This window comes from Bradyrhizobium sp. RDI18 (genome assembly GCF_043203335.1).
GTDB classification, from domain to species: Bacteria; Pseudomonadota; Alphaproteobacteria; order Rhizobiales; family Xanthobacteraceae; genus Bradyrhizobium; species Bradyrhizobium retamae.
The window spans coordinates 57,672-115,342 of sequence record NZ_JBICRN010000006.1 but is presented as its reverse complement, the minus strand read 5'-3'; the positions used below and the strand labels follow the sequence as shown (position 1 = coordinate 115,342).

Annotated in this window: 44 protein-coding genes and 8 pseudogenes (2 of these 52 cut by a window edge); 24 read left to right on the top strand and 28 right to left on the bottom strand. The window is 62.1% G+C overall.

What is annotated here, in order from left to right; genetic code table 11:
* Positions 1-1,246, top strand: the 3' portion of a protein-coding gene (locus ACFXS9_RS01455; protein ID WP_392684320.1) for a potassium transporter Kup. It extends 680 nt beyond the left edge of the window; 1,246 of the gene's 1,926 nt are visible here — the last part of the coding sequence; the start codon falls outside the window, past its left edge; its stop codon occupies positions 1,244-1,246.
* Between the two features lie 43 nt (positions 1,247-1,289).
* Here ACFXS9_RS01455 and ACFXS9_RS01450 read toward each other — a convergent pair whose 3' ends face one another.
* Positions 1,290-2,171, bottom strand: a complete 882-nt coding sequence (locus ACFXS9_RS01450; RefSeq protein WP_392684317.1) for a helix-turn-helix domain-containing protein — start codon at positions 2,169-2,171, stop codon at positions 1,290-1,292.
* 354 nt (positions 2,172-2,525) lie between these two features.
* On the opposite strand from ACFXS9_RS01450, the gene ACFXS9_RS01445 reads away from it, so the two are divergent.
* On the top strand, positions 2,526-4,175 hold the full coding sequence (locus ACFXS9_RS01445; protein WP_392684314.1) for a flavin-containing monooxygenase: 1,650 nt from the start codon (positions 2,526-2,528) through the stop codon (positions 4,173-4,175).
* Positions 4,176-4,307: 132 nt separating this feature from the next.
* A pseudogene (locus ACFXS9_RS01440) lies at positions 4,308-5,500 on the top strand (serine hydrolase domain-containing protein).
* 115 nt (positions 5,501-5,615) lie between these two features.
* Here the strand turns inward: ACFXS9_RS01440 and ACFXS9_RS01435 are convergent.
* From ACFXS9_RS01435 to ACFXS9_RS01425, 3 genes and pseudogenes are all read right to left on the bottom strand, one after another.
* A pseudogene (locus ACFXS9_RS01435) lies at positions 5,616-7,138 on the bottom strand (tripartite tricarboxylate transporter permease).
* Positions 7,139-7,141: 3 nt separating this feature from the next.
* Positions 7,142-7,624 carry a tripartite tricarboxylate transporter TctB family protein gene (locus ACFXS9_RS01430; RefSeq protein WP_392684312.1) on the bottom strand — a complete coding sequence of 161 codons (483 nt, stop codon included), beginning with the start codon at positions 7,622-7,624 and terminating at the stop codon, positions 7,142-7,144.
* A gap of 13 nt (positions 7,625-7,637) precedes the next feature.
* Complete coding sequence (locus ACFXS9_RS01425; protein ID WP_392684310.1) at positions 7,638-8,591, bottom strand: Bug family tripartite tricarboxylate transporter substrate binding protein; 954 nt, start codon at positions 8,589-8,591, stop codon at positions 7,638-7,640.
* 312 nt (positions 8,592-8,903) lie between these two features.
* Between ACFXS9_RS01425 and ACFXS9_RS01420 the strand changes: the two genes are divergently transcribed.
* Positions 8,904-10,442 (top strand): L,D-transpeptidase, encoded by a 1,539-nt coding sequence (locus ACFXS9_RS01420; RefSeq protein ID WP_392684307.1) that lies wholly within the window; start codon positions 8,904-8,906, stop codon positions 10,440-10,442.
* 62 nt (positions 10,443-10,504) lie between these two features.
* On the opposite strand, the gene ACFXS9_RS01415 is transcribed toward ACFXS9_RS01420, so the two are convergent.
* The gene (locus tag ACFXS9_RS01415; protein WP_392684304.1) at positions 10,505-10,771 is read right to left on the bottom strand and encodes a hypothetical protein; all 267 of its coding nucleotides are present in this window, start codon (positions 10,769-10,771) and stop codon (positions 10,505-10,507) included.
* A 519-nt stretch (positions 10,772-11,290) separates the two neighbouring features.
* On the opposite strand from ACFXS9_RS01415, the gene ACFXS9_RS01410 reads away from it, so the two are divergent.
* The 4 genes from ACFXS9_RS01410 (at position 11,291) to ACFXS9_RS01395 (ending at position 15,837) form a co-directional block, all read left to right on the top strand.
* Positions 11,291-12,214, top strand: a complete 924-nt coding sequence (locus ACFXS9_RS01410; RefSeq protein ID WP_392684301.1) for a complex I NDUFA9 subunit family protein — start codon at positions 11,291-11,293, stop codon at positions 12,212-12,214.
* Positions 12,215-12,256: 42 nt separating this feature from the next.
* Entirely contained in the window at positions 12,257-12,586 is a 330-nt protein-coding gene (locus tag ACFXS9_RS01405) for a hypothetical protein (protein ID WP_392684298.1), read from the top strand.
* A gap of 426 nt (positions 12,587-13,012) precedes the next feature.
* Positions 13,013-14,521, top strand: coding sequence for an amidohydrolase family protein (locus tag ACFXS9_RS01400; protein ID WP_392684295.1), 1,509 nt, complete (start codon positions 13,013-13,015; stop codon positions 14,519-14,521).
* Between the two features lie 287 nt (positions 14,522-14,808).
* Positions 14,809-15,837, top strand: a complete 1,029-nt coding sequence (locus tag ACFXS9_RS01395) for a hypothetical protein (RefSeq protein ID WP_392687172.1) — start codon at positions 14,809-14,811, stop codon at positions 15,835-15,837.
* Between the two features lie 39 nt (positions 15,838-15,876).
* Here ACFXS9_RS01395 and ACFXS9_RS01390 read toward each other — a convergent pair whose 3' ends face one another.
* The 6 genes from ACFXS9_RS01390 to ACFXS9_RS01365 form a co-directional block, all read right to left on the bottom strand.
* Positions 15,877-16,677, bottom strand: a complete 801-nt coding sequence (locus ACFXS9_RS01390; protein WP_392687169.1) for an N-acetylmuramoyl-L-alanine amidase — start codon at positions 16,675-16,677, stop codon at positions 15,877-15,879.
* A gap of 519 nt (positions 16,678-17,196) precedes the next feature.
* Entirely contained in the window at positions 17,197-18,726 is a 1,530-nt protein-coding gene (locus ACFXS9_RS01385) for a DUF459 domain-containing protein (protein ID WP_392684292.1), read from the bottom strand.
* A gap of 157 nt (positions 18,727-18,883) precedes the next feature.
* Positions 18,884-19,690, bottom strand: coding sequence for a substrate-binding periplasmic protein (locus ACFXS9_RS01380; RefSeq protein WP_392684289.1), 807 nt, complete (start codon positions 19,688-19,690; stop codon positions 18,884-18,886).
* Positions 19,683-20,042 (bottom strand): c-type cytochrome, encoded by a 360-nt coding sequence (locus ACFXS9_RS01375; RefSeq protein ID WP_392684286.1) that lies wholly within the window; start codon positions 20,040-20,042, stop codon positions 19,683-19,685. The genes ACFXS9_RS01380 and ACFXS9_RS01375 overlap by 8 nt, the downstream gene beginning before the upstream one ends.
* Before the next feature lie 80 nt (positions 20,043-20,122).
* Complete coding sequence (locus tag ACFXS9_RS01370) at positions 20,123-21,862, bottom strand: pyrroloquinoline quinone-dependent dehydrogenase (protein ID WP_392684283.1); 1,740 nt, start codon at positions 21,860-21,862, stop codon at positions 20,123-20,125.
* 407 nt (positions 21,863-22,269) lie between these two features.
* A complete protein-coding gene (locus ACFXS9_RS01365) occupies positions 22,270-23,646 on the bottom strand; it encodes an ABC transporter substrate-binding protein (RefSeq protein ID WP_392684280.1) in 1,377 nt (458 codons plus the stop codon).
* A 430-nt stretch (positions 23,647-24,076) separates the two neighbouring features.
* Between ACFXS9_RS01365 and ACFXS9_RS01360 the strand changes: the two are divergent.
* The 5 genes and pseudogenes from ACFXS9_RS01360 to ACFXS9_RS01340 all read left to right on the top strand — a co-directional run.
* Positions 24,077-24,334, top strand: a pseudogene (locus tag ACFXS9_RS01360) (CHASE3 domain-containing protein); the annotation flags it as partial.
* A 189-nt stretch (positions 24,335-24,523) separates the two neighbouring features.
* Positions 24,524-26,077, top strand: a pseudogene (locus ACFXS9_RS01355) (PAS domain S-box protein); the annotation flags it as partial.
* Positions 26,078-26,586: 509 nt separating this feature from the next.
* Positions 26,587-27,063: a hypothetical protein gene (locus tag ACFXS9_RS01350; protein WP_392684277.1), complete on the top strand. Its 477-nt coding sequence runs from the start codon at positions 26,587-26,589 to the stop codon at positions 27,061-27,063.
* 246 nt (positions 27,064-27,309) lie between these two features.
* Positions 27,310-28,599, top strand: coding sequence for a serine hydrolase domain-containing protein (locus ACFXS9_RS01345; protein ID WP_392684274.1), 1,290 nt, complete (start codon positions 27,310-27,312; stop codon positions 28,597-28,599).
* Positions 28,600-28,635: 36 nt separating this feature from the next.
* On the top strand, positions 28,636-29,115 hold the full coding sequence (locus ACFXS9_RS01340) for a Crp/Fnr family transcriptional regulator (RefSeq protein ID WP_392684271.1): 480 nt from the start codon (positions 28,636-28,638) through the stop codon (positions 29,113-29,115).
* A gap of 66 nt (positions 29,116-29,181) precedes the next feature.
* Here ACFXS9_RS01340 and ACFXS9_RS01335 read toward each other — a convergent pair whose 3' ends face one another.
* The 5 genes from ACFXS9_RS01335 to ACFXS9_RS01315 form a co-directional block, all read right to left on the bottom strand.
* Entirely contained in the window at positions 29,182-29,796 is a 615-nt protein-coding gene (locus ACFXS9_RS01335; RefSeq protein ID WP_392687166.1) for a L,D-transpeptidase, read from the bottom strand.
* 141 nt (positions 29,797-29,937) lie between these two features.
* A complete protein-coding gene (locus ACFXS9_RS01330; protein ID WP_392684268.1) occupies positions 29,938-30,069 on the bottom strand; it encodes a hypothetical protein in 132 nt (43 codons plus the stop codon).
* Between the two features lie 54 nt (positions 30,070-30,123).
* Positions 30,124-31,344 carry a vanadium-dependent haloperoxidase gene (locus ACFXS9_RS01325; RefSeq protein ID WP_392684265.1) on the bottom strand — a complete coding sequence of 407 codons (1,221 nt, stop codon included), beginning with the start codon at positions 31,342-31,344 and terminating at the stop codon, positions 30,124-30,126.
* A gap of 626 nt (positions 31,345-31,970) precedes the next feature.
* Entirely contained in the window at positions 31,971-32,930 is a 960-nt protein-coding gene (locus ACFXS9_RS01320; protein ID WP_392684263.1) for an EamA family transporter, read from the bottom strand.
* Positions 32,931-33,113: 183 nt separating this feature from the next.
* The gene (locus ACFXS9_RS01315) at positions 33,114-34,352 is read right to left on the bottom strand and encodes a vanadium-dependent haloperoxidase (protein WP_392684260.1); all 1,239 of its coding nucleotides are present in this window, start codon (positions 34,350-34,352) and stop codon (positions 33,114-33,116) included.
* Between the two features lie 251 nt (positions 34,353-34,603).
* Between ACFXS9_RS01315 and ACFXS9_RS01310 the strand changes: the two genes are divergently transcribed.
* Positions 34,604-35,650 (top strand): cyclase family protein, encoded by a 1,047-nt coding sequence (locus tag ACFXS9_RS01310; RefSeq protein ID WP_392684257.1) that lies wholly within the window; start codon positions 34,604-34,606, stop codon positions 35,648-35,650.
* Positions 35,651-35,834: 184 nt separating this feature from the next.
* Here the strand turns inward: ACFXS9_RS01310 and ACFXS9_RS01305 are convergent, their stop codons facing one another.
* Positions 35,835-37,199: a phosphatase PAP2 family protein gene (locus ACFXS9_RS01305; protein WP_392684254.1), complete on the bottom strand. Its 1,365-nt coding sequence runs from the start codon at positions 37,197-37,199 to the stop codon at positions 35,835-35,837.
* A 146-nt stretch (positions 37,200-37,345) separates the two neighbouring features.
* On the opposite strand from ACFXS9_RS01305, the gene ACFXS9_RS01300 reads away from it, so the two are divergent.
* From ACFXS9_RS01300 to ACFXS9_RS01280, 5 genes and pseudogenes are all read left to right on the top strand, one after another.
* Positions 37,346-38,524 (top strand): helix-turn-helix domain-containing protein, encoded by a 1,179-nt coding sequence (locus tag ACFXS9_RS01300; RefSeq protein WP_392684251.1) that lies wholly within the window; start codon positions 37,346-37,348, stop codon positions 38,522-38,524.
* A 183-nt stretch (positions 38,525-38,707) separates the two neighbouring features.
* Positions 38,708-39,124 (top strand): GNAT family N-acetyltransferase, encoded by a 417-nt coding sequence (locus tag ACFXS9_RS01295; RefSeq protein ID WP_392684248.1) that lies wholly within the window; start codon positions 38,708-38,710, stop codon positions 39,122-39,124.
* A 198-nt stretch (positions 39,125-39,322) separates the two neighbouring features.
* Positions 39,323-39,601: a rhodanese-like domain-containing protein gene (locus ACFXS9_RS01290; protein WP_392687163.1), complete on the top strand. Its 279-nt coding sequence runs from the start codon at positions 39,323-39,325 to the stop codon at positions 39,599-39,601.
* 7 nt (positions 39,602-39,608) lie between these two features.
* A pseudogene (locus tag ACFXS9_RS01285) lies at positions 39,609-40,780 on the top strand (aminotransferase).
* A gap of 3 nt (positions 40,781-40,783) precedes the next feature.
* Positions 40,784-41,890 carry a polyamine ABC transporter substrate-binding protein gene (locus tag ACFXS9_RS01280; protein WP_392684245.1) on the top strand — a complete coding sequence of 369 codons (1,107 nt, stop codon included), beginning with the start codon at positions 40,784-40,786 and terminating at the stop codon, positions 41,888-41,890.
* Positions 41,891-42,223: 333 nt separating this feature from the next.
* On the opposite strand, the gene ACFXS9_RS01275 is transcribed toward ACFXS9_RS01280, so the two are convergent.
* The 6 genes and pseudogenes from ACFXS9_RS01275 to ACFXS9_RS01250 form a co-directional block, all read right to left on the bottom strand.
* Complete coding sequence (locus ACFXS9_RS01275; protein ID WP_392684242.1) at positions 42,224-43,159, bottom strand: lipid A biosynthesis lauroyl acyltransferase; 936 nt, start codon at positions 43,157-43,159, stop codon at positions 42,224-42,226.
* Between the two features lie 19 nt (positions 43,160-43,178).
* Positions 43,179-44,456 (bottom strand): beta-ketoacyl-ACP synthase, encoded by a 1,278-nt coding sequence (locus tag ACFXS9_RS01270; RefSeq protein WP_392684239.1) that lies wholly within the window; start codon positions 44,454-44,456, stop codon positions 43,179-43,181.
* An 88-nt stretch (positions 44,457-44,544) separates the two neighbouring features.
* Positions 44,545-45,743: pseudogene (locus tag ACFXS9_RS01265) on the bottom strand (beta-ketoacyl-ACP synthase).
* Positions 45,736-46,209: a 3-hydroxyacyl-ACP dehydratase FabZ family protein gene (locus ACFXS9_RS01260; protein ID WP_392684236.1), complete on the bottom strand. Its 474-nt coding sequence runs from the start codon at positions 46,207-46,209 to the stop codon at positions 45,736-45,738. Before ACFXS9_RS01260 ends, ACFXS9_RS01265 begins: the two are co-directional and overlap by 8 nt.
* A gap of 9 nt (positions 46,210-46,218) precedes the next feature.
* Positions 46,219-46,512 carry an acyl carrier protein gene (locus ACFXS9_RS01255; RefSeq protein ID WP_028346689.1) on the bottom strand — a complete coding sequence of 98 codons (294 nt, stop codon included), beginning with the start codon at positions 46,510-46,512 and terminating at the stop codon, positions 46,219-46,221.
* 259 nt (positions 46,513-46,771) lie between these two features.
* On the bottom strand, positions 46,772-48,697 hold the full coding sequence (locus ACFXS9_RS01250) for an FAD-binding monooxygenase (RefSeq protein WP_392684235.1): 1,926 nt from the start codon (positions 48,695-48,697) through the stop codon (positions 46,772-46,774).
* Positions 48,698-48,891: 194 nt separating this feature from the next.
* On the opposite strand from ACFXS9_RS01250, the gene ACFXS9_RS01245 reads away from it, so the two are divergent.
* From ACFXS9_RS01245 to ACFXS9_RS01235, 3 genes and pseudogenes are all read left to right on the top strand, one after another.
* Positions 48,892-49,353 carry a MarR family winged helix-turn-helix transcriptional regulator gene (locus ACFXS9_RS01245; RefSeq protein ID WP_392687158.1) on the top strand — a complete coding sequence of 154 codons (462 nt, stop codon included), beginning with the start codon at positions 48,892-48,894 and terminating at the stop codon, positions 49,351-49,353.
* Positions 49,354-49,577: 224 nt separating this feature from the next.
* Positions 49,578-49,748 (top strand): annotated as a pseudogene (locus ACFXS9_RS01240) (glyoxalase superfamily protein); the annotation flags it as partial.
* Positions 49,749-49,790: 42 nt separating this feature from the next.
* Positions 49,791-49,935, top strand: a pseudogene (locus tag ACFXS9_RS01235) (ClpX C4-type zinc finger protein); the annotation flags it as partial.
* Positions 49,936-50,568: 633 nt separating this feature from the next.
* Here ACFXS9_RS01235 and ACFXS9_RS01230 read toward each other — a convergent pair.
* From ACFXS9_RS01230 to ACFXS9_RS01215, 4 genes are all read right to left on the bottom strand, one after another.
* Entirely contained in the window at positions 50,569-50,835 is a 267-nt protein-coding gene (locus ACFXS9_RS01230; RefSeq protein WP_392684232.1) for an alpha/beta hydrolase, read from the bottom strand.
* A gap of 904 nt (positions 50,836-51,739) precedes the next feature.
* Positions 51,740-52,090 carry a hypothetical protein gene (locus ACFXS9_RS01225; RefSeq protein WP_392684229.1) on the bottom strand — a complete coding sequence of 117 codons (351 nt, stop codon included), beginning with the start codon at positions 52,088-52,090 and terminating at the stop codon, positions 51,740-51,742.
* Between the two features lie 129 nt (positions 52,091-52,219).
* Positions 52,220-52,804: a peroxidase-related enzyme gene (locus tag ACFXS9_RS01220; protein ID WP_392684227.1), complete on the bottom strand. Its 585-nt coding sequence runs from the start codon at positions 52,802-52,804 to the stop codon at positions 52,220-52,222.
* Positions 52,805-52,915: 111 nt separating this feature from the next.
* Complete coding sequence (locus tag ACFXS9_RS01215) at positions 52,916-54,676, bottom strand: ATP-binding protein (RefSeq protein ID WP_392684224.1); 1,761 nt, start codon at positions 54,674-54,676, stop codon at positions 52,916-52,918.
* A gap of 401 nt (positions 54,677-55,077) precedes the next feature.
* Between ACFXS9_RS01215 and ACFXS9_RS01210 the strand changes: the two genes are divergently transcribed.
* Positions 55,078-56,337 (top strand): MFS transporter, encoded by a 1,260-nt coding sequence (locus tag ACFXS9_RS01210; RefSeq protein WP_392684221.1) that lies wholly within the window; start codon positions 55,078-55,080, stop codon positions 56,335-56,337.
* A gap of 28 nt (positions 56,338-56,365) precedes the next feature.
* Here the strand turns inward: ACFXS9_RS01210 and ACFXS9_RS01205 are convergent, their stop codons facing one another.
* Positions 56,366-57,343, bottom strand: a complete 978-nt coding sequence (locus ACFXS9_RS01205) for a tripartite tricarboxylate transporter substrate binding protein (protein WP_392684219.1) — start codon at positions 57,341-57,343, stop codon at positions 56,366-56,368.
* 92 nt (positions 57,344-57,435) lie between these two features.
* Between ACFXS9_RS01205 and ACFXS9_RS01200 the strand changes: the two genes are divergently transcribed.
* Positions 57,436-57,671, top strand: the beginning of a protein-coding gene (locus ACFXS9_RS01200) for a TetR/AcrR family transcriptional regulator (protein ID WP_392684216.1). 493 nt of this gene lie beyond the right edge of the window; the window shows 236 of its 729 coding nt (coding positions 1-236); it begins with the start codon at positions 57,436-57,438; its stop codon lies beyond the right edge, outside the window.

Here is a 57,671-nt window from a genome sequence, read left to right as displayed (position 1 = left end):
CCATCACGGCATGATCGGTTTCATCACGCTCGGCGCGGTGTTTCTTGCCGTCACCGGCGCGGAGGCGCTCTATGCCGATCTAGGCCATTTCGGCAAGCGGCCGATCCAGACCGCCTGGCTCTTCATCGTGCTGCCGTCGCTGGCGATCAATTATCTGGGGCAGGGCGCGCTGCTGATCGCCGATCCCAAGGCGATCGAAAACCCGTTCTTCCTGATGTTTCCGGACTGGGCGCTGATCCCGATGGTTGCGCTCGCGACGGCTGCGACCGTGATTGCGAGCCAGGCCGTCATCACCGGCGCCTATTCGCTGACGCGCCAGGCGATCCAGCTCGGGCTGCTGCCGCGGTTCGAAATCCGCCACACCTCGGAAGCGCATTCCGGGCAGATCTACATCCCGCGCATCAACCTGCTGCTTTTCGTTGCGGTGATTTTGCTGGTGGTCCTGTTCCGCTCGTCGAGCGGGTTGGCCTCGGCTTACGGAATCTCCGTGACCGGCACCATGGTGGTGACGGCCATGATGGGCTTTGTCGTGATCTGGCGGGTCTGGAAATGGTCGCCGATTGCGGCCGCAGCCCTGATCGCTCCGTTCCTGTTCCTCGATGTCACCTTCCTCGCCGCCAATCTGTTGAAGGTGTTCGAGGGCGGCTGGGTGCCGCTCGCGCTCGGCGGCGTCGTGATGCTCCTGATGTACACGTGGCGTCGCGGCAGCCGGCTGTTGTTCGAGAAATCGCGCAAGCTGGAATTCCCGCTGGCCGAGCTGGTAGCGATGCTGGAGAAGCGTCCGCCGCAGCGGGTCCCCGGCACGGCCGTGTTCCTGACTTCCGACCCCGAATGCGCGCCGACGGCGCTGATGCACAGCCTGAAGCACTACAAGGTGCTGCATGAGAAGAACGTCATCCTCACCATCGAGACCGCGCCGACGCCGCGGATCGACGATGCCGAGCAGGTGCGGATGGAGCAGCTCAGCGAGACTTTCTCCCGGGTGACGCTGCGGTTCGGCTTCATGGAATCGCCCAACGTGCCGAAGACGCTGGCGATCGCCCGCAAGCTCGGCTGGCAGTTCGACATCATGTCGACGTCGTTCTTCCTGTCCCGCCGCGCGCTTAAGCCCGCCGCGCATTCCGGCATGCCGCGCTGGCAGGATTTGCTGTTCATCCGCCTCAGCCGCGCCGCCAACGACGCCACCGACTATTTCCAGATCCCCACAGGCCGCGTGGTGGAAGTCGGAACGCAGGTCACGATCTAGGGCGAGAATCGATAAGTTGCGATCGTCGGCCGATGGCGGCCATTCAGTGCTGCTTGCGATATTCGGCCGGCGTGATGTTCATGTGCCGGCGAAACACCCGGTTGAGATGGCTCTGATCGGCAAAGCCGCTCACAAGGGCGATCTCCTTGAGCGCCAGACGATCTTTACGCAGATGCTGGCATGCACGCTCCACCTTGCGCTTCAATACATAGGCATGCGGCCGGGTTCCGTAATGCGCTTGGAATTTGCGCGCAAACTGAACCGGCGTGCAGTTGCAGATGTTGGCCAATTCCTCGAGCGTGATGTTCCGGAAGATGTTCTGTTCGATGTAGTCTTCGATCAGCCGCGCATGGGCTGGCCTGAAACGTCCCTGCGAGCAGGGTAACTTGAACTGCACAGAGGCGTATTTTCGCAAGATGTGTACGCTGGCCTGAAGGGCCAGCGCATCGTAACAGAGCCGCCCGCCCGGACCTCCAGAGGCCACCTCCTGAACCATTTGATCGCTGATCCAGGCCAATACCGGATCTTCCGCACGCACCAGGTCGTGGAGTTCAACGCGCTCCGCGTCGCGGTCGAAAGCCTCGCTTGCCGTCTTCATCATGAGTGCGGGCGAGATGTAGAAATGAGACACTTCGATATCGTGTCGCCATACCCAGTTCGAAGGCTCCGCGCGCGTTAGCAATGTCGTCACGCCTCGGCCGACGTGATCCTGCTTCCATGGTCCGCTCACGCGACGGTTCATGGATGTCGTGCCTTCCCGATAATTGACGATCAGGAAATTCTCCGACGCCGGGACGCAGATTTCGGATGGGGCGTAGCGGAACACCCGCAGGCGAAATTCCGGCATGCCCGTCGCAACGCTGTCTAACTTGAGGTCGCCGCCGGCGTATTGCGGGAGCTCCTCCACCGTGATCAACCGGCCCATCGCGTATCTCCCCGCGTCTCGAATTCTTGGGGCGGTTAACCGCTCTATTCTTTGGCAAGACGGCGACCGGGGAGCATAAGGCCGTTTTGCAATTTGCCAAGGGCCTGTGTGGACGGCGCTCCAACGCCCGCCATTTCGTCCAAAAGAATGCGGAATTCATCCAAGCCGCGAACGTCGGATGGCGATTAGCCTCCTCATCCGTCACCGGCCAGTCGGGAAATTAGAAGACGCAGGCCCGAGCGTCCAGCCCACTGTTCTGTCGTGAACGATACCAGACGACGTGTGCGCCGCCCGTCTCGTGACGGGCGAACGAAGCCGCGCGCCGTTCAACAACAAATGCCATTGGAGGGAAGCATGACCCAAGCAGCAACAGAGTCACGGAAAGGCAACGGTGCGCCGAAGGCAGCGACCTTCGATGCCGTGATCGTCGGAGCCGGTGTCGCCGGGCTCTACCAATTGTACCGTCTGCGCGAGCAGGGATTAAACGTGAGAGTGATCGAGTCCGCCTCCGGCGTCGGTGGCACGTGGTACTGGAATCGTTATCCTGGCGCGCGTTTCGATTCTGAAGCTTACATTTATCAGTATCTATTCTCCGAACAGCTCTACAAAGGATGGAGTTGGAGCGAGAAATTTCCCGGTCAGCCCGAAATCGAACGTTGGCTGAACTACGTCGCCGACCGGCTCGATCTCCGCAAGGATATTCAGTTCAACACGACCGTCGAGCGCGCGCATTTCGACGAAGCTACGCAGCGTTGGACGGTTTTGACCGACATGGGCGACGCGATCGACACGCAATTCCTTATCACCTGCGCCGGCATGCTCTCGGCACCGCTGACGTCGAGGTTTCCGGGGCAAGAGACGTTCAAGGGTCAACTGTTCCATACGGCGCGCTGGCCCAAGGAGGGCGTCAACTTTGCCGGTAAGCGCATCGGCGTGGTGGGCAACGGGGCGACCGGCATCCAGGTCATCCAAACGATCGCTGGCGATGCCGGTCATCTGAAGGTCTTCATCCGCACGCCGCAATACATCATCCCGATGAAAAATCCCAAATACAGCGCCGCGGACGTCGATGCTTACAAGGCCAAATTCCGGTTTTTCACCAAGCAACTGCCGAGCACGTTCACCGGCTTCGAGTATGATTTTGAGCATGCCTGGGCCGATCTCACGCCCGAGCAGCGCCGCGAGGTTTTGGAAGACTGCTGGAACGATGGTTCGCTGAAGCTGTGGCTCGCCTCCTTCGGCGAGATGTTCTTCGACGAGGAGGTCAACCGGCAAATATCGGAATTCGTGCGCGAGAAGATGCGCGTGCGGCTCCAGGATCCGAAGCTGTGCGAACTGCTCATTCCGTCCCAGTCCGACTACGGGTTCGGAACGCACCGCGTGCCGCTGGAACAGAACTTCCTGGAGACTTTCCATCGCCCCAATGTCGAGATCGTCAGCGTCAGGACCAATCCAATCGAGCGCGTGACCCCTGGTGGGCTGCAGACTGCGGACGGGACGATCCACGAGCTCGACGTCATCGTTCTGGCAACCGGGTTCGACGCCGGCACAGGCGCGTTGACGCGCATCGACATCCGCGGTCGCGGTGGAAGGGCATTGAAGGACGATTGGAGTACGGATATCCGCACCACTATGGGCCTGCAGATTCACGGCTACCCGAATCTGTTCACGACGGCCGTGCCGCTCGCTCCGTCGGCGGCGCTGTGCAACATGACAACCTGCCTCCAGAAGCAGGTCGAGTGGATCGATGGCTGTATCAAGTATCTGCGCAGCAAGAATCTGAAAGTCATCGAGCCGACGAGGGATGCGGAAGACCAGTGGGTGGCGCATCATGATGAAACCGCCAACGCGACCCTCATTGCCAAGACCAACTCCTGGTATCTCGGCTCGAACGTCGAGGGCAAGCCGCGGCGGGTGCTGTCCTACACTGGCGGTGTAGGCACCTATCACCGGAAATGCGACGAGGTCGCCGCGAGCGGTTACCCGGGTTTCGCCATGCATTGAGCGAGGCGCCGCCAGGCGTCGTGACAACGGTTCTGTCGTGCGCGACCGCTGCGGTCGCGTGCGTCCGAACACGAGCTCCGGGCGGCGCAATCGATTGATCGAAAGCATTCGTTTGAAAAGGGGAGGAAGACGATGAGTACCAATTTCAATGCGTCGGCAAACGCAGTTCTTGATGGGGTCGTTGCGTCAAGCCCGGGCGTCCCCGGCGTGGTCGCGATGGTCACGGACCGCCATCGCAATATCTACGAAGGCGCGGCCGGCAAGCGTCGGCTCGATCAGGCGGCCGAAATGACGACGGACAGCGTTTTCGCCATCTTCTCAACGAGCAAAGCGATTACCGGCACGGCGATCCTGCAGCTTGTCGAACAGGGCAAGCTCGATCTGGATGCACCTGCCAAGGTCTACGCGCCCGACATCGGCAAGCTTCAGGTGATCGAGGGCTTCGATGCCACGGGCGAACCGAGGTTACGCCCCCGAAGCGCGATGTGACCACGCGCATGCTGATGGTTCACACCGCCGGCTTTGGTTACGACTTCTTCAGTCAAACCTATAATCGCTTGGCGCAGGAGAAGGGTCAGCCCAGCGTGATCACGTCTTCCAAGGCGTCGCTGATGACGCCGCTTCTGTTTGATCCGGGCGACAAATGGGAATACGGAACCAATCTCGACTGGTGCGGTCAAATCGTCGAGGCCATCACTGGAAAGCGGCTCGGCGACGTGTTCAAGACGCGCATTTTCGAGCCTCTCGGAATGAATGACACGAGCTTCGACCTCACCGAGGCGATGCGCGGAAAGCTGACCGGGATGCATGCACGAGGCGCCGACGGCTCGCTCACGCCAATGGACTTCGCGCTTCCAGCCAATCCGGAAGTTCACATGGGCGGCCATGGCCTTTACGCCACCGTTGGCGATTACATGCGGTTCATTCGCATGTGGCTTAACGATGGTGCGGGTGAGAATGGTCGCGTGCTGAAGCCTGAGACCGTCCGCATGGCGGTGCAGAACCACTTGGGCGACAAGAAGGTGACGGCCCTTCGAGGGGTCATCCCCTCTCTGTCCAATGACGCGGAATTCTTCCCAGGTCAGTCGAAGTCGTGGGCGCTGACGTTCATGATTAACGACGAGCAGGCGCCTACGGGACGTCCAGCCGGTGCTCTCGGTTGGGCCGGCCTCGCCAATCTCTTCTACTGGATCGACCGGGCGAATGGGTTCGGCGGATTCTGGGCCACACAAATTCTGCCCTTCGGCGATCCGGCTTCGTTCGTCGGTTACTTGAGTTTCGAAACGGCGTTCTACGGCAGCCTGAAGCAGCGAAAGGCAGGCTAGACTTCGAGACGCGCGTAAAATTTCGCTCAGTGGTGCGGCCTCCCGATTTCCTGATCGAGTTGGATGTTTGCGACCTCGATCGTCAGGGATGCCGCACCCAGGGTCGAACTCGGCGTCAGAAGTCGGGTGCTTCCTCTGGCGCGGTTCGCGCCCGATGACGCATGTGCTGCCACACAGCCAGGGCGACCGAGAGCGCCGCACAGAAGAGTAACGCGCCGGAAATCGGTCGCGTGAAGAACAGCAGCGGGTTGTCGTCCGTCATGATCGCCCGAATAAGGTTGATCTCGATTTGGTCGCCGAGGATGAGGCCGAGGATCAGCGGAGCCAGCGGAAATCCGCCCTTCACCAGCGCATAGCCGAACACACCAAAGATGAGCAGGACATACACGCTCTGCATCGTGTTGTTGAGCGCGTAAGCACCGATTACGCAAAGCACCAGCACGACGGGCGCAAGCACCGCGAGCCTGACCCGGGTGATCTGAAGCATGAATAGCGCGCCCGCGGCCAGGATCAGCACCATCAGCAGGTGTGCCAAAATGTATGCAGCGTAGATGCCGTAGGCGAGGGCGGGTTGCTGGGAGACGAACAGCGGCCCCGACTGGATGCCATGGATCGTCATGGCGCCCAGCATGACGGCGGTCACGGCGTCGCCCGGGATGCCGAACGCCATGATGGTCACCAGCGAGCCGCCGACATTGGCATTGTTGGAGGACTCAGAGGCGATGATGCCCTCGGGCACGCCTGTGCCGAAACGCTCGGGGTGGCGCGAGAACTTCTTCGCCTGGTCGTAGGCCAGCATATTGGCCGCGCTGCCGCCGATCGCCGGCAGCACGCCGATCAGGATGCCGACGATCGTCGACCACAAGAGCAGGAACGGACGGCCGAGGATTTCGCCGATCACCTTGAGGTGGGAAACGCGCAGACTCGGCTGCGCGACCAGAACGGCCTCGGGCGCCTTTGGCACTCCTGTCTTCTCGATATCGGACATGATCTGCGCAAAGGCAAGATCCCGATCAGCACCGGCAGGAACGGGAAGCCGCCGCTGATGAACTCGGACCCGAAGGTGAAGCGCGGCACGCTGCCGATCGGATCCGTGCCGATGACGGTGATCAGGAGGCCGATGGCAGTCGACAGCAGCCCCTTGATGAACGAGGACTCGGCCAGGCCCGCCACCATCGCCATGGCCAGCACGAACAGCGAGAAATACTCCCACGGTCCGAACTGAAGTGCGATGGCCGCGAGCGGCCCGGTCACCAGGATCAGGAACAGGCCGCCGAGCAGCCCGCCGAAGAACGATGACCACACGCCGAGCCAGATCGCCCGGCCCGGCGCGCCGCCCCGCGCCATTGGAAAGCCGTCGAAGGTCGTGGCAATTGCCGAGGGCGTGCCGGGAATTCCCAGCAGGCACGCGGTGACCAGGCCGCCGGCGGAGCCGCCGACATAGACGCCGGTCATCGCGGCCAGCCCCTGCAACGGATCGAGACCATAGGTGAACGGCAGGATGACGATGATCGTCATCGTGATGGTGACGCCCGGCAGTGCACCGCCGACGACGCCAATGAGTGTGCCGGCGAACAGCGGAACGAGATAATTCCACTGCAGCACCGTCAGCAGTCCATGTCCCAAAAGCTCGAACATGGCCTACCAGTCTGTCCAGCTACCGCGAGGAAGCAGCACCGTGAGATACCGCTCGAAGACCAGGTACGTCACCGCCGACGTGCCAATCGCTATTGCCGCGAGGACCGCCCATTGGCGCCAGGTCGTAGGCCTCTCGAGCGTCGCTTGCAACGCGGCGACGAACAGGACGGTGGCGATGCGATAGCCGAGCAGAGGCAGAACTACCAGGTAGAGCGCGACAATGACGAAGGCGAGCGCGACCAGGCCATAGGCCCGTTGCGGCTGCGCCGGAGCAGGGACGTCGGCCGGCTCAGCGCGCCGCGCGAGCAGGTCCTGCACGATCAGCGCCGCGCTGGTCACGGCCATGAAGATCAGAACGATGCGCGGATAGAAGCCGGGACCGACCGGCACCAGCGGCAGTTGCGGAAGTCCAAACGATTGCACGAGCAGGACCAGACTGACCGCGAGGAAGATCAATCCGGCAACGCTATCGCGGCCAAGTCTCATTGCTTAGCAAGTCTCATTGCTTGGCAAGACCGAGCTCGGTCATGATCACCTTGCTCTCCCGGTCGAGCTTGTCGAGGAATGGACCGTATTCGGCGGCGTTGAGATAGGAGACGCGCGTGCCTTGCTTCTTCATTGCGTCCGCGAACTCCGCTTCCTTGGCGGCTTTTCCGCAGGCCTCGTCCAGCTTGGTGCGCACCGCGGCCGGTGTGCCCTTTGGTACCACCAGGCCGCGCAAAACCGCGTAGACGATGTCCATGCCGAGCTCCTTCAGCGTCGGCACGTCAGGGGCTTCGGGATCGCGCTTTTCGGCAGCGATGGCAAGAAACTTGAGCTGCCCTGCATCGACCTTGCCCTTCTGCGTCAGGTTGGAATCCGTCAAATCGACATGGCCGCCGAGAATGGCATTCATGCGCGGCGCAAGGCCTTCATAGGAGACGTACTTGAACTTGACCCCGGCCGCCTTTTCGATGAGCGCCGGGAAGATGTGGCTGGTCGATCCGAGGGTCGCCCCCACGGTGATCTGGCCCGGACGCTTCTTGGCGTCTTCGGCAAGCTCGGCCCAGGTCTTCCAGGGCGTCTTGGGGCTCGCCGTCAGGACCGATGGCGTCGCAGAGAGCAGGCAGATCGGCTCAAAGTCGCTGTACTTGACCTCTGTGACGCCGGCATAGTGCACGAGGTGGATGTAGTCATGCACCGCATAAAGCGTGTAGCCGTCCGGCGGCGAGCCCTTGGCTTCGCGCGCCCCGACGGTGCCGGAGGCGCCCGTGACGTTGGCGATCACGATAGGCTGACCGATGTGCTTTTGTAGAAGCGGCGCAAAGGGACGGAAGATGTTGTCCGTATCGCCGCCTGCCGCCCACGGCACGATCATCTTGATCGGGCGCTCAGGATAGTTTTGAGCCGCGGCCGGCATGGCCATCGCGGCCAACGCTGCTGCCAACGCCAAAATACGGAGCACGGTCCTCATGACGCTTCTCCCTATCGCTGTTGATTGTTTTTTCGATCATAGCAAGACGCCAGGACTTCGCAAACAATGATGCGACTTGCTCCAAAAACGGATATTCGTCGACAGGACAGCGAAATCCGTTTGGAGCCAATTTCAGCCGCAAGCCATCCTTCCTCCTCCGCGGGCTGTCGTATATGAGAGATTTGCCACCGGAATGTGCCGATAGTCCCTTGGGCGCGAATTGGCGGCGTGGATGGCGGCGGCGGTTAGTTAGTCCAAAATCCGACACTTCATCGATGTAAGCGCTGACAGGCATTTAAACCGGGGCGTGGCATGGTAACTCGATTTAAGACGGCGCAGTCCAGAGTGGCGATGCGGCGCTGCGGGCCTCCCGCCATTGCGGCGCTCGTGGCGGCGGCGCTACTTCCGGCGTTGACCGCCGACGCCGCGGCGAGACAGGCGCGCCCCGCGGCGCCCACCGAGGAGACAGCGCCGCGCGATGTAGGCGAGCCGATCATGGCGATCGTGTCGATCAAGACCCAGCAGGTCACTCTCTACGACGCCGACGGCTGGATCCTGCGCGCGCCGGTGTCGACCGGCACCACGGGACGCGAGACGCCGGCCGGTGTCTTCACCGTCGTCGAGAAGAACAAGGACCACCGCTCGAACATGTATGACGATGCCGAGATGCCGAACATGCAGCGCATCACCTGGAACGGCATCGCACTGCACGGCGGACCGCTGCCCGGGTATGCGGCTTCGCATGGCTGCGTGCGGATGCCCTACGGCTTTGCGGAAAAGCTGTTCGACAAGACGCGGATCGGAATGCGGGTGATCATCTCGCCAAACGACGCGGCTCCGGTCGAGTTTTCTCACCCCACGCTGTTCGTGCCAAACGCGGGGGCCGTCGCAGCCGCTCCGGCGCGTGCCGAGACGCTCGTCCGCGATGCCGCTGAGACCGCCAGGACGGCCGACGAGGCGAAGAAAGCCGCGGTGGCAGCGGCGCGCGAGGCGGCATCGCTCACGGCGTCGCTGCGCAAGCTGGAAGGGCTCAAGAAGCGCGCCGACGTCGAGCTCGCGTTAGCCGACAAGGCGCTCGGCGCCGCAAAGACGGACGAGGCCAGGGCGCGAGCCGAGGACCTCAAGCAAAAGGCCGCCGCCAAGGCCGCGGACCTGGGGACGCGGCTGGATACCGCCCAGGCCGACGCGAAGTCGAAGCCCACCGCCGCCGAGGCCAAGGACGCCGCCAAGGCGGCCGCGACCAGGAAGGCCGACGCCGCCAAGGCGGCGAGCGAGGCGAAGCTCGCGCTCGAGCCGGTCTCGGTCTACGTCAGCCGCGCGACGCAGAAGCTTTACGTGCGGCGCAACACGCATAAGCCAGCGCCGGACGGTGGCGGTGAGGTGTTCGATGCGTCTATCGAGGTTCCGGTCACGATCCGCAATCCCGAGAAGCGGATCGGCACGCATGTTTTCACGGCGGTGGCGCATAGCAACAAGGGCCTGCGCTGGACCGCTGTCACGATCGACAACGCCGATGACGCCAAAAGCGCGCTCGACCGCATCACCATCCCGCAGGACGTGCTCGATCGTATCGCGCCGACCGCATTGCCGCGATCCTCGATCATCGTCTCGGACGAGCCGCTGAGCCGCGAGACCAACTATCGCACCGAGTTCGTGGCGGTGTTGAGCAACCAGCCGCAGGGCGGCTTCATTACGCGCCAGCCTACGCCCGATGTCATTGCAAGCGGCAACGACTGGGGTGCCGACGGCTTCTTCCCCTTTTTCCCGCCCAGTTCGAACCCTCAACCTGGCACTACGCGCCGTCGCGGCGGGCAGTACTATCAACAGGTGCAACCGGGCTGGTCGTGGTAAGGACGCGGCACGCCGCGCGCAGGCCGTATGCTCGCTCAGGGTCAAAAGGCCCCCGTTACAACTCATTCACCGGGTGGCTCACGCCTTTCCCTGAACGGGTCGGCGGCGTCATCGTGACCACTGCGGCTGCTGAAGAACATCAAAGCCATCAGCCCGCAGCCGATCAGGAGCGAAAAGAACGTTCCGAGTCCAAGGGCGATCCAGCCGTGCTTATCCATCACGGCGTCGCTCGTGGCCTTCCACACCGATACAGCCCATGCGCCAGTGAGGCCAAGCAGGGCCAGCAAGATCACAAGAAGACCAACCTGACCGAAGCTAAGGTTCCGCATGAGGGGGTCCTCTCTAGCACGCAGGGGAACGTGGGCGGTCAGAATCGATCTTGGCCAAGGGATGATGCTTGGCGCGCCATTTCGGGCCGGGGCCACGCATGTAGTGCAGCTCGGGCCGGTAGCTATCGCGTACGTCCATAGCCAGGTTGTGCACGATGCTGGCGAAGTCAGAGACTGTCTCAGCCGTCTTGCGAGCAAAATCAGATATTGCGGACCAGCGCGCAGAAGCGGGTGCAATCGCACGGGGTCCGACGATGCTTTTCCAGATCATCTTTTTTCTCCGTCCGGTTCGACGTGGGCACCGTGATGATCTAGCGGATCGGAGCTGTGGCTGCGCCAGAGCGATTGCCCTGCCTGTAGAGCGATTGCTGCCAACGCCTGCGCCCTCGCGGGCTCTTTGCGCGTTCCGTACCGCAACGCCGCTAGATTCGGCCTCATCGTAGACTGGCAGTTATTCCTCGCAGCAGGGCTCGAAGCCGTTATAATGGGGAGGTTGCGACATGAATTGGCGAATGGGCCATGGTGGCAACGAACGGTCAGATCATCACCGTGTTTGGCGGAACCGGCTTTCTGGGCCGCCGCATCGTTCGACATCTGCGCTCATCCGGATTTCCCGTTCGGGTCGCGTCAAGGCATCCGGATCACGGCTACACCTTGCCTGGTGCTGATGATCCGCAACTTCAATCCGTAGAGGCCAACATTCACGACGAGCGGTCGGTCGCGGATGCGCTTGCCGGCGCTTATGGCGTTGTGAATGCGGTCAGTCTCTACGTCGAGCGCGGAGCCGAGACTTTTCATTCCGTTCACGTCGAGGCCGCCCGGCGGGTAGCCATTCAAGCGCACGCGGCTGGCGTCAAAAGACTCGTCCACGTTTCAGGAATCGGCTCCGATGCCGCCTCTCCATCACGCTACATCCGAAAGCGTGGCGAGGGCGAGCAGGTGGTCCGGGCCGCGTTCGCCGAGGCAACGTTCATCCGTCCGGCGGTGATGTTCGGACCGGACGACGCGTTTCTCGTCGTCATCCTCAAGCTGCTCCGCCAGCTTCCCGTCTATCCGATGTTCGGCCGCGGCGTGACCAGATTGCAGCCGGCCTATGTGGATGATGTGGCGGACGCGATTGGCCGGATCATGCAGCGCGCCGAGACGCCGGATATCTTCGAGTTCGGCGGTCCTCGCGTCTACTCTTACGAGGAGTTGCTCAGAGCCGTGGCGCATCAGGCCGGACTTGCGCCTCGACTGCTTCCAATCCCGTTTGTCGCCTGGCATGCACTGGCATGGGCCTCCGAAACGCTCCGGATTCCATTCCTGACGCGCAATCAAGTGGAGCTGATGGAAATAGACACGGTGTCATCGCCGGACATGCCTGGATTTGCCGAGCTTGGGATATCGCCGCAGTCGGTCGAGGCAATACTCCAGAAGATGCTGTCTGATTCCGGAGCATGAGACGCCTCGACCAATCCGTGTCAACGGACGCCGAGTTTGTCGATGTGCGCTCAGGATGAGGAACCAACCTTTGGAGATACCGTTATTGAACTCAAACGAATGCGAAGGGGCGACCGCGCCATAACGGAGGCGGACATCATGGCTACATGTGAAACCTGCGGCAATGACTATGACAAGTCCTTTCAGGTCACAATGAACGGCAAGGCGCATACCTTCGATAGTTTCGAGTGCGCCATTCATGCGCTCGCGCCGACTTGCGATCATTGCGGCATCCGCATCGTCGGGCACGGATTGGAGAAGTCCGGCACGTTCTTTTGTTGCGAGCATTGCGCCGAAAGGGAAGGCGTCAAAGGGCTGCGGGATCGAGTCTAGGCCAGGCAATTGACGCAGGCAGGATCCCTCCATCCGTCCGCGAAGGACGATGCTTCATTTGCAACGCGCGCCTCGTAAGATCGACAGGCGCTTTGCGCTCGCTCGGGCAAACCTGCCAGTCGCAATGGGGCGCTTTGGGACAGCATGACTGCCGGATAACTTTACTTGCGCCATTGGAAATTTGGGCATTGAATTCGGCGAAGATGCGCCGCTACCGCAAGTAGTTTTCAAGTGTGTCTGTACCCTCACAGAATGACGTGATGAAGAGACTCGGCCTCCGCGTGAGGCGAGTGTGATGGCCTCATGCATGGTTGAACGGAGGTATGCCTATTTCGTCCACCTGACTGATCGGGAGTGGCCAAACGCGCGAAGCTGATGCACGCACCGACCAGCGCCGTCGTGGCCCAACAAACAGGGAGAAGAACAATGAGCACCTGGCTTAGCGAGCGAGAGCAGCGTCTTGTCGCGGGCGCGGAGGCGGCATCGGCGGCAACGCCGATTCCCACGCAGATTGTTTCCAATGGCGAGTATCTGCCGCCCCCGCAGAGCGCCGTGCAAAAGAAGGTCGAGGCCCGGATCAACGAGCTCGCCGACGCGAACGGCAAGCACCTCGGCTTGAGCCGCAGGCAGTTCCTGCACACGAGCTGCGGCATGGCGGCTGCATTCCTCGCCATGAACGACGTCTACGGCAATGTTTTCCAGGTCGCGCCTGCGGAGGCTCGAGAGCCCGAATTGATGCGGGCGCGCGCGCAAGGCCTCGCCGACCAGTTCATTTTCGACGTTCAGACCCATTTCGTGCGCGATGACTTCGATCACAAGGAGCTGTTGGGGCTGGCGGACTTTGCGAGCCAGCACTGGAACCCTAAGATGAAGGAGGAGGGCGTGTCCTCGCTCGCCCGCTACAAGTTTCAGAACTATGTGAAAGAGATCTACTACGACAGCGACACCAACATGGCGCTGTTGAGCGGCGCGCCGTTCGACGATCCGAGCTGGTGGCTTCTTTCCAATGAGCAGATTGTCAAGGCACGCGAACTCATCAACGACTTCGCCGGCTCGCGCCGACTGCTGGCGCACAGCGTCATCACCCCAAAGCAGCCCGGCTGGATGGAGGAGGTCGACAAGGCGATCGAGGTCTACAAGCCGGATTCCTGGAAGTCCTACACGATCGGCGATCCGCTGGCGCCCTCCAAGTATCCATGGCGGCTCGACGACGAGCAGGTGATGTATCCGTTTTACGAAAAAGCGGTAAAGTCCGGCATCACCACGCTCTGCATCCACAAGGGGCTGCTGCCGCCCGATTACGAGAAGTCCTTCGCCGGCGTGTGGGAATATGCAACCGCGTGGGACATCGGAAAGGCCGCCAAGGATTGGCCGCAGATGAACTTCGTGATCTATCACTCGGCGCTACGGCCGTTCACCGAACTGCCGGACAAGGCGTGGGCCGAGTTCGAGCAGACCGGCCGCATCCAGTGGGCCACGGATCTTTCGGAAATCCCGCAGAAGTTCGGCGTCACCAATGTCCATGCCGAGCTCGGTACATGCTTTGCCAACTCGGCGGTGGCGCATCCGAAATTCTGCGCCGCGCTGGTTGGCACGTTGATCAAGGGCATGGGGGTGGACCACGTGATGTGGGGCACCGACTCGGTCTGGTACGGCTCACCGCAGTGGCAGATCGAGGCGATGCGCCGGCTCGAAATCCCGGAGGACATGCAGAAGAAATACGGTTTTGCGCCACTCGGCGACGCCAATAGCGCCACCAAGCAACTGATCTTCGCAGGCAACGCCACCAGGCTCTACAAGATCAAGCTGAGAGCGGCTGACAACACCAGGATGCCGGCCTATTCCGAGGACCGCCTCGCTTCGCTCAAGAACGAGTATACGCAGGCGGCCAAGGCACCTTCGAACATGCGCTACGGCTACGTTCGCGCCGCGTAAACGTTAGACGGCCGCGCCGGTGGAGCGAGCAAGCTTCACGGGCGCGGTCGACGCGCGCCCTCTTTCGCCTCGCCAAGCTGCACGTTCATTGTTTACGATCGCGTCGGTCGCGATCCGATGAAACTTGGGCATGGAAAATCGCCATGGGGATAAAAAGCCATACTGCTGCGCCCGCGGCTGCTCTTGCTCTCGGAATCTTCTTCACGGCGCCGGGTTCCGTTGCCACCAATGCTATCGTCAGCACGGTCACCCCGCTCGTGGTGGCCGCGATCGGCAATCTCAGCTTCATGTCGCCTGCAATGGGCGAGCCGGCTGCACTCACCAAAAAACAGTCGGATGCGCTCAATACATACAATAATGCACGGAGCAACTTCGAGTCGATCCTGGGCCAGCGGCGCGCGCAGATCAATTCGAACCAGCGACTACCGAACTTGCCAGGACAAGCACTCTACCTTGCACGCAACAACATGATCAGCGCGTACAAGGATCTCACCGACGCTCTTCCGTCCAAGATAGGCGGGCCCAATAAATACGGAATCCCGCCGGCGTATTTTAGCGCCGACAATGAGCCGCTGCTCGACGAGTACAGGAAACTTTTCGACCTGATGCAAGCGCCGCCCGCCAACGCGCAGAACTCAGACACTCCATTCAAGGACGTTGTCGATCTGGGCACGGCCATTGCGCGAGCCAAGGGCCTTGATGCGGCCAACGCCGAAGCAGCAGGCCGTATCAGCCTGGGCCTGTTCTTTGCCGAAACAAATGGCAATCAGAACATCGGGAATGCGCGCTCGAACAAGTACAAGGGCAGCCTGCAAACAGGCGTAGCCGAGGATCAAAACGGGCGAAGGAAATGGGCCGCGATAAAGAAGTCGATCGCAGCCTTTGATCCCGCACTGAATGCCCGCGACGACAAGGAGGAGGCACGGGCCGGCAATCTGGACCATCGGTATAACCACTGGACCGCCGTGCGGGATGGCCTCATGAACGCACACGCGGATATTTTCCCGCAAGTACCGGCGATCGTGAAGACGCTGCCGGATCCGATCGATCAAATGAAGCTGTTTGAACTGATCCAGATTATCCCGAGCCCGACCAGGTCTGCGCTCGGCTCGCGCAACCTGGTCGACTACAGAATTTCCGACCCGAAGGTCATGGCCTATCTGCGAAATAACAGCGTTTTCACCTTCGGACAGGCTGACCGGGCCAAAACATCCGCGACCTACCGCGAAATTCTCGATGCGATGTGGCTGTTCGACGAAAAATTTGAACGAGCGCTTTCCACATTCGACGAAATCAAGAAGCAGTCAAAGGGTTGAAGCCGGCAGGCGGGGTTCAGATGCGACGCTGCCGCGCCGTCAGAGCGGACCGAGCATGGCCCATCGGGGCTCGCAAAATGTCTTCACCGCCGCCGTGACACCGCTGCTGATGATGTCCCGCCGCTCAGGCGAACTCATCTTGAGCTCTTCGTCCCGGTTGATAATCGAGCCCGCTTCCAGCAGGACGGCAGCCATCCGGGTTTTTCTCAGCACGATGAGCTCATCGTAGCGATAGACGCCGGTCTCCTTGTTCAGTAACTCGCGCTGGTACCGTCCCATGATGGACTGGGAATATTGCTTGGCATAGTCGAGGCCCTGGGCCTTCATTTCCTTGGCGATCAGTTCGGCGAAGGCGAAACTGGTCTTGAAGTCCGGGTTGCTGCGGGAGACGAAGACGGAATATCCGCTGAAGCGGTCGCTGAAATGGCTTTTCTTTCCCTCGAACTCCCAGTCCTCGAGGAATTTGTTGGGCACGGAGTCATGGTGGATCGACAGCAGGAGATCCGCGGGAAGATTGTTGGCGGCGGCGACGCGTTTGAAGAGGCTGTGCCTCGCCTTGCCCTCGGTCACGAGCAACCTGGTTTCGGTAAAGCCCTCGGCCTTCAACTTCTCCTCGATCCGCTTCGCAAGGCGCAGATTGAAGACAAACTCAGAGACGTTGCGCGCGCTGATCGCGCCTTCCGATTCGGCGGTGTGTCCCACATCCAGAACGATCCGGAACTTGGAGGGATCGCACAGGGGGGCGACGACCGGTTTGAAAGCAGCAGAGGGCAAGGCGACCGGCCCCAGGGCGGCAAGCTTCACGGTGCGGCGCTTTGGCGAGGCGGCTGGTCTCGCCATAGTGGCTCGTCTCGCCAAAGTGGCTGGCTTGCGCGAAGTGACGTGCTTCGACGGCTTGCCTTGCTTTGGCGATTTGGCCTGTTTTGACGGGCCTTTGAAGACGTCCGACAGCCAGCCCGCGTCGCTGACCTCGATCGGCAGAAGTATCATTGCGGCCATTGCGGCAATGATGATGCGGCCGCGGCGCCAAAATCGCGAAGCGATACCGCCGAGAACAGAAATGAGCGCGCGGCGCTTCATGCTCGCCCAGAGACCGAACCCGAAGGCGCGCTAATGCGAATGAGGCTTGCTTTGATGTCGACGAACGAAGTCCTGGCACAGCCGATGGAAAACATATCGTACCCCACCCACCGAATTCGACACGCAAGGGTCGCAATCCAATGAGGGCGGATACAAGTCGGAGAGAGCGACTACGGCATCCATTCGCGCGATTTCACGTCAGTGTTGTCATTGAGCCACATCTGGGTTCCGCGCATGGCTACGCACTGAAACAGGCTTTTGGCCATTTCCTGGAAACCGTCAAAAACGATTGTTGGTCCCGCTCCGGGGCCGTTGCTTTTTCGGCTTCAGCGATGCCGCCGGCGCCCGTGCGTTGGCATCGAGCGATGTCGACGCCACGGGCGTCTCACCCTTGGCCCCTTCGATTTCACGTCGCGGCCAGGCAAAATCGTCGGCTCGACCGGCTGGCGCCGACAAAGGCTCCCCTGTGATCAATACCCGCGCCGCCTGCGCATCCATCGTCACAGTCCGCGCCCCCGGACCACCGAGCAATTGATTCGTGCCGACAGAGGAGGGCGCCAAGGGAACGATCGGCCCGGCGAGCGGACGCGGCGCCGGCTGATCCGGCCGTGCACTGGTGTCGGGCGTAGCTGGCTCAGTGGGCAGCACAACCGGGCCGGAACGCGCAGCCAACAGGCGGTTGATTTCGCGCTCGGCATAATGCGCGAGCTTGAGCGCGCCAGCCTTGGTGAAGTACACGCCATCGGAAGAGCGCAGCCGACGGGTCTGCCCTTCGAAGTCTGGGCCGTGCTGCAAGAAGCGGCCGGTTTCATCGACAAATCCGTCCCAGACATCGACATAGGTGATGCCGGCTTTGCCGGCCGCATCGCGATAGAGCGTATTCAGAAACGCCGTGTCGGCGGTCGACTTGGCGCCACGTACCACCGGCAGACCCACCCACAGCACAGGCACATCCTTGGACTTGAGTACGCCGATCATCTCCTCGATCTTTGCCATGTAGAGTTCGACCCAGCGTTTCTCGCGAAACTCATGGATGCCGTTCGACGAGCGTGCGCTCTTCTCTGTTCCAGTGGCCGCCCGCGCGTCGCTGTTTTCGGCGGCATCGTCTGGCGGCAATTCGGGATCCGGCACCTTGGTTGCGGCATCGGGCTTTGCACTCGAAGCCTTGCCATCAGGTTTGGCCTTGGCGTCTTTCTTGTCCCCGGCTTTATTGTCGGGTTTATCGACTGCCGGCTCGCGGATTGCGGTGCGATCATCAAGCCCGAGCATGACGACAATGGCGTCCGCCTTTTCAGTGGCGAGAATGCCTTTGGCAGCAGCGGCCCAATCGGCTGGATCGCCCTTCGGCTGGTACTTGATCAGGCCGGAAACTGTCTTGTGTTTGCGGATCACACCCATCTCAGGCTGATCGGCATAGATGTTCTCAAGCCCATAGGCGAGCCAGTCCGCCATGGCGTCGCCGAGCACCAGAATGTGGCGCTCCGGTACGCCATTGCGTTTTTCGGGCGGCGGCGCCTTTGAAAAATCCTCGCGCACCGGCGGAGGCGCTTGCCGCCCACTCCAACGGGGCTGCGGCGCGTGCTCCTGGTACGGCGCAAACGTATCGTTACCGTACCAGCCGCCACCGCGTTCGTTACCAAACCAGCCGCCGCCGCGTTGCGGTTGTGGCCGCTGCTGATATCCGCCGAAGTTAAAGAACTGTGCAGAGGTGGGGCCGGCCAGGCCGAGCAACGTTCCCACCACGATGGCCAGCGCAATCAGCCAACCACGCTCGGTAGAGATGCATTGCCTTTTTGGTTCCCTTGGCATGCTTCTGGACCGCACACACACACCTGCGTCCGCCAGACTAGCACAAAGGCCCTGTGACCGGTCTCAGTTTACCGTGAAGCGCGTCATCTCGGTGCGGAACACGCAAGCACGGTCGATGCGCGTGGTGCGCACGTCCCATAACAATACACCGATAGCCTCACTGCGGAGGCCGCAGCTCTATGCCATAGCGAGCATAGATCCGCGCGATGCTGCCATCGGCCAGCAGCGCCTCGATCGCCGCATCGACACGCTGCTGCAGCTTGTCGTCGGGGCGGAGCAGCCCCGCCGCAATGTTCCAGTTCAAATCAGAATCGTTGTCGAACGCCGGAATCAGGCGCAACGGCTTGTCGGCATGCTGCAGATTGAACCAGCCAACCGTCATCGGCGTGACGGCCGCCGCCTCGATCTCGCGATTGGCCAACGCTGCGACAATGTCGTCCTCATACACGAATGGAGACGTGGCGGTGCCGCCTTTGGCGAGCGTCATCGAGACCAGCGAGCCGACGGGTACGCCGACCCGCTGATCGGAACCGAGACTTGCCAGCGACGACGCCTTCGAGTCGCTGCGCACCGCGAGCACAACGCCGCTGCGATGATAAGGACGCGAAACCCGCACACCGCCCGGGGGCTCCGTGTCCTTGCGCGCGATGACGTCGAGCACGAGGTCGCAATCGGCGCGCCGATACTGGATCGCACTGACCACCCACTCTCTCGTGAGCTTGACACCGAGTTGCTCGGCAATCTTCTCGCCGAGTTCGATCTGAAATCCCGGTACGGGTCCGAACTTGCTTGCAAACGGCAGCGCGTTGGGGCTGGCGCAGAGCGTCAACGCGCCGCGCTCGATCACCGATTCCAGCGAGCGGGCGTGCGCCGATGCGTTCCAGAGCATCAGCAGCGCGAGGCCGGCCGCGTATCGGGCGGGGCGATATCGCGGTTTCCAGCCTGCGGAAGGCGCTCTAGTCATCGAGTCCTCGAATGTAGGCCAGGATCGCGATGATCTGGCCGTCACTGAACACCGAACCATAGGCGGGCATGGCGCCCGTCTTGCCCTTCTTGATACGCTCGATGATGTATTCGTCGCTGCGTTCGGACTTCGACAGCTTCGGACCTCTGCCCGCATGGCGGCCGCCGGCTGGGTGGCAAAAGCCGCAGGTGGTTGCGAACATTTTCCCACCTTCAATGTCGTCCGGCGAAGCTTCGGCTTGCGGCAGCGGATTTGCCGCGCCTGCCGAGGTGGACTGTTGGGCAAACGAGGCGCTCGGCAGCCATGGCCAGATGGTGGCCAGGGAAGCGACAATTACAAACGGTATCCGCATTCCAGCATCCGCATTCACCGCGACGTATGGACCGGCAAGGGCGGCAGGAAGAGATCGATCCCCGCCGCCCCACGCCATCGTCATTGCCTGAGCGCGAAGACCACCAGGGCTCCGGTATTCTTCGACATGCTCTTGAAGGGCTCGCCATAGAGCGCGACAAACTCGTCGGCCACCAGGCTGCCCCAGCCCGCGGGTACGGCGATGTACTGCTTGCCACCGGCCATGTAGCTGATGATACCGGCGTTATGTCCCATGCCATTATTGCGCGACCAGAGCTCTTCACCGGTGTCCGCATTGTAGGCGCGCACGACGCCTTCGGCGTCCGGCACGAATACCAGATTGCCTGCGGTGGCGAGAACGCTGGCGAGCGGCGGGTACTTGTAGTTGACCTCCCATTTCTTGGCGCCAGTGACCGGGTCGCGGGCGCTAAGATGACCACGGGCCGGTCCGTCCGGAGGCGGGATAGGCTTGAACGTGGCGCCGAGGTTGAGCTGGGCCATCGGCTCCAGGATCGGCGTGGTCTTCTCGACGGTCAGCTCCATGCACCACTCCTGCCCAATCCGGTAGAAGAGCCCGTTCTTGGGGCTGTAGGCGCCAGAGTTCCAGCTAATGCCGCCCATGATCGCCGGGCACAATGGCGGGTCCACCTTGCCTTCGGAGAGGTCGCGGCGACCGATCAGCTCGCCGGTCTTCGGATCAATGCTCTTGACGAAGTTGATGTTCTTTACCAGCGGCCAGACGTTCTCGATCTTGGCGTTGGAACGATCATAGACGAAGACGTATCCGCTCTTGTTGGCGTGCACGACGAGCTTCTTGCCGCCACGTTCGATCATGACGAACTCTCCCACGGAAGAGTCGAAGTCCCACGCATCGTGCGGCAGCTCCTGATGGTAGAATTTGAGCTTGCCGGTATCGGGATCGAGCGCGATGACCGATGTTGTGTAGAGATTCTCGCCCGGCCGCGGTCCGCTCTTTTTCCAGTCCGGGCCTCCCCAGTCGTAGAGCGGCGCCGGGTTGGCAGTGCCCCACCACACCGTATTGCTTTCCGGGTCATAGGTTCCCGGCATCCAGCCGCCACCGCCGCCGGTCCGCCAGGAGTCGCCACCCCAGGTCTTCATGGCCTCTTCAGTACCGGCCACCGTCAAGAATTCCCATTTCTTCGCTCCGGTCTTGCCTTCCACGCCGAAGATCGGTCCGCGATGGGGCCATTCGCCGCCCTGGGCGCCGATGATCACCTTGTCCTTCACGACCAGCGGCGCGCCGGTGAAGCCGACTGTCATCTTCTTGGAATCCAGGAGCTTCGTGTCCCATACCGGCTTGCCGGTCTTCAGATCGAGCGCGATCAGGCGGCCATCGACCGTGCCGACGTAGAGATTGCCGTGTCCGATGGCGATGCCGCGATTGTAGGGCGAGTGCGTCTGCTTGGAGACCAGGTCCTCGTCGAGCTCCGGTGTGTAGGACCAAATTGTCTTGCCGGTCGCGCCGTCCAGCGCCCAGATACGGCTGTAGGAGCCCGAATAGTACAGCACGCCGTCAAGGGCCAGCGGCGTTGACTGAATGCCGCGGGTGGCGCGCTCCGGAAAATGCATCCAGGCAACTTCAAGATTCTTGACGTTGCCGGTATTGATCTGGTCGAGGCCGCTGTAATGGTAGGACTTGTAGGTGCCGTGATAGGTCGGCCAGTCGTTCTGGGTCGCCTCGGCATTCAGGGCCGCCTCTTGAGGCTGCGTCGGCGCTTGGGCGCGCGTCGGCGAGACAGTGACCAGGGCAGCCACCGCCAGCACGGCGCAGCCGACGGCATATCGTTCATGGAAAGTCATCTGTGTCCTCCCTTTGTGGTTTGTTTGTTGGGCCGAATTGTCTCGCGACCCTTGCAAGGGGATATTCTGGTGGCAGAGCCTCATAGGGTCAGGAGTTCGAGATAGATGGCATGGACCGGCTGAACTACCGTCGAAAGGAGACGGCAGCACGTCTTGTCGCCTGCGTGAGAAGTTGTTTTCGAGAAGGGCGCCATTCGGCGCAGGGCGGCACAGGCCGTTATCGTCAGGATTTGCCTGCCCCGTATTGCGCCCGGCGATGTCGGTGCAGTGCACCATGACACGTCCCTCGATGCACGCCATTAGTTGACTGGATTGTTGTTTTTTTGTGGAGCGCCGTCGGCAGTGGCAACCGTGAGCTGAAGTCCCGGTTCACGCGGTCGCCACGCACGGAAGCGCCGTCGGCTCCGCTATCCGCGGATCGCCGCATTGGCCTTCTCGGCGGCATTGGTCATCGCAATCCTTGCCGGTCGTGCACCCGAGACCACTTCATTCACGCCGATCATGAAGGCGTCCAGGATCGGCCTCGAGAGCGGATGGAAAAGGATCGCCTTGGCGCGGTCGACATCGGCATTCTGCAAGTTGGTCAGCGCGGCCTCCGCGGCTTGGGCGCCGAATGCCTTCTTGAAGTCTTCGCTCGACCACGCCGACACACGTGTCGTCGCCAGCCCCGCTGCGGCGGTCCGCAGCGAGGTAGGCTTGCTTGTCGCCCACAGCAGAAACAAAAAAGCCGCCCGCTTGTGTCGTGATCTGGAATTGATGCAAGCCTGCCAGTGCGACATGAAGGGCACGGACTTGCGACCGGCGACATTGGGAAAGGCGGCAAACACCGCTTGCCTCGCAACGAGGCTTTTTGCTGGATTGGAGATGTCGGTAGCGAAGTTGCTGCTGTCGATCGCCATCGCCGTCTTGCGCTGAAGAAAGTCGTCCAGCACGTGGTACCATTCGTAGCCGCTCACACCGCGAGACCCGGCTTGACGGAGCAGTTGACCGAACATCTCGATGGACGCGATGGCCTCGGGGCTCGCGAAAGCGGCCTTGTTGTCCTTGACCATGTCGCCGCCGTAGGAGAACACGAAGCTCATGGCCGGCACGGACGAATTGCCGCCGGCCTGCGCCCGCATGGCGATCCCGGACATTTCACTGGTCTTGATTGCGTTGGCGGTGGCGAGCAGCTCATCAAAAGTCCGGGGAACAGGCAGATTCTTGGCTGCAAGCGCATCGCCGTTGATGAACAGGGTCACCGCCTCGGAAGTGATCGGGAAGGCGTAGCGTTCGGCGTCCCGCCACAACGGAAAGGCTCGGGCTGTCTTGAGAAGGTCGCTCTCGTCATACCAGCCGAGATCGGTCAGCGATTTGTCGGAATAATACGCGTTCAGCGGCTCGAGCCATCCTTGCGAAATGCCCTGGCCATAGGTCGTGTACATGAAGACGTCGGGCGTGCTGCTGCCTCGCGCGAGCTGGATCGGTAGTGCGCCCAGATACGTGGTCTCCAGTCGGAAGTCGGTAACGACGCTGATACCCGTGAGCTTGGTGAAGTCCCACAAAAGCGGAGTGATCGCGTTCGACCAGGGATGGATCGCGCCCGCGAGCGTGATCGTCTCCCCCGCAAATTGTTTCCAATTTATCGCAGCGTTGGCATAGCTCGCGGCGACATCCTCTGCGACACCCCACCGCGGCAGCATGGCGAGGGCCGGCAAGGCTACCCCCGCGGCGCCCAATCCCTTGACGAAGCTGCGCCGGCTAGCCGGTCCTCGACCGTGTGGCGACTTTTCACCCGGAGCCATGAGGATCGCTCCTGCCTGAGGGCAGTCCTTCACAAGACGCGAGCGGGCGTCCCGTGACGTTCTGGCCTTGCGAGAGAACTGACGGGCTGCCTGAGCCGGTGTAGTCTATGCGGCCGAGCATGCCGGTTCCCACTTCGTCTACGCGGGTCTGGCTGTGTCTCCATTATACAAGCAATACTTTGCGTCGGCATCACAAAACAGCGCTCTCGCGAGCATCTAAGGCCCAGGCCATGTCAGTCCCTCTGAGCCAGTCCTCTCGGCGCTTTGCTCGTCCGCTGACGCTCGTGGTCGCGGTGCTCCTGCCTGTGGTTGCCGCGACCGGGCTTCTCGCCATCCAGTATCGTCAGGATCGACAAGCGGCAGATTTTGCGCACGAGCGCAGCCGCCAGGTGCTGGAGACTCTGGATCGGCTGCGGGGGTCATCGCCGACGTGGAGGCCCAAAGACGCGGGTATCTGCTGACTCTCGACCCCTCATATCTCAAGGCTTACGGCGTCTCAGACGAGAGCGTACGACGAGACGCGCAGGCGCTCCAAGCTCTGGTCGCGAACGATCCATTGCAGAACCATCGTGCCGGTCATCTGGCGCTGACAGTTGCAGCAAAGCTGCGTGAGATCGATGACATCGTCAAGACGGCCAGCACCTCCGGGCAGGCGGCGCTGGCGATGATCCGCAGCCTGGACGAGATAAGGTCGCAAATCGACCAGATGGTGGACCACGAGCGTTTCCTGCTCGTGGATCACGAGAAGCGCGCCGAGGCACTCGAACAACGCAAGGCCTGGCTGATCGCTACGGCCATCGTCATTGTCGCAGCACTGGCAGTGGCGGGGTTGGCGCTTGCACGGCGCGAAGCAATAAGGCGGCGTAAGGCGATCGCGGAGAACATCGCGCTCCACGGCGATCTCCTGGCGCGTGACAAGAAGATCCGGCGGCTGGTCGACGCCAACATCGTTGGCATCATCATTTGGGATCTCGAAGGTCGCATTCTCGAGGCCAACGACGCGTTTCTCCGTATGTTGGGTTATAACCGGGAGGATCTTGCCTCGGGTTGCCTCAGCCGGACTGACCTCACGCCGGTGGAATGGCACGACCGCGATTCACGCACGGTGGCGGAGCTGAAGCGGAAGGGGACCGTCCAGCCATTCGAGAAGGAGTATTTTCGAAAGGACGGCAGTCGCGTGCCCGTGCTGCTCGGCGGGGTGATGTTCGAACAAAGCCCAGATCAAGGTGTTAGTTTTGTCCTCGATCTGACCGAGCGCAAGCGGGCGGAAGAGGCGCTGCGGCAGAGCGAGGAACGCTTTCGCACCCTCGTGCAGTTCTCCTTCGACGTGTACTGGGAGACTGATGCCCAACATCGCTTCACTCACCAGGAGTTCGCGGAAAGCCTTGCCGACGCGCCGACGCCGGGCTCCGAGATCGGCAAGACCCGTTGGGAAGTGCCTTACCTGGAGCCGGATGAAGAGGCCTGGCGCAAGCACCGGGAGACGCTCGATGCCCACCTGCCGTTTCGCGATTTTGAGCTTGCGCGAGCTGGTCCCGACGGCAGCAAGCGCTACGTGTCCGTCTCCGGGCTGCCGGTGTTTGACAATACGGGGCGCTTCGTCGGCTACCGCGGCGTCGGGCGGCACATCACCGAACGCAGGCGGGCCGAAGAAGCCTTGCGCGCCATGCAGGCGGAACTCGCGCACACCAATCGCGTCACCACGATGGGTCAATTGACGGCCTCGATTGCACATGAGGTCAACCAGCCGATCGCGGCGACGGTTACCAATGCCGGGGCTGCCCTGCGCTGGCTTGGCGCTCAACCGCCCAATCTCGGCGAGGTTCGCGATTCCCTTCGTCGTATCGTCGAGGACGGCAAGCGCGCCGGCAACGTCATCGACGGGATCCGGGCCCTCATCAACAAGGTGCCGCCGCGGAACGATCGGTTCGACCTCAATGAAGCCATCCTCGAAATGGTCGTGCTGACCCGGAGCGAAATGCTCAAGCATGGCATCTTGCTGCAGACCGACCTCGCGCCGGGCTTGCCTATGGTGAAAGGCGATCGCACTCAACTGCAGCAGGTGATTCTGAACCTGATCCTCAATGCCATTGAAGCCATGGACGACAGCGACGAGCGGACACGCGAGCTACGGATCAACAGCGAGAGGGAGGCCGCGGGCGGCGTACTCGTCACGGTTCGCGATTCCGGCCCGGGCCTGGCCCCGGCGGATGTCGAGCGCGTGTTCCAGGCCTTCTATACGACGAAGGCGAAGGGCATGGGCATGGGCCTCGCGATCTGCCGGTCGATGGTCGAGGCTCACGGAGGACGGATGTGGGCGAGCGCGAACCAACCTCGGGGCGCCGTGTTTCAATTTTCCCTGCCGCTGGAACAAGACGAGAGCGTTCAACCCCGGCAGATCCGGGTCCAATCCGGCCGCGTGAGGTTGTAGGTTGCGAGAAGCAAAAGTGAACCGTTCGTGGCTGGAGCAAGTGTCCCTGCGCTATGCTCGGAAAGGCCGCAATGGGGCGTAGTCTGCAAAGGTAGGCGAGCAGAAAGTTGCCCAACCTTGACGTCCAGCACTTTGGCTGGGGTATCAGCGACAAGCCGCGCAGAACGTTGGTCAGCGAATTCGGTCTTGCAATGCACGTCGAGTCGCGACGCGGCATGAGACACACGCAATATCCTGGTTGATTTCGGTTTTACGCCGGAAGCCCTTTTCAGGGGTTCAATGTCGGTTCCACCGGGGTTCCGGACTATGGTGAAGGGCGGCTTCGACATGGGATTTGCCCTGCCTCCGGCTGGCGAAGATCACGAAGATCAAACGCTGAACCTTTCTTCTGTCCCTAAGACCCATAGTTGTGTCCGAGCCTGCGCGCTGGACGATCTCCAAAACGTCAGCCGCTGGCGGGGCACGGCAAGCATCCCGTTTTTCAGTTCCAGCAAACGCAGGAGGAGCATATGCGCAAGTGTCTCGCCGTTTTCCTTTCTGGCGTGGCTCTGGTCACTGCGGCGTCGACCGCTCTTGCCGGAGAGCAGGTGCTCGAGTTCAAGCTCGTCACTAAGCCGATCGACTACAAGATAACAGAGGCAGCAAACATCGAAGGCCAGTCAGTCGCGTCCGGCAGACTGTTTGGCGTCGCCGTCTTCAAGGATGGCCGTATCGGGGTGAAAGAGTTCGTCAATTCCTCGGACTTGCTCAAAGGCTCGGGATCCTTCTTCGGCTACAGCACCTACGCGTTCGAGGATGGCTCGATCACGGCGCGTTACACCGGCTCGGTCAAAGACGGCCGGTCAACTGGCGAATATACGATCCTCTCGGGCACGGGTGCCTATGCGAACGCTACGGGCACCGGCACTATCGAAAGCGCGCCGAACCCGTTCAAGGGCGTCAACCTCTTGAACATAAAGCTGGTCGTCAAAACGCCCGGTACGTAAGAGGCCCTACACACAGACGCGCCTCCGCAACCCAAGTGCCGTGAGGCGCGTCTTTGCTCATGCAGCCGTGCCCGTAACATGGCTCAATGACCTCGATGATTTATGAGGTTTGCCCCCTGTCAAGCGAGGATCTGGGGAAATTGGGGAGCCCCGCGAATGTCTCTATAGGCCACGCCCGAGACATTGCTCTCGGTCTCGAGTAGCTGCAGAATGGCGGCGTCAGAACAGGTCCACGGGAGGGATATCATGATCTCACGTCGTCTTGTCATCCGACTGCTTGCGGCCGCAGTAATAGCTTTCGCGCTCAGCCCCGTCCCGGTGGCCCTGGCTTTTTCGCCCGAGGCGCGCAACGCCAAACTCGATGAAACCCTTCGGGGATTGGTCGAAGGCCGCAGCACTCCGGGTATCGTGGTGCTGATCCTCCAAGACGGCCGCCCGGTCTACAGCCGCAGCGTCGGCGTTCGCGAGGTTGGGAGTACCGCGCCCATCGGCGCAAACGACGTGTTCCGAGTTGCCTCAATGACGAAGGCTGTCACCTCAGTGGCGGCGATGATCCTTGTCGAGCAGGGCAAGATTGGCCTGGATGATCCGGTTAGCCGCTTCCTCCCCGAGTTCACCAAGCTGCGGGTGCGAGGGCCCGGCGGCACCGAGGAGCAGGCGAACAGGCCCCCGACCATCCGCGAACTGCTCACCCATACCGCGGGGCTCTCGTATAATTTCATCAATAATCCTCGGCTTGTGGATGCATATCGCGACGCGCGCGTGACCGACGGGCTAGATCAGCCCGAAGTAACCACCGCTGATGCAATGCAGCGTCTCGCCTCCGTTCCGCTTGGCTATCAGCCTGGCACGAGCTGGGAATACTCGCTTGCGACGGACGTGCTCGGCGCCGTCATCGAGAAGGTGACAGGAAACAGCCTGGAATCCTTTGTCACCGAGCGCATTGCAAAGCCCTTGCGCATCGAGAGCTTTGTGTTCAACGCGCCTGAGACCGTTCGCTCACGCTTTCCGCAGGTGACGCGACCCGCACAGGTCACCGGCGCACTCGGCACAGGCTACGTTTCCGTGACGGGACCTGAGGCAGTGCCGTTCCCACCCACCAAGGGCACTGCCAGCCTCGACCCGAACCGCGCCTTCTCTCCGACGGCGTACAATTCCGGCGGCGCCGGCATGAGTGCCACTATCGGTGACTACGTGCGGTTCTTGCAGATGCTGCTGAACGAGGGCGAGCTTGACGGCGCGCGGGTGCTCCGTGCCGAGACGGTCCGGCAGATGACGCAGAACGCGACCGGCAACATGCCGACGATTCGAGGGCCGGGTTGGGGCTTCACGCTGGGCTTTGGGATCCTAACTGATCCCGCCGCAGCCAAGAGCCGTCTTCCGGCCGGTAGCTATGGATGGGGCGGCATCTATGGCACGCAGTTTTGGATCGATCCGACAAACCGCGTCATCGGCGTAGTCATGACCCAGACGGCGATTATTGGCTCCGGCCCAATTTCGAATGCTGTCCGGGAGGCGTTCTATGCGGCCGATTGAAGATTCGATACCAAGTTAGGAATCGCTCGGCACCCGATGGCTGTCAGCTCCCCCGATCTGAAAGCGTTCTTGCTCACCACACCTTTCTTTGGTGGCCTTTCAGATGCAGGCCTCGATCTCCTGATCTCGATGCTGGTCGAGCGCCGGTTCAACGCCGGTGCCACTGTCGTAGCGGAAGGAGAGGCGGGGCGCTCCATGTTCATTGTTCACTCTGGCCAGCTCGTGGTGAGCAAGCTAGCGGATGCCGGACGCGTCATTCGCATGGCGGATCTCGGGCCCGGTGATTTCTTCGGCGAAATGACGCTTATCGAAATGCAGAACCGGTCAGCCACCGTCGTCGCGGAGAGTCCAACGGTGCTGTACGAACTCACGGCACAAAAGCTCTACACGTGCTACAAGAGCGACATCCATGCGTATGTGATGGTAATGCAGAATATCAACCGCGAGCTTTGTCGGCGGCTCCGCCGCGCCGACGACCGCATTGCCAAGCTGCAGATGCTTCACGCGCGTCAATGACGCGCGCGGCGTGGGTGGGACGAAAAACTGCGAACGGCGCAGTGGCGCCTCACGCTGCGCAACTCGCTACGCACTCCGGCCCGGCGGGAGGACGACGACGATCGCGCCCAGCTTCACCCGGTTGACGAGATCGATGACGTCTTCGTTGAGCATGCGGATGCAGCCGGACGAGATGGCCTGACCGATATATTCCGGCTGGTTGGTGCCATGGATGCGGTACAGGGTGTCCTTGTTGCCTTCGTAAAGATAGATTGCCCGCGCGCCCAGCGGATTGGCCGGACCTCCGGGAACGCGCTTCGGGTAGGGGCCGAGCCGCGCCTGGATCTCCGCGGTCGGGATCCAATCCGGCCATTCAGCCAAGCGGCCAACGGTTGCAACGCCAGACCAGGCCAGCGCTTCCTCTCCCACCGTCACGCCGTAGCGGATCGCCTTGCCTCCCGGCAGGACGTAGTACAGATACTTGGCGTTGGTATCGACCAGGATGGTGCCCGGCAGCTCTTTGCGCGTGTAGTCGACAATATGCCGGCGATAAGTCTCCGGAATGCTCGCCTGCGCATAAGGCGCGTGAGCGAGCAACTGCCGGTCCCTTGGGGTCAAACTGGCCGTCGATGACGGCGCAACCGTCGCTTGCATGCAGCCGCCGAGCAGCCCTACCAGTAACAACGCGAGCCCACGCCCCATCATCGCGTGTCCTCCTAGAGTTGTGTGTCGCAATTTGTTGCTCAAAAAGTGTAGAAATCAAGGCGTCGTGTGACGATAACCTGTCCCGCAGCAAGAACGCTCGGAGCAGGTGGCTCAGCGACCGGATCAGCCGAGGGCCATTCAATCCCGGTGCGCCGCTTCCCAATCCTTTGCGGCCTTCACCAACTCTTCGAAAGCTGCGCCGCTTTCGAGCAGCGCGCGTTTGAGCGCGGGCTCGAGCGGCTCTTCGTTGCCTGCATCGTCGAGCGGCATCTTGTCCGCACGCACCGTCTTCAATAACCGGGCGATCTCGCCCGCCGCGTGGGCCTACCGCGCCGGCTTCATGTAATTTGCCACCAGATGGTCGGCGATCTTGCGACCCATTGCTTCTCCGACTTCCAGCGAATTGCGAAAATGAATGCCGCCCCAGATGCGCACCTCTTTGTGCTCCTGGGTCATCTGCGCAAAGCTGGTGAATTGGCGCGAAAGGCGCGCGTCGGAAGTGTCGGTCACGGTGAAGTTCTCCGTCCCGGTGCCGAAAACAGCTTCAAGAACGCCTTGCACTGCACCCGCGTTGATCGACGCCTGCGACGGGTACTCGGGATGCATCGGCGTGGTGTTCAGAGGCTGCCAGCCTGCCTCGCGTTCCGTCGCATCGTTGCCGTCCTGGTCGCCGTTGCGGATCGCGGTAATCGGCCGCCAAAAATTGTATTGGAATTTGGCGTCCCAATCGACGATGAAGCAATTGGCGAGAGCCATGGACATCAGTGCAAACACGCGCGCGCTTTCTGCCACAGGGAGGTCGCGACGAGCGGAAGCCTGCCTGGCCGCCTGGAACCATGCGGGCCCGAGGTTGGCTTGCGTCCAGAAGCGCACGGCGTCGGACTGCGCGTCGGTCCGCTTCGCGCTTTTTACCCCACCCATTTCCTTGGTTTCATTGTAATCGCGCGCATAAAGAGCGCTGTTGAGGGCCGGGGGCGCACCCGGGCGGAACTGACTTGCGCTCTCCATGCCCCACGGCTTGGCCGTCGCATATTGAGGGAAGAGCGGCGGGGTGGTCGGCACCCATACGCCAGGCGTGGTGAGCGGGCGGTATGTGTCGGGCGTGTTTGTCGCATCGCCCTGACGTTCGGCGAAAACGGCATCCGCAACTTTTGCGCCTAAGTCAATACCCGCAACCCGCGCAGGGTTGTCGGGAATGGTTTTCATCGTCTCCGCGAAGGCTGCATCGATCCGCTCCTTCTGGCCGGGATACTGACGCATGAGAATTTCGCGGGCAGCCGCCGCAGCGGCAGCCTCGGCCGAGGCGTTCGGGTCAATTGGAAGCTCCGGTATGTAACGTGAATATCGGTTCTGCACCGAGTTGACCGCGTCAGACATGGACACGTTCACCAGAGCCATGCTGCGCGTCCACGGATTACCGCCAACGTTGACCGCCTTCATGACGGCCATTGCGGTGTTGTTCCAATCGGCGATGACGTCCGCGTGGACCGCTGTATTGGCTGAAATTAGTCCCAGGCCGACGATTGCAGCTTTCAGTACGTTCATCGTTGCCTCCTTCGAAAAAGGTGGACTTTCAAATGACTGTCAATGTGGTGTGTCGTACCTCCGTATTCATCTTGTCGTGCGCGCAGCCGCATCTGTGCTCCGTCACGCGAAGGCGTCGCCCAACTGCCAAGGGTCCATTGCAACTTTCGCCAAGTCGGCCGATCGCGGCGGCTTAGCGAACGGCGAGCCTATTGCGCAGGCGTATCCGTTGTCGAAGAAGACATCGCGGACCAGCGCTCGTCAAAACTCGCAGTTGGGAGTTCGTTCGCCTCAACCGTGCGGCCATTCGACATGGTCGTGCCGGCGGAGACGGCAATGCTCTCCGTCGAAGGCGAGTGCGACCTCATCGTGGCGGCGGATGCAGCAACAGCGAGCAGAGCGACAGCCACGAACCCAGTTATCGTTCGATGCTTCGTCATCAGAACCTCCTGTGGTCCCGAGAGCCCCTTAGGGTGGGTCAGGGGAACGCCGCGAAGGTTCAACGGCAATTGAGACAAGTTGGATTGAATCGAAAGATCGGACAACGAAGTTGTCCGAAATTCAATGGCCGCTCAGAGCGTGGTCTACCAACGTTCGCGTTGGTGCGCATTCCGGACTGAGGTCGGCAAAGTGCCATGACCGGACGGTCAATGAGACCTCGGCACGCCGGTGTTTTGCCGTCGATCCGCAGTAGATTGCTGTCGAGTCCGCGCATCGGCGCTAGCAAAGTAGAGAAGCGCCGCAACGGAGCCGATCACCAACGTCGCGCCTGTTAAGCTCAGCATCGTAATACGTTCGCCAAGAACCCATGCTCCAAGCATGAGCGCGACGACTGGATTGACGAAGGTGTAAGTGGCGACAACTGGAGCGGACATGCGATCGAGCAGCCACAGGTAGGCTGTGTTCCCGACGACGCTACCGAGGAGCGCCAGATAGAGCATACCCCCGAGTGAAACGATTGAGACCTCGCGAGGCGAGAAGTCGACCCATTCGCCGACCAATTGACTCAGCGTCAACAAGCCAACGCTACCGCAGACAAGTTGCATGCCAGCAAGATCATGAGGCGGAATATGGGCTGCGCGCCTTTGTACGTACACGCTGCCAAGTGCCCAGGACAGAGAGGATACCAGAAGCAAAACAATCATACCGATCGGCAGCGAATTGTGCGTATTCGATGTTTCATTCCATGCGATTAATCCAACGCCAGCCAAACCGGGCACCAGGGCCAAGAGTCTTTTCAAAGCTTCGCTTTGACCGGTTGATACGTTGACAAGCACGATCCAGAACGGAATGGTCGCCAAAAAGATGGCCGATAACCCCGATGGGACATAACGCTGGGCATATGCGAGGGTCCCGTGACATCCGACGAAGAGGAGCGCGCCACTGATTGCAGCGTGCCACCAATCTTCCCGCGGCCGTGGAGTCAATCCCCTCAATTGCGAGAAGGCAAGCAATACAGCGCCACCGAGAATGGAGCGCGCTCCAATCAGGAGCAAAGGGGGGATCGACTGCAAGCCTAGGGCTATTGCTAGATATGTTGCCCCCCATAATAGATAAATGGCGCCGAATGCGCCTATTAATTGGGCTCGGGTTGTGCCTATCGGCATTGATGACCTCTTGCTGTTGGCAACAACAGCATGTCAACGCATCGACAAGCGGAGAGGTTTCCGTTGTTGATAGTGGTCGCCCCGAGGTGAACCGAGAAGTTGCGTTCGTTAAGCGCCACGTTTGGGCATCGGTGAAAGCCCCGGATTCGCATCCGGGGCCTCGCGCGCGGCCGGCTCAAGAGCTCAACGCGTCGGCTTGAGCGTGTTCTCGATCATGTAGGCCGCGACCTTTCGGCCCACGTCTTCGCTGGTGCGGATCGCAAATCTATAGTGCACGCCGCCCCAGACGCGGACATTCTTCTGCTCCTCGGCCATATCGGCCAGGCTGGCGAACTGCCGCGTCCGCTTCGCATCCCGCACATCGATTGCCGTGAAAGGAATGGCCTTCACGGGACCGAACACCGATTCCAGAACCGCCGTCGCGATCGTTGCGTTGATGGTCGCCTGCGAGGGATATTCGGGATGCATCGGCGTCGGGTTGAACGAGGTCCAGCCGGCATCGCGCTCGGTGGCCTCGTTGCCGTCCTGGTCGCCATTGCGGATCGCGGTGACCGGTCGCCAGAGATTGTAGGTGTACTTCGCGTCCCAATTCACGATGTAGGCGTTCGCCAGACTCATGTTGAGCAGGGCGAACAGGCGGGCACATTCGGCGAGTGGCATCTCGTGCTTCATCGCGAGCTCGCGTGCCGCCGCCTGCCATGCCGGGCCGAAATTAATGTTTTCCCAGAATTTAACCGCCTCGGTCTGCTCGGCGGTACGCGTTGTGCTCTTGGTGCCGCCGAGGCTCTTGACCTCGTTGTAGTCTTGCGCCCACTCGTCGCTCGACAGTGCCGGCGGCGGGCCGGGCCGGAACTGGTCGGCACTCCCAAACACCCATGGCTTCGCGCGCGCGTATTGCTCTCGCATCGGCGGCGTGGTCGGCACCCATACCCCTGGGGCAGTGTGCGGCCGATAGGTGTCCGCAGCGTTGGTGCCGTCGTTCGAACGGTCGGCCTGCACGGCGTCGGCGACCGCCATACCCAGCTTGATGCCTTCTGTCTTGGAAGACCCGTCAGGGATCGCCTTGAGCGATGCCGCGTAGGCCTCTTCGATCTTGTCTTTCTTTGCCGGGTAGATCTGAACAAGGATCTGCCGCGCGGCCGTCGCGGCCGCGGCTTCGGCCGACGCGCCAGGCGCAGCCGGAACCGTCGCGACCACGCGGGCGTAGCGGTTCTGCACGGTATTGATCGCATCCGACATCGCAACATGCACCATGGCCAAGGTGCGCAGTCGGGGGTTGTTACCGATGTCGCTGGACACCAGGGTACTGGTGGTCACGTTCCAGTCAGTGACGACATCGGCGTGCGCTGATGCGCCCAACAGCGCAGCAGCGATGATGCCCGGCAGCAAGGTAGCTGCCGACAGTCCTGATACGGATTTCATCGGAAGACTCCGTTTTGCCGCCCACGCGATGGTGTGTTGTTTCACACCAGGTGGGCATGGGCATTTTATTCCTTGTTGTCTCGTCCTGGTGTGAACTAGCTCACCTGTGGGCTATCGGCTTTGCCGCACATGAGCCATCCGCGCGCGATGGAATCGGTCGGCCGGCCCGACCGACAATCTCGTTGATCCCACGGTGAGCTCAGGCCTAGACTGGGCAAGCTGAGCTATCCATGTCGTTCCAGGAGGATTCCATGAAGGTAGTTTCGCGATTCCTGCTCGCCGTGACCGTTCTCGCATTCGCCGCCGGCGGCGGCTATGCGCAGGACGGCGGCATGAAGAAGTGGACAAAAGGAAAAGGGTGGGGCTGGGTCTGGGGCCCTCAGGACGAGGTCGGAAACCTCAACGAGATGACCGATGCATCACGTTTGGCCGCCTTGAAACTCGTGACACAGGGTAAGGTCTACGATCTCGGCCTTCCGTACGACCGCTATTCATACAAATGGCCCGGTCACAGCCCGGGAGAAATCATGAGTTTCCGGTCGCCCGCGGGCGTGAGGAGCCAGAAGGATCTGCCGTTCACTACGCCGGAGGGCGGCAATACGGGCATCACCGCCTGGCATAGCAACGCGATCTTCATGAACGACAACGTGGCGACCCAAATTGATGGACTCGGCCACGTCACGCATGGACCGAAGAACGAGTTCTACAACGGTTTCACGTCCGACGAGTGGGGCGGCGACTTCGGCGTTCGCAAGGCCGACGTGACCACGATCCCGCCGATCGTCGCCCGGGGCGTATTGGTCGACGTTGCGGGCTTCAAGAACGTGGAGGCCCTTCCGTCCTCCTATGAAATCACTGTCGCTGATATCGAGGGCGCGCTGAAGGCGCAGAACGTCGACGTCACCCCCGGCACGGTCGTTCTGCTGCGCACCGGAACCGCGCGCTACTGGGGCGAGAACGGCCGCGACCATGTCAAAATCGGCCAGCACGACTCGGCGGGCATCGGCCTGACAGCCGCGAAGTGGCTCGTCGAGGAGAAGGGCGCGCTTGTGCTCGGTTCCGATACATCCGGGCTCGAATATGGGCCGCCGAAGCCGGCCGACTCTCAGGCCGTTGGCGGCAGCTTCATCCCGGTCCACGTCTATCTGCTCGTCCAGCAGGGCGTCCACATCCTGGAGTTCAATAATCTTGAGCAGCTCGCCGCCGATCGTGTCTACGAGTTCGCCTATATCCTGACCACAAATGCCATCCGCGGTACCGTGGCCGGCACGACGCTGCGGCCGCTCGCCCTCCGTTGAGAAGTTGCGTCCGTTAAGCGCCACATTCGAACATCAGTGAAAGCCCCGGATTTTCATCCGGGGCTCGACGGTGATCAGGTCTTGAGCGCGGTCAGCTCGACCGACGCGATGCGGCCGGCGGAGATGCCGTCGATCATGTTCTGCGCCTTCTGGTCAGGTCCATTTCCTTGGGAGCTGGGCCTGCTCATGGTGCTCGATCGACAAACGCCCGCTCCAAAGTCTTCTCTGCGACCTTGCGGCCAATCGCCTGGCCCGAATCGATGTCGAACCGATAGTGGATGCCGGCCCATATCCGCGCCTCAGCCGCTTCCTTCCCGTGAGCCAGCAGCCGGCCGCGGTCGTGGGGGAAAATGCCGGCCAGCACGGTCGCGGCCGCGGTTGACAGGCAGCCGTGCGCGGCCGGGTAGCTCGGATGATTGGGGGACGGAAAGAGCGGCTTGAAGTCAGGGTCAAGCTGAGATGGCCGGATGTACCAGTAGGCGTACTTGGCATCCCAGCAGGCGATGGCGGCATCGAGGAAGGCGATGTTGAGCGCTGCAAGAGCACGTGCGGCCGCTTGTGGCGACAGGGCCTCGCCGTATTCCAGCAGTTTCAGGCGGGCCGTTTCGTTCCAAAGTGCGTGAGCGCGCGCGCCACCATAGACTTCCCAGTAGATCGCGCGATGGTTCGATTTCGGCGTTCGCGGGAACGCCTTCAGCTCGGCCAAGGCGGCCTTCACCTCATCGGAGTCGAATGCCGGCGGCGGCGATGGACGGAATTCGTCGGCACGCGCCAGGACCCAGGGTTTCCATGTCCCGGCGAGCGGTGCGATCGGATTTGCAGCTTTCCAGCGGCCCGGTCCTTCGGGCACGCTGCCTGTCCACTTGGCATCGGATTGATCGGATTTGCCCCGGGCGATGGCCAAGGCCGCGATCCTCTGTCCGATCGCGCGTCCGGCGATCACATCGCTGGGGTACTCGACTCCAGCCAGCAGGCGCGCTTGCATCGCCTCCTCGGCTGTCGCGGCAAAAACACTGGCGCGAGCTGGGAAGATGTACCCAAGCACCTCGGCTGCAGCCGTCGCAGCGGCCGCGTAGTCGGACGGGAAGGATGACCCAGCCGCAGCCCGGATGGGTGTCTTGACCGATGGATCAGCCGCGACCAGGGGAGGCCGGGTTGCGGATTTCCTATGATACCAAGAAGCCGCCACGGCGTCGTCCAAGGCGGCGTGGAAGAGCGCGAGATGACGCGCTGCCAGAGGAAGGGTAACGAAGTTGTCGAGCAACTCGTCGAGGATGATCTCGTTCCAGCGATAGACCGGGCCCCCGGCCGCCCACCAGTGAAAGCGGGCAACATCCTCGGGCGTACGCTTCGCCACGATCGCTTCGATTTCCGTGAGCTCGGCCGCCGCATTTTTCGGCGGGGCGGGCACGTCAATCTCACCATATGACTTCACGAGCCACCCCTCGGCGCGAGGTACCAGCTGCGCAACCGTAGCGGCGGAACGAGCCGGTTGTGAGAGGAGGAGCGCCGCCGTTGCGGCGAACGCAGCGACCATCAGTTTCTGCATCGTCAAACTCCGATAGAAGAGATCCAATACATCGGGAAGACGTGGCCCACGTTGCCGGCTTAGGCTATCCACTTCTCGCCGACCTGTTCAGAAATCGCAGAATTTGTTAGGCTCGTCTTGCGCGGCGAAGCGAAGCACCATCGAACATGGCGAAACGAGAACCATTCCTTGAAGCGCCGATCGACCGACCCGACCCGCCGGACCGGCTGCTTCCCGCGGACTTGATGTGCGCTCTCGACTGGCTGCGCCGCAATCCGGATGGCGATGTGTCCCTCGGTGCATTGTCCGTCGTTGCGGGCACACGGCCACGAACGCTCGAAGCGCATTTCAAGGAATTCCTGGGGACGACGCCGCTCGCCTGGATTCGCAATGCTCGTCTCGCCAGGGCGAGGCGCGAGCTGCTGGATGCGAATGATCGCACGACGGTGACAAGTGTGGCCCTCGATGCCGGCTTCAGCCAGCTCGGCCGTTTCGCCGGCGCATATCGGCGCCGGTTCGGAGAGCTGCCGTCGCAGACACTGCGCGCGGGGCGACGCGTCGCAGCCAGCGCTGCCGAGATCGACGATGAAGCCCTGCGCCTAACCTGGCGCGCTATTCCAGAGGCCTTCGCTGTAGCGCCGGATTCGAACTGCATTGCCTTGGAGCTCCTTGAGCAGGCCCAGCAGCGGGCACCAGAGTTTGCGCTTGCGAGGGCTATGGCGGCCTGGTGCTGGGCGCAGCGTTCAGCCCAACACTTCGGATCGGACCCAGCCGAAGACATCGACCGCGCGTGGCGGCTGGCCGATCGCGCGCTCGCCCTGTCGCCGAACGATGCCATGGTGCTCTCGCTTTCGGCCGGTGCGCTGACCTTGGCCCACCGCGTCACGGAGGCGGACCGGCTGATTGAGCGGGCGGTGGCGATTGAACCGAGTTCCGCCGTCGCGTGGGTTCGCCGTGGATGGTCGTCTGCCTATCTCGGGGACAGCGAAAGCGCGCTGCGCGAACTCAGAACGACGCTCCATCTCGCTCCCTTTGAACCCATCCGGCATCTCGCGCTCATCGGCATTGGCTGCGCTCACTTCGCTGCCGGCCGCTACGAGCGCGCAGCGGCATGGGCCAAAACCGGCGTCGAGGCGTTTCCCCAATCGTTCTGGGCCGAGCGCGTGGTCATTGCTGCTGCCGCATCCTCAGGAGCGCTGGCGGAGGCGCGTCGGCGCACCCGAAGGCTCCTGCGTCAAGATCGTAATTTGACGATTTCAGTCGCCAGGCGGGCATGGCCATTCAGGCCGGATTTCATGGACCGGCTGTGTCATGGGCTTGAGATCGCCGGAGTTCCGCGTGCCTGAGTCGTCGTCGACCGAGATTCAACGCGCGAGCCTTTGAATGTCCATTCCGGGGCCTCAGACGTCGGCGTACGCAGCCATCAAGTCCGCTCATCTCTCGATAGCTGATATTGTCGCGCTGGTTCGGCAGTTCGTTTAACTCGAAGCAGGTTACGATGGAGACCGTTTACCGTCGGGCGATGTTTAATGACGCGGACCGTCTCCACGACATTCGACGGCGATCTATCCTTGGACTCGCGCCGCCAAAAATGCCCGTTGCCGAAGCGCAGGCGTGGGCTGCGAAGCTCACGCGCGCCGGAATGCAGCAAAAGCTGCATGAGCTGGACGTATGGGTTGCCGAACTCGATGGCAGCGCGGCCGGGTGGGGGGCCATTCGCGGCGACTGGCTGGAGGGGGCTCTATACCGACCCGGAATTTGCCGGCCGGGGTGTTGGCGTCGGATTACTGGAGATGTTCGAGCGGCTGATGTGCGAGCGAGGCATTCGGGCGGTGCGGGCCGAAGCCAGTTCGAACGCGATGGCATTCTACCTTCGTCGAGGTTACCGGGCGAATGGTCGTCAATCGCCGAATGGGGCTTGGCCCATTGCGAAGGAGCTTCTATAGCCGCCTCCGGCGAAGCTGAGGCCGGAGGTTCGAACGGCGCTTTAAACCGTTCGCGGCGCTTGATTTTCACCGCGCGAGGGGCGACTTTGGCGCCCGCTTGGCCGGGCCTGTCGGAGCCCGCGCGGCAGGTTGTCAGGAGGATATTGCGTGGCGGACCATCAGGTGCACGATTTGACGCCGGAAGACGTTTCCAAGGGGATGGCGGAAGGGCGCTATCTTCTGGTCGATGTCCGCGAGCCCAATGAGGTGGCGGTGGAGTCCTATCCGGATGGGGTGGTCGTTCCGCTCCAGAGCTTCGATCCGGCGGCCATTCCGGAACCGCAGGGAAAACAGGTGGTTTTCGCCTGCCGCTCGGGCAAGCGCTCGGTGACGGCTTCACTCGCGGCGCAGGCGGCAGGGCTGCCTTACGACAAGCATCTGGCAGGGGGCATCATCGGCTGGAAGGCTGCGGGATTGCCGACCAAGACCGGCGGCTGATCTGCCAATGACCTCCATGAACAAGGTCTTTGCCGACCTTCCTGTCACCGTGTTCGAGGCGATGTCGCAGGCAGCGCGCGACAACAACGCCATCAATCTCGGCCAGGGGTTTCCCGACGATCCCGGGCCGGAAGACATTCGTCGCGCCGCGGCCGATGCGACCGTGAACGGCTATAACCAGTACCCGTCGATGATGGGCATTCCGGAACTCCGGCAGGCCATCGCGGCTCATTACGGCCGCTGGCACAATCTTTCGCTTGATCCGATGACGGAAGTGATGGTGACCTCGGGCGGCACCGAGGCGCTGACCGCGTCCATTCTCGCCGTGGTCGAACCCGGCGATGAGGTCGTCGTGTTCCAGCCGGTCTATGACAGCTATTTGCCGATCATCCGCCAGGCCGGCGGTATTCCGCGCCTGCTGCGGCTCGAGCCGCCGGGCTGGCGGCTGACGGAAGAGATGCTGGCCAGCGTCTTCAATCCCAAGACCAAGGCGGTGCTGTTCAACAATCCGCTCAATCCGGCAGCCGTCGTCTATCCCCGCGAAGACCTCGAACTACTGGCACGCTTCTGCCAGAAGTTCGACACCATCGCGATCTGCGACGAGGTCTGGGAGCACGTCATCTTCGACGGCCGCGAGCATATCCCGCTGATCACGATCCCGGGCATGCGCGACCGCACCATCAAGGTCGGCAGCGCCGGCAAGATTTTTCGCTGACGGGATGGAAGGTTGGCTTCGTCTGCGCCGCGCCGCCGCTGCTCAGGGTGGCGGCCAAAGTGCACCAGTTCCTGACCTTCACCACCGCGCCGAACCTGCAGGCGGCGGTGGCCTATGGCCTCGGCAAATCAGACGAATATTTTTACGACATGCGCAAGGAGCTGGCGCGGAGCAGGGACCGGTTGACGAAGGGACTGGAGAACATCGGCTTTCCCGTGCTGAAGTCGCAGGGCACGTATTTTCTCACCGTCGACCTGTCGCCGCTTGGCTTGAATGAGACCGATGTCGAGTTCTGCAGGCGCATTGTGAGCGACTACAAGGTCGCCGCCATCCCGGTGTCGGCTTTCTATGAACAGGATGCGGTGACCTCGGTGGTGCGGTTCTGTTTTTCCAAGAAGGACGAAACGCTGGATACCGCGCTGGAACGCCTGTCGGACGCGGTGCACGGCCGTCGCAAGAGGTAGAGCATGCGCCATTCAACCCGAAGCCCGCTTTGCCTGATCGGTGTGATGACGGTCGCGCTGTCGTTCTCGCCCGCGTGGGCGCAGGAGCGCACCGTGAACTTCTACAACTGGTCGAACTATATGGCGCCGGGGGTGCTGGAGGATTTCACTAAGGAAACCGGCATCAAAGTGGTCTACGACACGTTCGATGCCAACGAGACGCTGGAGACGCGCCTGCTGGCCGGAAAGTCTGGCTACGACGTCGTGGTGCCGACCGGATATTTTCTGCAGCGCCAGATCACCGCAAAAGTCTTCGTCAAGCTCGACAAGTCGAAGCTGCCCAATCTCGCCAATGCCTGGCCGGTGGTGACCAGCCAGCTCGCGACTTATGATCCCGGCAACAATTACGCCGCCAACTACATGTGGGGTACCACGGGCATCGGCTACAACGTCAAGACGGCCGCGAGGATTCTCGGGCCCGACGCCAAGATCGACAGTTGGGATATCGTCTTCAAGCCGGAGAACCTCGCAAAATTCAAAGACTGCGGCATCCACATGCTGGACTCCGCCGACGACATCCTGCCGGCGGCGCTGAGTTATCTCGGCATCGATCCGAACTCCACCAAGCAGGCCGATCTGGAAAAGGCCGCCGATCTCGTCAGCAAGATCAGGCCCAACGTCCGGAAGTTTCACTCTTCCGAATATCTGGGCGCACTGGCGTCGGGCGAGATCTGCTTCGTGGTGGGCTGGTCGGGCGACGTGATGCAGGCGCGCAGCCGCGCAGCGGAAGCGAAGAACGGCGTCGAGATCGGCTACACGATCCCGAAAGAGGGCGCGCAGATGTTCTTCGACAATCTCGCGATTCCCGCGGACGCGAAGAACGTCGCGGAAGCCTACGAGCTGATCGACTATCTCTACCGCCCCGAGGTCGCGGCGAAGAATTCCGATTTCCTGTCCTACGCCAACGGCAACCTCGCGAGCCAGAAGCTGATCGATCCGAAGATTTTGAACGACCGCAACATCTATCCGGACGAAGCGACGCAGAAAAAGCTGTTCGTCATCCAGGCCCGCGATCCCGCCACGCAGCGCGTGATCAACCGGCTGTGGACGAGGGTGAAGACGGGGAGGTGACGCGGCACCCCGGTGCCCTATCCGTCATTGCGAGGAGCAACGCGACGAAGCAATCCATCTCTCCACACGTACGGAGATGGATTGCTTCGCTGCGCTCGCAATGACGTGGAGAGGTCCCGCGCTCAATACCTCATCCGGCCCACAAACTTCTATTGCCGAAATCCGGGCCAGAATCTATAGCTCCCGCCGGGAGCATCACATGATCAACATCCTCACGTTCTTTTCAACGCGTACGCTGCTGCAAATCATCTTGGTCCTCGCATCGACCGTCGCGATGAAGGCGTGGAGCCTCGGCCTGCTGTTCGGCGGATAGGACGGGAGGGAGCGGCAGACCTACCGCCACCGTCTGTGTAGCCACAGCCACTGATCCGGATATTCTCGCACCCAGCCTTCGACCACGGACGTCACCGCCTGCATCGTGCCCTGGATGTCGATTTGGCCGGAGGCGTCGCGCACCGGCTTGACCTCTTCGGACAGTTCGGCGCGGAAGCGGTGGTTGGGCAGGCGGATGATGCGCACGCCGTGCACGGGGCATTCGACCTGCCGCAACAGCCGCGCCAGCGTCGGGTTGGCCTTGGTCTTGCGGCCGAAGAACGTCACCTCGACGCCGTTGCCCAGGTATTGATCGACCAGCATCGCGACATGCTGACCCCTTTGCAGCGCCTCGGCGAGCTTGAGCGGCGCCTCGCGGCCGGCCGGCACCAGCGTGCCCATCTTGACGGCGCGGATTCTTTCGATGGCGCGGTCGGCGGCCTCGATGTTCGGCCGGCGGAACAGTATGGCGCAATCGAGCCCGTGCGCGACGGCGCCGAGCGCCGGGATTTCCCAATTGCCGAGATGGCTCGCGAAGATGATCGCAGGCCTGCCGTCGTCGCGCAAAGAATCGAAGATTTCCTTGGTCCGCGGCGGGAACTCGATGCGGCTCGGTTTGTCCGGGTGATCGAGGTCGTAATCCCAGATGTGATCGAGATGCGCGAACTCGGCGCCGATGCGGCCGAGATTGTCCCAGACGCCGGCCAGGATGGTTTCGATCTCTTCGGCCGATTTCTCCGGGAAGGCGGCCTTGAGATTCTCGCGGCCGATGCGGTCCTCGCGCAGCCTGCGCCCGATGAAGCGGGTGACGCGGCCGAAGAAATCGGCGGTCTTGTCCGGATCGAAATAGCGGGTGGTGCGCAACAGCGCGATCGTCAGCGCGCCGACGGCTATTTCCGCCACGGGCTTGGCGGCGTCGCGCAGGCGCGCCTTGGTGCGTAGGAGCAGGCGTTTCATTTAAGAAATAGCCAGCTCGCTACACCGGTTCGCGCGTCAGGATCAACGAGGCGTTCTGCCCGCCGAAACCGAACGAGTTCGACATCACGGCGGTGACCTTGGCGTCGCGCGCCTTGTTGCCGACCACGTCGAACAGGATGGCCGGATCCGGAATCTCGTAATTGATGGTCGGCGGAATCCGCTGATGCTCCAGCGTCAGCAGCGAGAACACGGCTTCCACCGCGCCGGCTGCGGAAATCGTATGCCCGACCATCGACTTGTTCGAGGACACCGGAATCTTCGGCAGATGATCGCCGAACACGACCGCGGTCGTGTTGTACTCCATCTTGTCGTTTTCCGGCGTCGCGGTGCCGTGCGCGTTGATGTGGTCGATCTGCTCCGGCTCGAGGCCCGCATCGGCCAGCGTCTTGCGCATGCAGCCGATGATCGGCTTGCCGTCCGGGCTGGAGCGGGTGCGGTGGAACGAGTCGGTCAGCTCGCCGCAGCCGGCCACCACGCCGAGAATTTTGGCGCCGCGCGCGATCGCGGACTCGTAGCTCTCCAGCACCATCGCGCCGGCGCCTTCCGCCATCACAAAACCGTCGCGGTTCTTGGAAAACGGCCTTGAGGCGGCCTGCGGCGGATCGTTCTGCGTCGACAGCGCCGACAACAGCGAGAATCGCACCATCGCTTCCGGGTTCACCGAGCCGTCGGTGCCGACGCACAGCGCCGCATCGGCCTCGCCGCGGCGGATCGCCTCGACGCCGAGCTGGATCGCGGTGGCGCCGGAGGCGCATGCGGTGGAGAGCGAGATCGGCGATCCCTTGGTGCCGAACGTTTCGGCCAGGTGACTCGCTATCGAACCGAACATGAAGCGGCGATGGTAGGCTGTGAACCGGCCGCCGCCGCTGACACGCAGCATATCCTCGTAGCCGAATTCGGTCCTGCCGACCGCGCGTCCGAGTTCGAGCCGCTGCGGCCATTCGACCTCGACCGGCGCCACGGCAAGAAACAGCGGTCCGGGAAAGTCGGCCTTGGCGCCGATCGCCGCCTGTTCGAGCGCTTCCCCGGTCGCCATCTCGGCGAGACGTTCGCTGAGGCCGGTCGACGAGAACGGATCGACGGTGACGAAATCGACGGTGCCGGCCATGGTCGTCTTCAGGCCGTCGATCGGAAACCGCGTCACGGTGCGGATGCCGGATTCACCCGCGGTCAGCTTTGCCCAATTGTCCTGCTTGCCGGCGCCGAGCGACGTCACCACGCCCATGCCGGTGACGACGACGATCGGCCTGCCGAGTTTATCGCGTGGTGCTGACATGGTTCCCCCGATGTTGCGCCGTAACTGAAAGTGCGCTCGCGCTCATTGCTTGCTCTGGCGCTGCCGAAAGCGGTCTTTCGGCCACGCTCTACTTGATGGCCTCGACCAGGGCCATGCCTTCGCCCTGCCAGTGACCGGCCCCCACCACGACAATCTGGTCCGGGCTGCCTGCCTTTTCAACCTCGAGGCCGGTCGGGTCGTTGGGCGGGAACAGCGCGCCACGGGAGATCGAGAGTGCGGCAAGCGCCAGCCCCAGCGGAAACTGTGTCTCCAGCGTGTGACCGAAGATCGTGCCGGTGGCGCGCACCGCAAAGCCGGGATGCTGGCGCAAAAGGCCTTTTCGTCCGACGTCACCGGCTCGACGCCGGTTGCGCCCGTGATCAGGGTGCCGCTGTCGCCGACGCCGAGCTTCGGCCACAGCGCCTCCAGCGATTTGGTCACCGCGCCCGGTTGCTTGCGCTGCGCAAGGTCGGCAACGACCTTGGTCAGTTTGGCGTAAGGCTTGGCGCCGCGGGCTTCGGCGTGCTCGCGCGCTTCCAGCACGAGGAAACAGCCGGCGGAGCCGAGCGCGAACCCGCTTCGGTCCTCGCGTTGCCACACCGGCGAAAACTTTTCAGTCAGGTTGAAGTCGCCGAATTCATAGAGGACCAGCAGGTCGGACCGTTCGCCATTATGGGCCGCGCCGACCAGCGCGATGTCGCTTTGGCCGGCTTCGATCCGCGCCAGCGCAATTCGTGCCGCGTCGATGCTGGCGGCTTCCTCGCCCATGAAGGTGCGCGATGTGCCGCAGACGCCGTGGACAATGGCGATGTTGCCGGCGAGCAGGTTGGAGAGCTGGGCCAGAAACAGCGTCGGCCGCAAATCGTTCATCAGCCGTTCGTTGAGAAAGCCGGGGCTCGAATTGCCCTTGGCGTCGGCGCACAGGATTGCCGCATCGACCGCGATGTCGCGTTCGCCACCGCCGGCGGCGACGATCATGTCCATGCGGCCGAGAATTTCCTTGTTGCCTTTGACGCCAGCCGAATCCAGCGCCAGCCCGGCGGCATAGGTGCCGATGCGCTGCCACGGCTCCATCTGGCGCTGGTCGCCCTTTTTCGGGATCTGCGCGTCGAAGCTAACAGGCGCCAGCGGATGCACGATATAGGGCGCGAACCGCTTGTCGTCGATGTTGATCTTGCCGGCGCTGAGCGCATCCCAATGCGCGTCGAGCCCCTCGCCGAGCGAGGAGACGATGCCGATGCCGGTGATCCAGACTTCCTTGGCGCCTGCTGATTTTGGCTCAGTCATTCGTGATTGCCTGCAGTGGGAAGCCGATCTTGTTGGCCATCGCGTCCATGTGCACGCGCAAGGCCGGATCGGGGAAGGGGGCAAGGCCGAAAGTTATTTCAGCGCTGCACTTCAACTCCTTGCCGACGCGGCCCTTGGCCTTGGTGACGGCAAAGCCGGAACCTTCATGCTCGAGCTTCGCCTCGATCGTCAGCAACGAGCCGGGACTGACGAACCCGCGCATCTTGGCTTCCTTCACGATGGCCAGGAACGGCATGCGCTCGAACTTCAGGACGCCAAGTATCAGCCAACCGGAGCTCTGCGCCATCGCCTCGGTCAAGAGCACGCCGGGCATGGTCGGAAAGCCCGGAAAGTGTCCCTCGAAGATGGTGTGCGCGGCCGGCACCTGCGCCTCGACCGTGATCCTCTTCTCGTCGAGGTTCAGATCGACGATGCGGTCGATGAGCTGGAAGTAATCAAGGTTCATGGCGGGCGATTAGGCGCCCGGGGCTGCATTCTTGGCGGCGACCAGCTCGTCGATGCGATCGGCGAGATTTTGCAGCACGAAATACTGCTCGGTCGTGGCCTTGCCGTCGTTGACCTCCTGGGTCCATTTTTCGAGCGGCATCTTGATCCCGAACGCCTTGTCGATGGCAAAGGCGATGTCCAGGAAGTCCAGGCTGTCGATGCCCAGATCGTCGATGGCGTGGCTCTCCGGCTTGATCGTGTCGCGCGGGATGTCGCAGGTCTCCGCGATAATGTTGGCGATCTGATCGAATGTGGAAGACATCATTAAGCCTTTGATATACTGGAGAAAATCCGGAACGGCTTGGAGGAGGCGGGTGCGCGGCCCCGGAAGGCCCTGTTCCCTCGGCCGGAGTCGAGTGCCCGTATATCGGAGCGGGGCGCTGAGTTCAATGGAGGGGGGCGAGGGGATCGCCGACCGATTTATGGGCAGGGATGGCCGGTTTTGGTTCCGGGAGCAAGCGTAGGCGGATGAGCCGACGGATCGCGCGAATGCGCGTCCCGTTGGCTCATGCGGGCTACGTTCAATCGGCCCTTAGCATGAAGCCGTCGAAATATGCCGCAAGCTCTGCATGGCCATCGAGCGGGAGCACGTGCGCGACGTACTGGTCCGGGCGCACCACGACCGCGCAGCCTTTGTCGCGATCAATGCCGCGCATCGCAAAGATGTCATGGCCGCCCTTGAGACCAGGGCAGTACATTTTTTCGTAGTCGATGAGCCCGTAGCGTCCTTTGCGCGGGAGGAGGAGCGGGGGCATCGTCGCGATATCGAGTTCGGTATGCGACTGCTGGAACACGGCGCGGACATCGATCACTGAATCGATATCGGCGCCCGCGGGCGTGTGTCTCCTCACCGGAGATTTTGGATTCTCGCTCAGGAAATCGCACAGCGAGCGAACAGGGGAGATGGTGGCCGCGGGATCGCTCGCGCCGGCAAAGACGAAAAGCCGGAAGCGTCCGTCTGCCTTGGTGACATGGCCGAGATGAACCGGCTTGGCGTCCGAAAGACGCACGACCGGCGCGGAGTGAAAGCGCGTGCCGATCACAAATCCGCTGGCGAGATGCTGATGGTTTGGTTCGGCAGTGATGACGGACGGGCGGTAGTGCGTCGCCGTTCCCGCGGTATAGCGGCCGTGCCGGACGAAATAATCCTGGGTTTTCGCCGCATCCGCACCCTTGTTCTCACCCTTGGCGGACGCAAGGATCGTGGCCCATTCGCGGTCGAAGTCGATCAGCTCCTTCGCGACCGCCTGCCGTTCCGCCGAATAGCTGTGCAAGAGATGCGGCGCGCTGCGCCTTCGCAGCACGGCGGCGAGCTTCCAGCCGAGATTGAAAGCGTCCTGCATCGAGACGTTCATGCCTTGGCCGGCCTTGGGGCTGTGGGTGTGGCAGGCATCGCCGGCAATGAACACGCGGGGCAGGCGCGTTGCGGTCTCTTCCGCCGGCACGTCGTCGAACTTGTCGGTCAGCCGCTGGCCAATCTCGTAAACCGACCACCAGGCGATCTCCTTCACGTCGAGCGTATGCGGATTGAGAATCCGCCGCGCCTTCGCGATCAGATCGTCCGGCGTGATGTTGCGGCTGGCGACCCGCTCGCCGGCGTCGAGATTGGCGAGTTCGACATAGAGCCGGACCAGATAGCCGCCTTCGCGCGGGATCACGATGATGCTGCCATCACGGGCGGACTGGATCAGCACCTTGAAGCGGATGTCGGGAAAGTCGGTCACGGCAAGGACGTCCATCACGCCCCAGGCATGATTGGCGGAATCGCCGCGCAGCTCGCGCCCGATCGATTTGCGCACCGTGCTGCGCGCGCCGTCGCAGCCGACGACATAGCGCGCTTTGATGGTCTCGACCTCGCCCTCGTGCCCGGCATCGAGCCGTTCGAGGCGCACGGTCACGGCGTGATCTTCGAACTGCGCCGCCGGCGCGATCGAAAGATCCAGCAATCGCCGTGAATAGTAGGGCTCGAGCTTCGCCGGCGATTTGCGCATGACATCGAGGTAGCAATCATGCACGCGCGCCTGGTTCAGGATGAGGTGCGGCATCTCCGACAGCCCATCCTCGACGTCCTGAACCCGGCCGCTGCGCACGATGCTTTCGGGCTTGCGATCGTCCGGCTTCCAGAACGTCGTTTCGGTGATCCAGCAGGCTTCCTTCAGCACGCGCTCGCCGAAACCGAAGGCGTGAAACATTTCCATGGTGCGGCAGGCGACGCCGTCGGCCTGGCCGCGCAGGAGCCGGCTCGGCTTCTGCTCGACGATGCAGGTCTTGATGTCGGCAAACGCTGAAAGCTGCGCCGCCAGCGTCAAACCCGCCGGTCCGCAGCCGACGATCAGGACATCCACTTCCGCCGGAACCGGTCCAGATTTGCCGGAGGGCAAAATCCGCTCGACGGGGTCGGCGATTTCGGGGTCGCCCGGCTCGAATCCATTCAGGTGAAACTGCATCAGACCTGCTCCTCCCGTCCGTGGCCGACCGGAGTTGATTTTGACCGATTGGATTACCCTTCATCTATGGCGTCGGTCACTTGACTGCCGGCGGATTCCGCGACCAAAGCGCATGGACGATATTGATCAGCATGCTGATTATCAGTATGCTTGTCAACTCCAAGCCCGCCTTTGAGTTTACCTTGGAGAATTTGGTGAGAGACAACAACGAGATGCCCGGCCATCTGGCGCGCCGCTTCCAGCAGATCGCGGTGGCCGTGTTCCTGGCCGAGGTCGAGGAGGCGGGCTTCGACCTTACGCCAGTTCAGTACGCTGCGCTGGCAGCCATCAAGATGAACCCGGGGATCGATCAGGTGACGTTGGCCGGCCTGATTGCCTATGACCGCACCACCATCACCGGCGTGGTCGACCGCCTGGTGCAGAAGGGCTTGCTGGTGCGTCACGCGAGCCCCCGCGATCGCCGCGCCCGCGAATTGCAAATTACGGAAGCGGGAAAGCGCACGCTGCGCGCCATCACGCCGGCCGTCGAGGCAGCCCAGCACACCATACTGCGCGGCCTCTCCGAAAAGGAGGGCGCGGAGTTGATGCGGCTGCTGCGCAAAGCGATCACCGCCGGCAACGAACTGAGCCGCGCGCCGTTGCGGGAGCCGGAATAAAGGCGAGGAGAGATAGTGCGGGCCGACGAAGAGTCATTGGATATTGCGTTCATCGTCCGGGTTGACAATGACTGCGGCCGCGCCAACTATAATGACCGGTTGATACACCTGCCGCCTGCGCCCTCTGGGATGGTGAACGTATCTGATATCTCGGCCCTCGCTATTGGCGAACGGGTCGGCAAGGCAGGCACCGATCTCCTCCGTTCGCCGATACGGGTGCTCTCATGCGCGACTTCCGCGATGCGAAAGCCATGGCGCGTTCCCTGCGCGATGCCTTAACTGCCAAGGCTGTGCAGACCACGCACAGCGAGTCCTTGGAGCTGATCGCGAAAGCGTTCGGCTATGACAATTGGAATATCCTGTCGGCCAAGATCGATGCAGCCCAGCCACCGGCCAAGATCGATGCGGCCCAGCCACAGTCCGGCTGGCCGGGCAGGCTGAAGAATCCGGCATCACTAGCCAAACCCCTCTATTGCTCGTTCTGCGGCAAGAACCAGCACGAGGTGGAGAAGCTGGTAGCCGGGCCGGCTGTGTTTATTTGCGACGAATGTATCGACTTGTGTACCGACATCGTCGACGAGAACCTGCTTCGGCTTATCGAAGGCGACGAGGGAGGCGCGCGTACCATGTCCACCGACAGGCTACTGTACTACGTGGACCACGCCGATAGGGGAGCGCAGCGCAATCGGCTCGCACTGCAGCGTATCGAGAGCGTTCTCGCAGTTCGAGAGAACTCATCGGCGGACGATGGTAACATGTCGCTGTCGCCCAGCTTCGCCCAGTTGAAAAACAAGACGCCGGACGAACTGCGAACCATGCAGGCCTATTCGCAGGCCCAGTTGAAGAGCTACGAGCAGGCGCTGCGAACGGCGACAGTCATCGTGAACGAACGGACCCGGCAAATGCCCTCGTAGCGAGCGTAGCCCGGATGGAGCCAACGGGTCACGCAAATGCGCGCCACGCGACGAGCGCAATAGCGCTCGCGTAGTGATGACAAGCTCCGGGAAATCCGGGGCCAGCGGTCCCGCATACCGCATGCGCTCATGCGGGCTACTTGCTGCAGCAGACTGAGCCCGTAGGATGGGTAGAGCGCAGCGAAACCCATCGCGTCTCGGGCCGCAATTGATGGGTATCGCTTCGCTCCACCCATCCTACGCGACCAATACGCGTCGCCGTCGAAACGGCGGATTGCGCTATCGCTAATCCGCCCTACCTTCACGACCGCTTCGCCTCATCCAGAAACGCCTGCACCGCCTCGAACAGCTTGAGGCGATTGCGCTCCATGATGATGGAGTGTGTGCCCTCCGCCAGCGCCACGTAGCGTTTGCCCGGGGAGTTCACCAGAAGCGGAAACAGCGTCTGCGCCATGTAGGGCGGCGTGTCGCGGTCCCATTCGGCGCCGACCAGTAACGTCGGCACCGTGATCTTGGCGGGATCGTAGTAAGGTTTTCCGGCACCAAAGAACTCGGCGCCGTCCTGCACGACGCCGTTCGGGGCGCGAGGGCCAAAGGGCGCTGCGCGAATGCGCGAATTTCAGTAACAATTTCAAATTGATTTGCCCTGTCCAGTCGCGCGCGGAAAAATAAAGCGCTTCGCAGCAAACCCAAATCACGCGTACAACTCCGGCCATCCTGTCCCGAGAAGAGGGGCGTTGGCCATCGTCACTGACGTTGGGACGGGTTGCGGTGGACGCGGCAGCGTCGGGCGCGTGGATGTGATCGCAGGGCGGTTTTGCCGTGAGCGGACACAGCGCGCAGGACGTACGGCGCTTAAATGCCTCCGCCAGAATTTTGGCCGGCACGCACTTGGCTGGTTGAAGTCCCTGGCAGAGGAAGCTGCGTACGGCAAAACCGTGTGGTCCTGGCGCCCGTGGCTGGCGTCAAGCCGGCGGAGGTTTGCGAGACCCGACCGGGTCTCCAAGAACCTTCAATCCGTCGGTGATGGAGGCAAGAGGAATTCGTCTCCAGGGAGAGCTCGGCATAAGCCGTCGAACCATCGCGCAGGGAATGCCGGGCTGCTCCGGCTGTACCTGTATGCTCGTGTGCGCACTTCTTAAGTGCATTTGCACACGAGACCGCGGGTGCAGCAAAGCACCCGGCATTCCCTGCGCCCTCTCGTTTTGAGGGAGAGGAATTCAGAAAACCTCGGGCGTAATGCGCCGCGAGAACGCGGAGTTATATTTGCATCGCGCTGCTCCGATCCCGTCGTCCCGGACAAGCGCAGCGCGATCTCAGATGTGCAATTGCACATCGGGAGACCCATACGCCGCGGCGGATGTTGTCCTGGAAAGATGGTCGACGGCTTTTTCTTCAACAACTCGTATTTGTGGTTATGGGTCCCTGCGTTCGCAGGGACGACCGCCATCACAGGATATGGCGGTCTCTGCCTACCCCTGCGGCGCCACCGAAATCCTTGCGCAGTCGCGGCGGCCCATCAGGACGCAATCCTGGGTCTTGCGGAGATCGGCGATGCTCACCGCAAGCCAGATGCCGATCGCAGTCAGGGCCACGGTGAAGGCGAGTGCTGCGATGTTGGCGAGCATGCGGTGACGGAAGTCGTCGCCCTCGTCGCGCGACCGTTCGTAGCGGGACAGATCGTTCGCGGTTTGCGGCCCCTTGACTTGACTGGTGGCCTGGCCAGGTTCTTCCCGCCCGCCAGGCGGGTGGGCCGAGGTACGCGGCCGGAACTTGAGCACGACGTGCTCGTCGTTCGTGATGATGGGCCGCTGGGTTTTCACTGCGTTCGTCCGACGAAAAATCCCGCTGCCCTTTTAGCACGGCGGCAGCGCTTCCAACATGAAATCTTGCCAACCGCAGGACAGCCATCCATCTCCGCAACGTCTGATGGAACCGTAACGACGCGGGGCTCAGTCCTGTTTCGGCAGCCGCCCCATCATGTAGAACTCGTCGTTCGGGCGCATCGCGGTGATGTTGGCCAGCCGGTTCGACAATGCGAAGAAGGCCGAAATGGCCGCGATGTCCCAGATGTCGTCCTCGGAAAAGCCGTGGCTGGCGACCTCGGCAAAATCGGCCTCGGAGACTTCATTGGCCGCCCGGCTTACCTTCATGGCGAAGTCGAGCATCGCGCGCTGCCGCGGCGTGATGTCGGCCTTGCGGTAGTTGACCGCGATCTGGTCGGCGATCACGGGGTTTTTTGCCCGGATGCGCAGGATCGCACCGTGGGCGATCACGCAGTAATGGCACTGGTTGGCGGCCGAGGTCGCCACCACGATCATCTCGCGTTCGGCCTTGGTCAGCCCGCTGTCCTTCTCCATCAACGCGTCGTGATAAGCAAAGAAGGCGCGAAATTCCTCGGGCCGGTAGGCCAGCGTCAAGAAGACGTTCGGCACGAAGCCGGACTTCTCCTGCACCGCGAGAATTCGCGTGCGGATATCCTCCGGCAATTTGTCGATGGCGGGCGGCTGAAATCGTTTGGCGGCAGGCTTGGACATGAAAGGGTTCCGGCTGATGGCCGCGGGATGCGGCGTTGCCGGAACCATATAGCGTTTTCGGCGGAAGTGGACATCGCCCCGCGCGGAGCAATCGCGCGAAACTGTTATGCCTCAGCGCAGCGGCTTTTTCAGCAACGAGAAGCGGTCGGGATCGAGCCCCATCGAGGGCTGCAGCATCGGCGCTTCGACCGGCGTCATGACGCGGGCGGCCGGGCGGTCGCTGATCGAGGGATCGTTCGGTACGTCGCGGTGCGAGGTGGCGCCGCGCCAGCGATCCAGCACGGCCGAGACGAAATGCATGTCGTGGCCGGCGGAAACCGACGGCACGGTGGCGATCGTGGCTTCGCTGCGCGGCAATTGATGCACCGGAACCTCCTTGAAGCGCAGCCGAGTCGGCAGCGCCACGCCTTCGCCGAAGGCCAGGACTTCGCGGGTGCCGAGCGAGGGCACGAACGACAACAGGTTGGCGGCGGCGTCCGAGACCGCCGAGCGCAAGAGCGCCTGGTCGCGATCGTTGGCAAGGCGCATCGCAAACAGCGTGTTGCACTGGGAAATGATGGTGGCGTCGAGTTCGGCCGGACGCTGGGTGACGAGGCCGAGATAGACGCCGTATTTGCGCCCCTCCTTGGCGATGCGCGACACCGCCTTGCGCGTCGGCCCGAAGCCGATGTTGCGGTCGGCCGAGGCGTAACGGTGCGCCTCTTCGCAGACGAACAGCAGCGGCGACACGCCATCGCTCCACAGGCCGAAATCGAACGCCATGCGGCACAGCACCGACACCACGGAATCCACGACTTCGGCGGGGAAGCCGGCGAGCTGCATGATGGTCATCGGCCGGCCGTTGGCAGGCAGCCGGAACAGATGGCTGATGACTTCCGCCATGGTGTCGCCGCCGACATTGGCGTTGTCGAACATGAAGGCGTAGCGCGGATCGTTGCGCACGGTCTCGATGCGCGAGATCAGCTTGTGATAGATGATGCGCGAGGAGCGGTTCTCCAGCTTGCCCATCCGCTCGTCGATCAGCGAGATCAGGTCGACAAGGCGATACGGCACCGGCGTATCGACGGTGTAGCCGACCGATTTGGGCTCCATGCGCTTGAGCCCGAGCCGGTCGGAGTTTTGGTACTGGGTATAGATGCCCTTCGCCATCGGAATGACTTCGGCGAGGACGTCGAGCTCTTCCGGCACGCCCGGGCGGCCGCCGAACAGCACGTCGACGATCTCTTCGAAATTGAACAGCCAGAACGGCAGTTTCAAATTGCGCGGGTTCATTACGACCGCGCGATCGCCGAAACAGCGACCATATTCGTTGTGCACGTCGAGCAGGAAAACCCGCAGGTTCGGCCGCGCCTTCAGAATCTCGTTGAGCAGCAGCGACACGCTGGTCGATTTACCGACGCCGGTGGAGCCGAGAACCGCGAAGTGCTTGGAGAGCATTTCCTCGACGTCGACATAGGCGATCACCGACCGGTCCTGCTGCAGGGTGCCGACATTGATCTGGTCCGACCCGCTCGGCGCATAGACGGTGCGAAGGTCCTGGGCAGTGACGAGGTCGACGGCGTCCCCGATGGTCGGATAATTGGTGACGCCACGCTGGAATTTGGGGCGCTCGCCACCGGAAATTTCGCCGAGCAGGTCGACCGACGCACTCGCGATATATTCATCGGAGCTCGGCATGTCCTCGCACGATACTTCAGTGATCATCGCGATGATGGTGGAACCGGCACAGCGAATACTGATGAAGCGGCCGACGGTGGCGCGCACTTCGGAAAGGGGCATCTGGCCTGTCGCCAGAAGTCCGACCCGGGCGAGGGAGCCGCGCACGGAAATCACACGTCCGAAGGATGTCACGGTGTTGAACCTGGATCTCATGAATTGGGGTCTGGCCCGCATTATGGGCGGCTCCGACTAGCGAAACGGTTAAACCGGCGTGGTTCCGTATCGGCTAAATCTGCGGCATCCCGGTCAGGATCCGTATTTGCAGCGGAGTCCGATCCCACGCTCCGATTGCGAGTTAGGCTTGGAAAATCAGGCCTTTCTCGCATTTGCTGGGTCGCGCGCGCTCTGCTGCGAATTAATCTCTCGTTTACCATTTCGAAGAGGACATCCGATCGGCGATGAATGCTCTCGTACCGCGCCAGGGCCATGTCGGCTGCCTAAGACGTCGTCTGCTTGAAACGGCGGCTGCTTGAAACGAGGGGTCCGGCTTGCTATCCAGTTTTTCATAACAAGAAACAAGAAGGGTGGACCGCGATGAATCGCGACAACGCATCTTGAGCGAGCCTGCGCGATCTTCCGCGCTCGCGCCATTCCGCGTCAGGAACTACCGTTTTCAATGGCCGGCTGATCTGCTCACCTCGTGGGCGTTCGAGATGGAAACGCTCATTCTCGGCTGGTACGTGCTGGTCGAGACCGGATCGGTCCTGCTGCTTACCCTGTTCGCCTCGCTCGGCTATGTCGGTACGTTGGTAGCGCCGATGTTCGGCGTCGTCGGCGACCGCATCGGTCACCGCGATCTGTTAGGCGTGATGCGCGCGACCTACGCGGCGCTGGCTGCCGTGCTGATGACCTTGGCGCTGTCCGGCCACCTCGCGCCGATTTTTGTTTTTGTCATCGCAGCCGCGATGGGCATCGTTCGCCCATCGGATCTTGGCGTGCGTGGCGCGTTGGTTGCGACCATCATGCCGCATGGCCAGTTGATTGGGGCAATCAGCATCTCGCGCACCACGATGGATACCGCGCGCATCGCCGGCGCGCTGAGCGGCGCCGGCTTGTTTGCCTCGCTCGGCATGGGTCCGGCCTATGTGGCGATCGTCTGCCTCTATCTCACCGCAACCGCGCTGACGCTGTGCATCGTCGCGCCGGCAAAGCCGCAACTCGCGGGCGAGGCTTCCAGCGAGGTGTTGCAGCGCTCGCCGCTGCGCGATCTCAAGGAAGGGGTCGCCTATGTCTGGACCACGCCGCGGATGCAGGCCGCGCTCTGGGTGGCATTTCTGGCCAACCTCACGGCCTATCCGCTCTCCAACGGCCTGCTGCCCTATATCGCCAAGGCGATCTACGGCACCAACCAGACCGGGCTTGGCTATCTGTCGGCGAGTTTTGCGATCGGCTCGCTGGCCGGTTCGATCGTGTTGAGCCTGATCCGCGATATCCGGGTGGCGCGGCTGATGATCGGCGCGACCGTCGTCTGGTACGCGACCTTGCTGGTGTTTGTGCAGATGCAGACCGTGCCGACCGCGATCGTGTGCCTGGTGGTGGCGGGCTTTTCGCAAAGCCTCGCCATGATCTCGATCGCCGTCATCCTGATGCGGACCGCGAGCGAGAATTTCCGCGGCCGGGTGATGGGCGTGCGCATGATGGTGATCTACGGCCTGCCGATCGGTCTGTTGGCCGCCGGCAGCCTGATCGACGAGATCGGATTTGCGGCGACCGGCACCGTCTACGCGGCGGCCGGTCTGGCGCTGATGCTGGCGATCGTGCTGCACTGGCGCGCCGATCTCTGGCACGTGCATGCACCGGCGAATGCGCGATGATCTGACCGCGCAAGTCGGCGCGGGCGTCTCACTGCACCTTGATATTCGCCTCCTTCAGCACCGGCTCCCACTTCGCGGCTTCGGCACGCATGAAAGCGTCGAAATCCTTGGGCGAATTACCGACCGGCGTGGCGCCCATCTTTTCCAGCGCGGTCAGAACCACCGGATCCTTCAGGGCGGCGGCAAGGTCGGCGTGGATCTTGGCGACCAGGTCAGGCGCCATGCCGGCCGGGCCGAGGAAACCCCACCAGACCGAGGCGTCATAGCCGGGCAGGCCGGCTTCCGCGACCGTTGGAACATCGGGCAGTGCCTTCGAGCGCTGGGCCGTCGTTACGGCAAGGGCGCGCACCGCATTGCCTTCGAGCTGGCCGACCACCTCGGGCAGCGGGTTGACGCTCATGGGAATCTCGCCCGCGATCACCGCCGTCAGGGCAGGGGCACCGCCCTTGTAGGGGATCGCCTGGATCTTCACCTTGGCCATGTAGTTGAAGAGCTCACCGGCCAGATGCGCCGAGGTGCCGTTGCCGGACATGCCGTATGACAATGACTCCGGCTTTGCGCGCGCTGTCGCCAGCAACTCCTGCAAGTTCTTCACCGGACTGCTCTTGGACACCACGATTGCGAGCGGCGAATAGGCGATCTCGCTGATGGCGGTGAAGTCCTTGAAGGTGTCGTAGGGCAATTTTGGATAGAAGAACTGGTTCAGCGGATGGCCGCTGGCGACCAGGATCAGCGTGTAGCCGTCCGGCGCCGATTGCGTGAGTGCTTGCGAGGCGATGATTCCGCCGGCGCCCGGACGATTTTCGATGACGGGCTGCTGCCCCCAGGTCTTCGACAGCGATTGCCCGAGCGTGCGCGCCAGCACGTCGACGGCGCCGCCGGCGGCGTAGGGCACCAGAATGCGCACGGGCCGCGTCGGGAACTGCTCCGAGTAGGCGTGTGTGGCTGCCAGCGAAAGCGTGGCGGCTGCGAATACGATGCGCAGGATCTTGCTGAAAACGGACATGCGGGGCGCCTTCCTCTGGACACAGGATTTTTGTTGACTAGACCTTATCATTTGTACAAACGTACAAAAGTCCGAAGCGGAAAGCAAATGCCATGACGCGAAACCCCAACATGCGGGAAGCCATTCTGAGCGCGGCCGAGCTGTTGTTCTCGACGCGTGGTTTCAATGCCGTGTCGATCCGCGACATTGCGCTGGAAGCGGGCGCCAATCCCGGCAGCATCACCTATCACTTCAAGAGCAAGGACGGGCTGCTGCTCGAAATCTACAAGCGGCATTGCGGTCCCATGAACAAGCGCCGCATCGAACTGCTGGTGGCTGCAAGGCGCGT

Bases quoted from the DNA above. Each gene is read 5' to 3' on its own strand.
- ACFXS9_RS01260 (WP_392684236.1), bottom strand. From the start codon at position 46,209: ATGAACCTTGATTACTTCCAGCTCATCGACCGCATCGTCGATCTGAAC.
- ACFXS9_RS01310 (WP_392684257.1), top strand. From the start codon at position 34,604: ATGAAGGTAGTTTCGCGATTCCTGCTCGCCGTGACCGTTCTCGCATTC.
- ACFXS9_RS01330 (WP_392684268.1), bottom strand. From the start codon at position 30,069: ATGCCGCTCGACGATGCAGGCAACGAAGAGCCGCTCGAGCCCGCGCTC.
- ACFXS9_RS01320 (WP_392684263.1), bottom strand. From the start codon at position 32,930: ATGCCGATAGGCACAACCCGAGCCCAATTAATAGGCGCATTCGGCGCC.
- ACFXS9_RS01380 (WP_392684289.1), bottom strand. From the start codon at position 19,690: ATGACTAGAGCGCCTTCCGCAGGCTGGAAACCGCGATATCGCCCCGCC.
- ACFXS9_RS01365 (WP_392684280.1), bottom strand. From the start codon at position 23,646: ATGGCTCCGGGTGAAAAGTCGCCACACGGTCGAGGACCGGCTAGCCGG.
- ACFXS9_RS01385 (WP_392684292.1), bottom strand. From the start codon at position 18,726: ATGCCAAGGGAACCAAAAAGGCAATGCATCTCTACCGAGCGTGGTTGG.
- ACFXS9_RS01340 (WP_392684271.1), top strand. From the start codon at position 28,636: ATGGCTGTCAGCTCCCCCGATCTGAAAGCGTTCTTGCTCACCACACCT.
- ACFXS9_RS01370 (WP_392684283.1), bottom strand. From the start codon at position 21,862: ATGACTTTCCATGAACGATATGCCGTCGGCTGCGCCGTGCTGGCGGTG.
- ACFXS9_RS01420 (WP_392684307.1), top strand. From the start codon at position 8,904: ATGGTAACTCGATTTAAGACGGCGCAGTCCAGAGTGGCGATGCGGCGC.
- ACFXS9_RS01350 (WP_392684277.1), top strand. From the start codon at position 26,587: ATGCGCAAGTGTCTCGCCGTTTTCCTTTCTGGCGTGGCTCTGGTCACT.
- ACFXS9_RS01215 (WP_392684224.1), bottom strand. From the start codon at position 54,676: ATGAGATCCAGGTTCAACACCGTGACATCCTTCGGACGTGTGATTTCC.
- ACFXS9_RS01410 (WP_392684301.1), top strand. From the start codon at position 11,291: ATGGTGGCAACGAACGGTCAGATCATCACCGTGTTTGGCGGAACCGGC.
- ACFXS9_RS01305 (WP_392684254.1), bottom strand. From the start codon at position 37,199: ATGCAGAAACTGATGGTCGCTGCGTTCGCCGCAACGGCGGCGCTCCTC.
- ACFXS9_RS01345 (WP_392684274.1), top strand. From the start codon at position 27,310: ATGATCTCACGTCGTCTTGTCATCCGACTGCTTGCGGCCGCAGTAATA.
- ACFXS9_RS01450 (WP_392684317.1), bottom strand. From the start codon at position 2,171: ATGGGCCGGTTGATCACGGTGGAGGAGCTCCCGCAATACGCCGGCGGC.
- ACFXS9_RS01325 (WP_392684265.1), bottom strand. From the start codon at position 31,344: ATGAACGTACTGAAAGCTGCAATCGTCGGCCTGGGACTAATTTCAGCC.
- ACFXS9_RS01290 (WP_392687163.1), top strand. From the start codon at position 39,323: ATGGCGGAAGGGCGCTATCTTCTGGTCGATGTCCGCGAGCCCAATGAG.
- ACFXS9_RS01315 (WP_392684260.1), bottom strand. From the start codon at position 34,352: ATGAAATCCGTATCAGGACTGTCGGCAGCTACCTTGCTGCCGGGCATC.
- ACFXS9_RS01205 (WP_392684219.1), bottom strand. From the start codon at position 57,343: ATGTCCGTTTTCAGCAAGATCCTGCGCATCGTATTCGCAGCCGCCACG.
- ACFXS9_RS01400 (WP_392684295.1), top strand. From the start codon at position 13,013: ATGAGCACCTGGCTTAGCGAGCGAGAGCAGCGTCTTGTCGCGGGCGCG.
- ACFXS9_RS01390 (WP_392687169.1), bottom strand. From the start codon at position 16,677: ATGGCGAGACCAGCCGCCTCGCCAAAGCGCCGCACCGTGAAGCTTGCC.
- ACFXS9_RS01375 (WP_392684286.1), bottom strand. From the start codon at position 20,042: ATGCGGATACCGTTTGTAATTGTCGCTTCCCTGGCCACCATCTGGCCA.
- ACFXS9_RS01220 (WP_392684227.1), bottom strand. From the start codon at position 52,804: ATGTCCAAGCCTGCCGCCAAACGATTTCAGCCGCCCGCCATCGACAAA.
- ACFXS9_RS01425 (WP_392684310.1), bottom strand. From the start codon at position 8,591: ATGAGGACCGTGCTCCGTATTTTGGCGTTGGCAGCAGCGTTGGCCGCG.
- ACFXS9_RS01255 (WP_028346689.1), bottom strand. From the start codon at position 46,512: ATGTCTTCCACATTCGATCAGATCGCCAACATTATCGCGGAGACCTGC.
- ACFXS9_RS01250 (WP_392684235.1), bottom strand. From the start codon at position 48,697: ATGCAGTTTCACCTGAATGGATTCGAGCCGGGCGACCCCGAAATCGCC.
- ACFXS9_RS01335 (WP_392687166.1), bottom strand. From the start codon at position 29,796: ATGGGGCGTGGGCTCGCGTTGTTACTGGTAGGGCTGCTCGGCGGCTGC.
- ACFXS9_RS01395 (WP_392687172.1), top strand. From the start codon at position 14,809: ATGTCGCCTGCAATGGGCGAGCCGGCTGCACTCACCAAAAAACAGTCG.
- ACFXS9_RS01280 (WP_392684245.1), top strand. From the start codon at position 40,784: ATGCGCCATTCAACCCGAAGCCCGCTTTGCCTGATCGGTGTGATGACG.
- ACFXS9_RS01275 (WP_392684242.1), bottom strand. From the start codon at position 43,159: ATGAAACGCCTGCTCCTACGCACCAAGGCGCGCCTGCGCGACGCCGCC.
- ACFXS9_RS01415 (WP_392684304.1), bottom strand. From the start codon at position 10,771: ATGCGGAACCTTAGCTTCGGTCAGGTTGGTCTTCTTGTGATCTTGCTG.
- ACFXS9_RS01445 (WP_392684314.1), top strand. From the start codon at position 2,526: ATGACCCAAGCAGCAACAGAGTCACGGAAAGGCAACGGTGCGCCGAAG.
- ACFXS9_RS01295 (WP_392684248.1), top strand. From the start codon at position 38,708: ATGACGCGGACCGTCTCCACGACATTCGACGGCGATCTATCCTTGGAC.
- ACFXS9_RS01270 (WP_392684239.1), bottom strand. From the start codon at position 44,456: ATGTCAGCACCACGCGATAAACTCGGCAGGCCGATCGTCGTCGTCACC.
- ACFXS9_RS01430 (WP_392684312.1), bottom strand. From the start codon at position 7,624: ATGAGACTTGGCCGCGATAGCGTTGCCGGATTGATCTTCCTCGCGGTC.
- ACFXS9_RS01405 (WP_392684298.1), top strand. From the start codon at position 12,257: ATGTGCGCTCAGGATGAGGAACCAACCTTTGGAGATACCGTTATTGAA.
- ACFXS9_RS01300 (WP_392684251.1), top strand. From the start codon at position 37,346: ATGGCGAAACGAGAACCATTCCTTGAAGCGCCGATCGACCGACCCGAC.